Origin of the sequence: Pseudomonas sp. KUIN-1 (assembly GCF_009176725.1) — a bacterium.
GTDB classification, from domain to species: Bacteria; Pseudomonadota; Gammaproteobacteria; order Pseudomonadales; family Pseudomonadaceae; genus Aquipseudomonas; species Aquipseudomonas fragariae.
Window position 1 is genome coordinate 2,918,231 of record NZ_AP020337.1, and the last position, 57,671, is coordinate 2,975,901.

The window sequence follows — 57,671 nt, forward strand, 5'->3', positions numbered from 1 at the left end:
TGCCAGTCTCGCAAGTGCCGGTTATCTGTCTCGACGACGACTTGCAGGACGAATCCGTCTGTAATCCGCAGGTGCCGGTAACGCCCGGCAACCTGGCTTATGTGATCTACACCTCTGGGTCTACCGGCAAGCCCAAAGGCGTGATGATCGAACATCGCAACGTTGCGCGGCTGTTCTCGGCCACCGAAGAATGGTTCGGTTTCAACCAGCAGGATGTCTGGGCGCTGTTCCATTCGTTCGCCTTCGATTTCTCGGTCTGGGAAATCTGGGGTGCATTGCTGCACGGCGGGCATTTGGTGATCGTGCCGCAACTGGTCAGCCGCTCGCCCGAAGACTTCTACGCATTACTGTGCAGCACCGGGGTGACGGTGCTCAACCAGACGCCGAGTGCGTTCCGTCAGCTGATTGCTGCACAGGGCGAGAACGGCCAGGCGCATTCGTTGCGCAAGGTGATCTTCGGCGGTGAAGCACTGGACACCGTGATACTCAAACCGTGGTATGCCCGCCAGGTGAATGCCGGCACACAACTGGTGAACATGTACGGCATCACCGAAACCACGGTGCATGTGACCTATTACCCGTTGCAGCCCGGAGACGCCCAGCGCCTCGGCGCCAGCCCGATTGGCAGGCGCATTCCCGATTTGCAGCTGTATGTTCTCGATGCCCGCGGCGAGCCGGTGCCGATGGGCGTGGTTGGCGAGCTGTATGTCGGCGGTGCCGGTGTGGCGCGGGGCTACCTGCACCGTGAAGCACTGACGGCTGAACGCTTTCTCGACAACCCGTTCAGCCACGCCCCGAATGCGCGGATGTACCGTACCGGTGACCTGGGCCGCTGGCTGGCCGATGGCAGCCTGGAATACATGGGCCGTAATGACGAACAGGTCAAGATTCGCGGTTTCCGTATCGAACTGGGTGAAATCGCAGCGCGCCTCAATGATCATCCAGATGTTCTCGACGCCGTGGTAGTGGCACGCGAGGATGTGCCGGGAGACAAACGACTGGTTGGCTATTACACCTCGGCTGAAGATAAAGCCGGGCTGGATATCGAACAGTTGCGTGCCTGGCTGTCGGGCCTGCTGCCCGAATACATGGTGCCTGCCGCCTATGTACGGCTGGCCAGCCTGCCGGTGACGGCGAACGGCAAACTGGACCGCAAAAGCCTGCCGGCACCGGACCGCGACAGCATCGCCAGCCGGGCCTATGAAGCGCCGCAAGGACCGATCGAAATCGCTCTGGCAAGCTTGTGGGCCGAGCTGTTGCATGTGGAGCAGGTCGGTCGTCAGGATAATTTCTTTGAACTGGGCGGCCACTCGCTGCTGGCCGTGACCCTGATTGCGCGTATGCGTCGTCTGGACATGCGTGCGGACATTCGCGTTCTGTTTGTCCAGCCAACGCTGGCGGCGCTGGCCGAGGCTGTCGGTGGCGACACTGAAATCAATGTGCCGGCCAACCTGATCGATGCGCACTGCCAGCGCATCACCCCTGAACTGCTGCCCCTGGTGGCGCTGGATCAGCCCGCCATTGAGCGTATCGTGGCGCGGGTGCCGGGCGGTGCCGCGAATGTGCAGGATATCTACCCGCTGGGCCCGTTGCAGACCGGTATTCTTTATCACCACCTGACCGCCGGGGACCGCGATCCTTATCTGTTGCAGCCGCAGTTCGCCTTCGCCGACGCCTCGCGTCTCGAGGCTTTTTGCCATGCCTTGCAGCGGGTGATCGAGCGCAACGATATTCTGCGCACCGGGTTGTTCTGGGAAGGTTTGCAAGCACCGGTACAAGTGGTCTGGCGTCAGGCGCCGCTGCGGGTTGAAGAGACAGCCTTGCAAGACCTGTTCAATGCGCCGCGCATGGACCTGACGCAGGCGCCGCTGCTGCAGCTGGTCTATGCCCATGATCCGGCCAATCAAAGGATCGCAGCGGTGCTGCGCTACCACCATGTGATCATGGACCACATCGCCCTTGATGTATTGAGTCATGAGTTGCAGGCCATCCTGCTGAACAACGAAGCTCAGCTTGCAGCGCCCGTGCCTTACCGAAACTACATCGCCCACGTTGTGCAAGGGCCTGGCGAAGACGCCCATGAAGCGTTCTTCCGCGAGCAGTTGGGCGATATCGATGAGCCGACCTTGCCTTACGGCCTGGCCATGGCATCCGCCGAGCAGATTCCTGGCGATGCCCGACTCACGCTGGACCGCGACCTGTGCCGGCAGATCCGCGATCAGGCAAGACAATTGAGTGTCAGTGCCGCCACCTTGATGCACCTGGCCTGGGCGAAGGTACTGGGCCAGTTGTCCGGGCGTGACAGCGTGGTATTCGGCACCGTGCTGCTTGGACGCCTGCGCGGCGGTGAAGGGGGCGAGCGCGCCTTGGGGGTGTTCATCAATACCTTGCCATTGCGCATGGATCTGGGCGGGCATTGCGCGCGCAGTGCGGTGCTCGACCTTCATGGTCGTCTGGTCGGGATGCTCGCCCACGAGCACGCTCAGTTGGCTCTGACCCAGCGCTGCAGTGCCTTGCCGGCTGGCGCGCCACTGTTCAATACGCTGCTCAATTACCGCCACAGCGCTGTGCCTGAGGTCGATGACCAGGCGAACAACACGGCATGGCAAGGGATTGAGGTCGTGCACGCAGAGGAGCGCAGTAACTACCCGCTGACCTTGAGTATCGATGACTTCGGCGATAGTTTCAGCCTGACAGCCCAGGCTGCGCCGGGTATTGATCCGCAACGGATTTGCGCCTACGTGCAACAAGCCCTTGTCCATCTGGTGCAGGCCCTGGAGCAGCAATCGGCAACAGCGCTGATCGAATCATCGGTGCTGCCGGAGGCAGAACGCGAGCGTCTGTTGGTCTCGTTCAACGATACCCGGCGTGACTACCCACGCGGGCAGCCCGTGCACCGTCTGTTCGAGCGTCGCGCCGCGCTGCATCCGCATGCAGTGGCGGCCGTGCATGGCCGTCGCTCACTCACTTATGGTGAGTTGAACGAACGCGCCAACCACTTGGCTCACTACCTGCTGGGACAAGGTGTGCGGCCCAACGAGCATGTGGCGATTCTGCTGCCGCGCTCACTGGAACTGCTGATCAGCCAGTTGGCGATCGGCAAATGCGCAGCGACCTACGTGCCACTGGACGTCAATGCGCCTGCCGAACGCCAGCATTACATGCTCGATGATTGCCAGGCGAAATGTGTGCTGACACAGAGCGCTACCTCGCTGGGCTCGACGGTGCAACGCATCGATCTGGACCAGTTGAACCTTGACGACCAGCCTGCGCATGATCCGGGTCTGCCTCAGGCGTCCGACACCGCGGCTTACGTCATGTACACCTCCGGCTCAACGGGGGCCCCGAAAGGCGTACGCGTGGCCCATCGCGGCATTGCCAGGCTGGTGTTGAACAACGGTTATGCCGACTTCAACGAGCAGGACAGCATCGCTTTTGCCTCCAACCCGGCGTTCGATGCCAGCACCATGGAAGTCTGGGGTGCCTTGCTCAACGGTGGACAGCTGCTGGTGATCGAGCACACCACGCTGATCGACCCGATGCGTTTCAGCGCGGCCCTGCGTCACGGCAATGTCAGCGTGCTGTTCTTGACCAGCGCACTGTTCAATCAGTACGTGCAACTGATCCCCGAGGCACTCAGCGGTCTTCGGCTGTTGCTTTCCGGCGGTGAGCGCGCCGATCCGGCGAGCTTCCGCATGCTGCTTGCCCAGGCTCCGGGCCTGCACCTGTTGAACGCATACGGCCCCACGGAAACGACCACCTTCGCGACAGCCTGCGAAGTCCGAGCGCTGGCCGATCACGCCGAGTCGGTTCCGATCGGCAGACCTATCGGTAACACGACGGTCTACGTACTCGACGCTCATCAGCGCCTGACACCGTTGGGGGCGATTGGCGAGCTTTACATTGGCGGCGATGGTGTGGCGCTCGGTTATCTGAATCGCCCGGACCTGACGGCAGAGAAGTTTATTGCCGACCCGTTCAGCGATCAGCCTGGCGCGATGCTGTACCGCACTGGCGATCTGGGCCGCTGGCTGGAGGACGGCCAGCTGGAATGCCTGGGGCGCAACGACGATCAAGTGAAAATCCGCGGTTTCCGTATCGAACTGGGCGAGATCGTCAATTGCCTGCACCAGTTGCCGGGTATCAGGGAGGCTGTTGTTCTGGCGCGCGAGGATGAGCCGGGGCAGGTGCGTCTGGTTGCCTATTTCACCAGTCGACTGGACGCCGAGGCACCTGCACCCGAGCAAATGCGTGCTCACTTGCAGGCTAACCTGCCGGAATACATGGTGCCTGGGGCCTTTGTCGAGCTGACCGCTTTGCCGTTGACGGCCAACGGCAAGCTGGACAGCCGTGCGCTGCCCAAACCGGATCACTCGTCGCTGTTGGGGCTGGCCTACGAGCCACCGCAGGGCGAGATTGAAATCGCTCTGGCGCAGATCTGGGCTGAAGTGCTGCAGCTCGAGCGGGTCGGTCGTCACGATCACTTTTTCGATCTGGGCGGGCATTCCCTGCTGGCCATGCGCATGGTGTCGCAGGTGCGTCAGCAGATGGGCATGGAGTTGCCATTGGGCGAACTCTTCGCGCTGGGCGAACTGGCAGCCGTGGCCAGTGCGCTGGCTGGTGCCGGACGCAGTGAGCTGTCAATGATCCTGCCTGCGCCACGTGATCAGTCGCTACCGCTGTCGTTTGCCCAGCAGCGTTTGTGGTTTCTGGCACAAATGGAGGGCGGCAATCAGGCTTACAACATCCCGCTGGCCCTCAGTCTGCAAGGATCGCTGGATGTGCCTGCACTGACAGCAGCGCTTGGGCGGATCGTCGAGCGCCACGAAACCCTGCGCAGCCGCTTCATTGCCCGCGAGGAGGGGGCTGAAGTCGTGTTCACAGCTCCGACAGCCATGTCGTTCCTGCACATCGAAGACCTGCGTCAAAACCCGCAAACCCTGGCCGAACGCGTTGCAGCAGAGGCCACCGCAGCGTTTGATCTGACGCGGGGACCGCTGATCCGTGGCTGCCTGCTGCAGGTGGAAGACGCGCGGCACGTGTTGTTGCTGACCGTGCACCACATCGTCTCCGACGGCTGGTCGATGGGCGTGCTGACCCGCGAACTGCATGCGTTGTATCCAGCGCTGCGCCGTGGCGAGGCCGATCCACTGCCAGCGCTGAGCATTCAATACGCCGACTATGCGGTCTGGCAGCAGGGCTGGATGAGCGGTGAGCGCCTGCAACACCAGGCGGCCTACTGGCGGCAGGCGCTGGAAGGCGCACCGACACTGCTGACCCTGCCAGCCGACCGGCCGCGTCCGGCGCAGCAGGATTTCGCCGGTGCCAGCCTCAATGTACGGCTGGATGGGCAACTGACTGCCGGCCTGCGTGCGCTGGCTCAGCGGCAAGGTGTCACGCTGTACATGACCTTGCTGACTGCGTGGGGCGCACTGCTGGCGCGGCTTTCAGGTCAGGCCGAGGTGGTGGTCGGCAGCCCGATCGCGGGCCGTGGTCGCGCCGAGCTGGAAGGGCTGATCGGCCTGTTCGTCAACACGCTGGCCATACGCATCGACACGGCATCGGCACCCACCGGTGAGGCGCTGCTGGCACAGGTCAGGACGCGCGTACTGGAGGCTCAGGACCATCAGGACCTGCCGTTCGAGCAGGTGGTGGAAATCGTCCGCCCGACACGCAGCCTGGCCCATGGCCCACTGTTCCAGACAACGCTCAACTGGCTGGCCGGGGAAACTACCTTACCGGAGATGGACGGGTTGTCGCTGGCGACGGTCGAACAGCAGAGTCAGGTCTCCAAGTTCGATCTGTCGCTTAACCTCGGCGAACAGGGTGATGCCTTGTTCGGTACGCTGGACTACGCCACTGCGCTGTTCGACGAGACAACGGTGCAGCGCTATTGCGGCTATTTCGAACAGTTGCTGCGCACGCTGGTGAATAACCAGCAGGTGGTGCTCGCTGATATACCGCTGGTGGGCCTGCAGGAGCGCGAGTATCTGCTCGAAAGCCTCAACGCCAGCGCGGTGAGTCTGCCGCAAGGTCAGACCATTCATGCCCTGATAGAAGCACGCGCCGAAGGCATGCCCGAAGCCTTTGCCGCCAGGGTCGGCGAGCAGTCACTGAGCTACGCACAGATGAACCGTCAGGCCAACAGCCTTGCCCATCATCTGATCAGCCTGGGCGTGCGCCCGGATGATCGCGTCGCGGTCGTCGCGCGCCGTGGGCTGGACACGCTGGTGAGCCTGCTGGCCGTGCTCAAGTCCGGTGCCTGCTATGTGCCGGTGGATCCGGCGCACCCCGATGAGCGCATAAACTATCTGCTGGCCGACAGCGCGCCAGTAGTGGTGCTCGCTGAACAGGCTTTCATGGCGCGCCTGCCTGCACTGAAGGTGCCGTTGCTCGCGCTTGATCGATCTCAATGGCCTGAAAAACCGGCAAATCCGCTGGTATCGGGCCAGACGCCCGGCGATCTGGCGTATGTGATTTACACCTCCGGCTCGACCGGACAACCGAAAGGCGTGATGGTCGAACACCGCACGCTGGCCAATCTCGTCCACTGGCATTGCCAGGCGTTCGCTTTGCACGCCGGCAGCCACACGGCCACTGTGGCCGGCTTCGGTTTTGACGCGATGGCCTGGGAAATCTGGCCGGCGCTCTGTGCAGGGGCAACGCTGCACATCCCGCCAGCGGAGATCAGCAACGAACAGCTCGACCTGCTGCTCGACTGGTGGCTCGCGCAGCCGCTGCAGGTGGCGTTTTTGCCGACACCGGTGGCCGAATATGCGTTCAGCCGCGAGCTCTACCACCCGACGCTGCACACGCTGCTGATCGGCGGCGATCGCCTGCGGCAGTTCCACCGTGAGCCGGGTTTTGCCGTGATCAACAACTATGGCCCGACCGAAACCACGGTGGTCGCGACCTCCGGTCGTCTGTTGCCTGATGGCAGCCTCGACATCGGCAAGCCGATCGCCAACACCCGCGTGTACCTGCTGGATGATCAGCAGCAACTGGTGCCGACCGGTGTTGCCGGCGAGCTGTACATCGGTGGTGAAGGCGTGGCGCGGGGTTATCTGAATCAGCCGCAACTCACTGCCGAACGCTTCCTCAGTGACCCGTTTTGCGATAACCCGCAGGCGCGCATGTACCGCACCGGCGATCTGGCGCGCTGGAATGCCGACGGCACGCTGGACTACCTGGGACGTAACGACGATCAGGTGAAAGTCCGCGGTATGCGCATCGAACTGGGCGAAATCGAGGCGCAACTGACCTCGTTGCCAGGTATCGAGGAGTCGCTGGTGGTGGCGCGCGAGGACGAACCTGGACAGTCACGTCTGGTGGCGTACTTCATTGAGCAAGGCCCGCGCTCGGCCCTTGATATCGCCAGGCTACGTGCCGACCTGCTGGACCGTCTGCCGGGCTACATGGTGCCGAGTGCGTTCGTGCGCCTCGATGCCTGGCCATTGACCGCCAACGGCAAGGTCGATCGACGTGCCTTGCCGGTGCCGGATCGCGACGCCATGCCAGGGCGTGAATACGAGCCGCCGCAAGGCGAGCTGGAAATGGCCCTGGCCGACATCTGGAGCGATTTGCTGCAAGTCGAGCAGGTAGGGCGCACCGATCACTTCTTCGAACTCGGCGGCCATTCGCTGCTCGCCGTTACTCTGATCGCACGCATGCGTCGCCGTGGCATGGATGCCGATATCCGCGTGTTGTTTGCCCAGCCGACCCTGGCCGCCTTGGCACGCGCCGTTGGCAGCGGCGCTCAGGTGAAGATTCCGGCCAACCTGATCGGTGCGGATTGCACGTCAATCACCCCGGACCTGTTGCCGTTGGTGAAACTGGATCAGGCAGGTATCGATCGCGTTGTCGCCAGCGTGACCGGCGGTGCGAGCAATATTCAGGACATCTACCCGCTGGGGCCTTTGCAGGCGGGTATTTTCTATCACTACCTGTCCGCCGCCGAGGATGATCCCTATCGCTTGCAAGCACGCTTCGCCTTTGCCGACCGCTCGCGACTGGAGGCCTTCAGCCAGGCGCTGCAACAGGTCATCGCCCGCAACGACGTGTTGCGGACTTCACTGTGCTGGGAAGGCCTGGAAACGCCGGTGCAAGTGGTCTGGCGACATGCCGATCTGCCGGTGATCGAGGTACCGCTGGCGGCGCTGGATAATCCCGAGCCGCTGGAACTTGTACGAGCACCGCTGCTGAGGCTGATTCACGCCGATGACCCGGACAACGGGCGTATCGTCGCGCTCCTGCTGTTCCATCACTTGATCATGGACCACGTTGCCCTGGACCTGCTGAGCCAGGAATTGCAGGCGGTGCTGCTCGATCAGGCAGCGCAACTGCCTGCGCCAGTGCCTTACCGCAACTACATCGCGCAGACCTTGCTGGGGGCGGGTGACGATGCGCATGAAACGTTCTTCCGCGAGCAATTGGGCGATCTGGATGAGCCGACCCTGGCGTATGCCCAGACCTGGTTGCCAGGGCCGGAGGTTGCAGGCGAGGCCCGACTGCGTCTGGATGCGGACCTGAGCAGGCGGTTGCGTCATCAGGTGCGGCAGCTGGGTGTCAGTCCTGCCAGCCTGATGCACCTGGCCTGGGCTCAGGTACTGGGCCGATTGTCCGGGCGTGACAGCGTGGTGTTCGGCACCGTACTGCTGGGGCGCTTGAACGGCAGCGAGGGCGCCGACCGCACGCTCGGGGTGTTCATCAACACCTTGCCGTTGCGCATCGACCTGGCCGATCAGAGTGCACGCGATGCTCTGTCCCAGACCCACCGCCGCCTGACCGGATTGCTTGCCCACGAACAGGCTTCTCTGGCAATCGCGCAGCGTTGCAGCGCATTGCCTGCAGGCGCACCGTTGTTCAGTGCACTGTTGAACTACCGCCATAGCGCGGTGCCCGGTGAGGCAAACGAGGCTGCCGGCAAAGCCTGGCAGGGCATTGAGCTGTTGCAGTCGGGCGAGCGCAGCAGCTATCCGTTGACGCTCAGCGTCGATGATCTGGGCGAGGCGTTCGACCTGACTGCGCTGACCTCGAAAGGCATCGATGCCCGACGTGTTTGTGCGTATCTTGCCTGCGCCGTGGAGGGGCTGGTCGACGTCCTTGAACAGGCACCTTCGGAACCGATTCAGGCACTGAATATTCTGCCCGGCACCGAGCGAACCGAACTGCTCGATGGCTTCAATGCCGATCGCCTTACGGCGGAGTGCCCGCTGCCGGTTCATCTACGTATCGAACAGCAGGCGTTTGATCAGCCGAACGCATTGGCCGCTCAGGCGGGCGATCAGCATTTGAGCTATGGCGAGTTGAACGCCCGTGCCAACGCATTGGCCCATCACCTGATCGGGCTGGGCGTACGTCCTGACGACCGGGTGGCGGTGGTCGCGCGGCGCGGTCTGGAGACCCTGACAGGTCTGCTGGCAGTGCTCAAAGCCGGGGCGTGCTACGTACCGGTCGATCCGGGCCATCCGGATGAACGCATCAGCTACCTGCTGGAGAACAGCACACCCGTGGTGGTGTTGGCTCAATTCGACCTGCTGACACGTCTGCCCGAACTGCAGGTGCCGGTGATCGCGCTTGATCGCCCGGATTGGTCACAGCGCACCGACAACCCGTCCGTGCCGGAAATGACCACGCAGCATCTGGCTTACGTGATTTACACCTCGGGGTCCACCGGGCTGCCCAAGGGCGTGATGGTCGAGCACCGCACGCTGAACAATCTGGTGGATTGGCACTGTGAAGCCTTCAACCTGCGTGCCGGCAGTCATACCGCCAGCGTTGCCGGGTTCGGTTTCGACGCCATGGCCTGGGAAGTCTGGCCTGCGCTGTGTGCCGGTGCGGTGCTGCACCTGCCGCCTGCGGAGATTGGCAACGAACAGCTCGATGTGCTGCTCGACTGGTGGCTGGCCCAGCCGCTGCAGGTGGCGTTTCTGCCGACCCCGGTGGCCGAATATGCCTTCAGCCGTGAATTACACCACCCGACGCTGCAGACCCTGTTGATTGGCGGTGATCGCTTGCGTCATTTCAACCGTGATCCCGGTTTTGCCGTGGTCAACAACTACGGCCCGACAGAGACCACGGTGGTGGCCAGCTCTGGCCGGATGCAGCCAGGCAAGGTGTTGCACATCGGCAAGCCGGTTACCCATGCCCGACTGTACGTACTGGATTCGCGTGGCCAGCCCGTGCCACTCGGGGTGCCCGGCGAGTTGTACATCGGCGGCGCTGGCGTGGCTCGTGGCTATCTCAACCGTGCGGACCTGACCGCAGAACGCTTCCTCGACGATCCGTTCAGCGACAGGCCCGGTGCACGGATGTATCGCTCCGGCGATCTGGTGCGCTGGCTGTCCGACGGGACGCTTGAATACCTGGGCCGCAACGATGATCAGGTGAAGATCCGTGGCGTGCGTATCGAGCCGGGCGAGATCGAACAGCACCTGGCGCAATGCCCAGGCGTCGGCGAAGCAGTCGTGACCACCCAGCGTCTGGACGATGGCACGTTGCGTCTGGTGGGTTACTTCACCCGTCGTAACGCGTCGCTCGACAGTGCCGCCTTGCGTGCGCATCTGTTGGGGCAACTCCCGGAGTACATGGTGCCTGCGGTGTTTGTAGGCCTTGATGCGCTGCCATTGACCCAGAACGGCAAAGTCGACCGCAAGGCGTTGCCTGCGCCGGATCTGGCCGCACTGGCGAACCTCGCTTACCAGGCGCCTTCAACTGCTCTGGAAGAGCGCCTGGCGGACTTGTGGGCCGAGGTTCTTGAAGTCGGGAAGATCGGCAGGCACGACAGCTTCTTCGAACTGGGCGGCCATTCGCTGTCGGCCATCCGTCTGGTCAGCCTGCTGCAAAAAGCCGGCGTGTCACTGACGCTGGCCGAGCTGTTCCAGCACCCTAGCGTTGCAGCGCTGGCCGGATTGCTCGATCAGCGTCCAGGGTCGCCGGATGCGGCTCGCGAGGTGATCACAGTGCGCGCCGGTGGCAGCGAATCACCGTTGTTTCTGCTTCACGACTTCACCGGGCTGGATGCTTATTTTCCGGTGCTTGGGCAACATCTGCAGGGCGACTTTCCGATTTACGGCTTGCCGGGCATTGGCCTTGGGCAGCAGCAATTACGCACCATGGAGTGCCTGGCTGCGCGGATGGTGGAACGCATTCGTCAGGTCCAGCCGCGCGGCCCGTATCGACTGGCCGGCTGGTCGTTTGGCGGGGTTCTGGCCTACGAAGTGGCTACTCAACTGCTGGGCATGGACGAGGCCGTGACATTCCTCGGCCTGATCGACAGCTATGTGCCACGCCTGACCGATCAGGGCAAGGCGCGCTGGCAAGGACCTGACTTGCTTGAGCGGCAACTGCTCTCGCATTGCACTGCGCACTGGCAGGCCCAGGCAGGTGAGGGCGCTGCGAAGTTGGCACTTCTGAACTCATTCAGCGAACAAGCGCCGCTGCCGGACTTCGCGACGCTGTTGCAACTGTGCCGTGACGAAGGCCTGTTGTACGAGGAACTGGCGCTGGCGAGCGATCAGCAATTGCACCATTACCTGGACCGGGAAGTGGCGCATGGTCAGGCCCTGGCGCATTACCAGCTGGAACCGCTCAGTCTGCCGATTCACCTGTTCCGCGCCGAACAGCGTCCAATGGCGCCGATCGCAAGCAGTTCGACTCTGGGCTGGGGTGAGATTCTCTCCAGAAATCAACTGCAGTGCGTCGATGTCCCGGGGGACCATATGACGATGATGCAGGCACCGCACGTGGCCGTGCTTGGTCTGAGCATCGTTCAGGCGTTGCACAGCGCGCCTGCCACGCCACCGCCAACGCCGGCTCATCAGTCGCTGCTGGCCATCCAGAGTGGGCGTGACGGGCATGCCCCCGTGTTTTGCGTACCCGGAGCCGGTGACAGCGTCACCAGTTTCATTGGCCTGGCCGAGGCGCTGGGGCCGGACTGGCCGATCCACGGCCTGCAACCGCGCGGCCTGGACGGTCGCAGTGTTCCGCACAGCCGGGTGGAAGCGGCAGCGCAGAGCCATGTGCAGGCCATCGAAGCGCTGTATCCGAAAGGCCCGCTGCATCTGGTCGGGCATTCTTTCGGCGGCTGGGCGGCGCACGCCATGGCGGTCAAACTGCAGGCCCGTGGCCGCGAGGTTGTCTCGTTGACCCTGATCGACAGCGAGGCGCCTGGCGGTGAGGGCCTGGACGGCAAACCTTATACCGCCACCGCCGTGCTGGAACGCCTGATCGAGGCGTTGCAGTTGTCCAGCGGACGAAGCCTGGAGCTCGACCCGCTGGCGTTTGCCGACAGGGATACGGTCACGCAAATGCACCTGCTTCAGCAGGCCATGGTGCGCGTCGGGTTATTGCCGCCACGCCTGGCGGCACAGGCCCTGCAAGGGATTGTCCGCACGTTTGCCAGCGCCTTGCGCACGGTCTATCGACCTGAGCCGGGAGGCTACAGCGGCAGGGCAAGTCTGGTCCTGGTGAATGACCCGCAACTGGATGCGCTGGACAATCAACTTGAGCATGCCGCTTGCGCAAGCCAATGGCAGCACTTGCTGCCGCAGCTTTCACTCTGGCAAGGGTCGGGCAACCACTTCAGCGTCCTGAAAGCGCCGGACGTCTACAGCCTGGCAGCCTGGTGGTACGACGGATTGGCAGTGGGTGTGGGGGAAACGCAATGAGTCGGGGGCTATTGATCAAGCGTTACTGCAAACGCAAGGAGGTCTTGCGTCGCAGGCGGTGAGGGTGGATCCGGGAGGGGCGATCGGTATCGCCCCGTCCTTTGCATCAACTGGCGGTCAGCAGGTTGAAAAAACGCCCGCTGATGAGCCATACATCCAGCGCATCAGTGAATTGCGACCGCTGATGCCCAGCTTGATCGCCGCGCGGCGCTGGTAACTGCCCACGGTATTGACCTTGAGTGCGAGTCGCTCGGCCTGCTCAAGCGCGGTATGGCCGGCGAGCAGCCCCAGGCACACTTGGGTTTCGCGTTCGGACAACGTCAACCCTGTTTCACGCAGTCGTTCCTGAAAGCGCTTTTCAATGCTTTCCGGCTTTTTATGCTCGATGCCGGGCATTGCCGATTGCAGGGCATTGACATGTTTTTCAAGTATCGAAAACAGCAGAGGGGAAATGTCGCCCAGCTGTCGGCGTTCCTTTTCTGAAAATTCATGCGCGGGAAGCGCCCGAAATACAGTTATTTTACAACTAAAGCTTTCCGAGGCCTGATCAGGGTAAAGATGAATCGAGTCACTGAGCAACAGCGTGCCCCGTGATGACGTCACCGTCTCGTTAAAGACCGTCGGTGCAGAGGCGGGTGGCGTTTGCCAGGGCTGTGGCAGTGAGGAGAGGTGCGTGGCATCTACCGCAAGCTGAGTATCGATCAACTTGTGGAACATGCTGGAAAAATTCCCGCTACCGATGCTGGCTATGGCCCTGCCGATCTGCGGAAGTAGTGTGTTAGGCATGTAGTCATCCATGAGTTTAAAACTGCTGACAATGGTGTAGACGCTGTAAGCATGGCGCGGTCACATCAACCTGCTGTTGGCGTTTGCGCCACGAAAACAGCGTTAGATGCCCGCTAGAGCATCTCCAGTGAAGTACAGCAAAGCGTATCGCCCTGAGGTTACCTAAATACTTCACTATCAGAAAGAGTGATGGTCATCGGTCGGACGGCGGGCAAGGAGGTCGCAGAAATGGTGGGGCGAACCCGCGTTAACTCGTGGTGCCTGATGTTGTTACGGGAAGTAGAGAGATAAAAATATCCCCACACATGTGCATCTAAAGTTGCAACATGGCGGGGAAATAGCGTTTGGCAAGCGTCTATTTTCCGATCATGAACCGGGTGACCAGGCGCGTAAGCCGTCCGTAAGGTGCCGAGACCTTGTCGGACATGTTGAAACGTCCGAGCTTGAGAACGCCGCGGGCGTGGGACAGACGAACGAAGCCTTCGTAGCCGTGATAGGCCCCGGTGCCGCTGTCGCCGACACCGCCAAAGGGCAGGTCATCCTGCGTCGCGTGCAGCATGGTGCCATTGATGGTCACGCCGCCGGACTGCGTGCGGTTCAGCACCCGCTCCACAGAGGTTTGATCGTTGGAAAAGCAATAAAGGGCCAGCGGTGCCGGACGCGCGTTGATAAAAGCGATGGCTTCATCCAGCGACTCATACGCGAGGATCGGCAGCAGCGGCCCGAAAATCTCTTCGCCCATGACATCCGCTTTCAGGGACACCTGCGTGAGTGCCATCGGTGCGATCTTGCGTTCGCCCGCCGTCGCAGGCGCATTGTGTTGCCATGCCTTGGCACCCGTTGCCACGGCCTGACTGGCCATCGCCATAAGCCGGTCGTAGTGGCGCTGGGAAATAATCGAGGTGTAGTCCGGATTGCCATCGAGGGTCGGGTAGAGTTTTTCCGCTGCAGCCAGCCACTCGCTGGCAAAGCTGTCCACGTGTTCGCGCGGGACAAGGACATAGTCAGGTGCTACGCAGGTCTGACCGGCGTTGAACAGTTTGCCGATAGCGATCATCCGCGCGGCTTTGCTGATCGAAAAGTCGTCGCACACCACGACCGGCGATTTGCCGCCCAGCTCCAGAGTGACCGGTGTCAGGTTGCGCGCGGCCGCCGCCATGACCTGGCGACCCACGTGGGTCGAGCCGGTAAACAGCAGATGGTCAAAAGGCAGCTCACTGAACCGGCCCGCCAGCGTGGCGTCGCCAGTGACTACTGTTACCTGCTCGGCAGGGAAGGTTTCGCCCAGCAACTGCCTGAGCAGCTCGCAAGTCCTGGGTGTCAGCTCCGAAGGCTTGATCATCACCCGATTGCCGGCAGCCAGCGCCTCTATCAACGGCACCAGCGTCAGCGTCAGCGGATAGTTCCACGGAGCCAGAATGCCGACGACGCCCAGCGGCTGATACACGACCCGGGCCGTGGCCGGTCTGAAAACAATACCCGCCTTGCGCCGGGAGGGGCGCATCCACGCCTTGAGGTGCGAGCGGATGTGCTTGATGCCATTGATCACCGGCATCAATTCGCCGAGCCGTGTTTCGTCGAACGAGCGGTTGCCGAAGTCTGCGCTGACCGCCTCGAGCAACCTGTCCTGATTATCGCTGACCATGCGCAGAACGGCGTTGAGGTCTGCGATTCGTTGATCGTAGGAAGGCGCGCCCTGAGCGCGGAATGCAGCCTGCTGCGCCTCGAGCAGCTCGGTTAGCCTGGCCGCGTGAAACGTCGTATCTGGCGGAACCGTGGCGGGTTGATTCATGACGCTGCTCCTGTGGCTGCGTGTTTTTTATAGGGGCTGCATGATGACGATGGGCCAGAGGGCGTGTGCGTATTGCGGCCCAAGGACTTCAAGCAACTGTCGGGTGAACGTTGGCCCTCGGTAGAAAGCGAGTCGCATGCAAAAATCCTCAACGCCACCAGCCGTGGCAAACCTGAATAAAGCGTCAGGGCTGTCTGCTAATCGGCCACAATCCGACTTTACGTCACAAGGGATACAAACAGGACACGCAGGGCGCCTTTTCAGCGCTCATTTGTCGTCCGGGTGAATCACCCGGATGCTGCGCGGATCAACGTGTTGCGGGCTGACAGCCCCGATTTCACGCAGTGGCGATGGGCTTTTTAAAAAAAAGAGCGTGGACTCGGGATATAACACTAATTAGAATCAGTCTCATTTGGCGCATCCCATCGCTCAAGGCTTTTGACATGACTGACGCAGCGACGCTATCACAGCAGACCTTGCATTCCCTGTACCGCGATCATCATGGCTGGCTGGAAAGCTGGCTGCGCAGACGCATGGGCAATGCCTGGGATGCTGCGGACCTGAGTCAGGATACGTTTCTGCGCGTGCTGTCCAGCTCCCAGCAGATCGCCGATATGCAGGAGCCGCGTGCCTATCTGCTGACAGTGGGCAAGCGCCTGCTCAGTAATTTCTACACTCGTCGCAGCCTTGAACAGGCTTATCTGGAAGCGCTGGCGCAGTTGCCTGAAGAAAGCGTGCCGTCGCCGGAGCAGCGCTGGTTGCTGCTGGAAACCCTGCAGGCGCTGGACGAGCTGCTCGATGGCCTGTCGGCAGTGGTGCGCCGGGCGTTTCTCTGGAGTCAGCTCGAGGGGCTGGGCTATCGGGAAATCGCTGAACGCCTGAGTGTTTCCGAACGCACCGTCAAACGCTATATGGCACAAGCCTACGAGCACTGTCTGTTGGTGGACTGGTGATTCGCCCGGCACCTTCGAACGAAGAACGCGAGGTAGTACGCAAAGCGGCGCAGTGGCTGGCGCTTCTCGAGTCCGGTGGTGCCAGCGAGGAAGATCACGCCATGCTGCAACACTGGCGTGACAGCTCCGCCAGTCATGAGCGCGCCTGGCAAAAGGCCCAGCAGTTGCGTCAACGTTTTTTCGGTCTGCCTGCCAACCTGGCCATGGCGACGCTGGATCGCCCTGACAAGGCCAGGCGCGCGACGCTAAAAAGGGCGCTGGGCGCCGTGGCACTGGTTCCCGCGGTCTGGCTGCTGGGGCGTCAGTTGCCGCTGGAGGTCTGGCGTGCCGACCTGCAAACCGCCGTCGGCGAGCACAAGCGTCTGTCGCTGGCCGATGGCAGCACGTTGCAATTGAATACCGACAGCGCCGTAAACGTCGATATGGGCGCCCGGCGAATCACCCTTGTACGGGGCGAAATAGCCCTGAAGGTGCCTGGCAGCGCGCCGCTGACCATCCACGGTCCTTACGGGCGCATCGTGGTTGGTCGGAGCGAAGTCTGTGTGCGTCTCAATGACAGCGACTGCCGGGTTTCGGTCGTCAGCGGCACGGTGCAGCTTTATCCCCTGCGCGGGCCTGTAGTGGCCTTGAATGCGCAGCAGCAGGTCAGTTTGAAGCAGAGTGGAGTCGGTCCTGTCAGCGCCTTCGACGCCTTGCTGCCTGGCTGGCGCGACGATGTACTGACCGCGCAGAACCAGTCGCTGGGTGATTTCCTGCGCGAGCTGGGTCGCTACCGTCCGGGCCTGCTGCGCTGGGAGCCGGCGCTGGAAAACCTTCGGGTGACCGGCAGTTTCAGGCTCGACAATACCGACCGCGTGCTGTCCTTGCTGGCGGCCAGTCTGCCGGTGGACGTGCAGATGCGCACCCGTTACTGGGTGACCCTGGTGCCTCGAAAAAACATTTCGACAAAAAATAGTGCGTAGCGCTGTCCCTTTTTTTGGTCTCGCTGGTCATTCCAGATAAGTGCACAAAAAATACGAGAGCTTCCCTCTATGTCCGCAGTGTCTTCCTACCGTTTGCGTCCGCTTTTGCAGTTCAGCCTGTTGCTGACGTTGAGTTCCAGTCCGTTGTTCATCTCGACCAGTTGGGCCGACACGGCGGGCAGACGGGCCTATGAAGTGCCGGCCGGCAGCCTGAGCGCCGCGCTTACCCGTTTTGCCGGGCAGGCCGGTGTCAATCTGTCGGTAGACCCTGCGCTGGTGAATGGCCGGAACAGTTCGGGGTTGTCCGGCGAGTTCGCGGTCGAGGAAGGGTTTGCGCGTCTGCTGCAAGGTTCCGGCCTGCAATTGATACCCGTCGGGGAGCAGGCTTACACGCTGATCCCGGCACCTCAAAGCGCCAGTGCAGGTTTGCAACTCGCCCCCACGTCGATCGTTGGCGACAGCGGTGTCACGGACGGTCAGGATTACGCGGGCGGTCAGGTGGCACGCAAAGGCTCGCAAGGCATGTTGGGTTCGCGGGACTTCATGGAAACGCCATTCAGCATGACCACCTACACCAAGGACGCGGTGAAAAACCAGCAGGCCCGAACCCTTGGCGATCTGATCGCCAGTGACCCGTCGGTGCGCGCCACCAATCCCGCAGGCGGGCGCTACGAGCAGTTCACCATTCGCGGCTTCAGCCTGTTCAACAGCGACGTTTCCTACAACGGCCTGTACGGCATCCTGCCCACTTACACGATCGACATGGAAATGGCCGAACGGGTGGACATCCTCAAGGGGCCGAGCCAGTTGATCAACGGCATTTCGCCGCGAGGCAGTGTCGGCGGGGGCATCAACGTGGTCCCCAAACGCGCGACGGATAAACCGATCACCGAGCTCACCACCAGCTATGCCTCCAAGGGGCAGGTGGGTGCTGCAGTCGATGTAGCCCGTCGGTTTGGCGAAGACGACAAGTTCGGGATCCGTTTCAACGGCGTGAAGCAGTCCGGCGACACAGAATGGGATCACCAGAGCGTCGATCGTGACATGGCCGTTTTGGGCCTGGATTTCCGCGGCGATCGCCTGCGTCTGTCGACGGACATCGGGCACACCGAACGCGACACTGATGCTCCGCAGGAGCGCGTGCAGGTCGGTGCCAACGCTAAGGTGCCCAACGCCAACGATGTGCGCGACAACTATGCGCAGTCCTGGAGCAAGGCGCGTACCAAGGATACCTTCGGCGCAGTGAATGCCGAATATGACCTCAGCGACTCGGTCATGCTGTATGGCGGTGTCGGCGTGCGCAAAAGTAACCATGACTTCCTGCGCCATGCGGTATCGGTCACCAACGACGCAGGTGACTTCAGCGTTCAGCCGCGCGATTTCACCCGTGACGAAAATGTTCGCACCGCCACTGCCGGCGCTCGCAGCTGGTTCAACACCGGGCCGGTCAGCCACGAGGTCAACCTGGCTGCCAGCTATTTCTACATGGACTTTGAAAACGGTGGTGCGCGCTACGCGGCCGCGCCGAGCAATCTCTACAACCCGGTCGACACGCCGACACCCTCGAACCCGACGCGCGCCGACTCCAAGGTTTACACCGAGAACCGCTTCAGCGGTGTGGCGCTGACTGACACGCTAGGATTTTTCGAGGACCGTCTGCTGCTGACACTCGGCGCCCGCTGGCAGCGTGTCAAGGTTGATGACTGGACCGATGACGTGAAGGGCGATACCGCGTACGACGAGGAGAAGGTCTCACCGTCAGGCGGCATTCTGTACAAGGTGACCGACGACTTTTCGGTGTACGCCAACTACATGGAAGGTCTGAGCCAGGGCAAGATCGCTCCGTCGACCTCGGTGAACGAAGACCAGATCTTCCCGCCGTTCGTCAGTCGTCAGGTCGAGGTCGGCGCCAAGTATGACCTGGGGTCATTTGCCTTCACCGCCAGCGTATTCCGTATCAAGCAACCGGCCTACGAGACCAATACCGCCTCGCGTGTATTCGGCCCGAACGGCAAGCGCCGTAACGACGGTGTCGAGCTGACCATGTTCGGTGAGCCGATGAAGGGTTTCCGTCTGCTGGGCGGGGTGATGTACATCGACAGCGAACTGACCAATACCGTCAACGGCACATTCGACGGCAACCGCGCACCGGCCACCCCCAAGTACAACGTCAATCTGGGCGCCGAATGGGACGTCCCGGGCGTCAACGGCCTGACCCTGACCGGACGGGGCATCTACACCGGTTCGCAGTATCTGGATCAGGCCAATAGCAAAAGCATCGATTCATCGGAGCGTTTCGACGTAGGCGCGCGGTATGCCTTTAAGGTCGATCAGAAGGACATCACGCTGCGGGCCAATGTCGAGAACGTGATGAACAAGTACTACTGGAGTTCGGCCGGCGCGTCGGACGACAGCGAGCCGGGGCTGACTCTGTCGACACCGCGTACCTATCTGTTGTCGGCCACCATCGGTTTCTGAGTCGATACGTGACGCCCAGGGAAGGGGGTCACGTATATAGCGAACGACCGGCAGTCCTCATCGAGGGATAACCTGTGTGCAGTATTAAATAATCAACCTCAACACGGCGACACAGCAGTTTGTTATTTAGATAGGCTGTTTTGTCATAACGCCAAAATAACAAATGGCCACGCTCAATAGTGGCACATTGAGTTATACCGATTAATCCTGTCGGTATAACTGTGTGTCTTATTCATTATCAGGCGCGCAAAAAAGTTTATTTAAATTTCATCTTGTTTTTCGCAACAATGGGTTGCACTTTTAGGTAAATGATAATAATTTGCATCCGGAAATCCAGCGAGGACTCACAGATGTTGAATAATGGCTTATTGCACTCTACTACGTCGCAGAAAACCAATGCCAACTATCTGGACAGGCAGAGCAAGTTTGAATCGAATGTAAGGAGTTACCCCCGCAAGTTGCCATTGGCGATCGCCAAGGCACATGGCGTGTGGGTCACGGATGTCGAGGGCACCACGTACCTGGATTGTCTGGCCGGAGCCGGAACATTGGCACTGGGTCACAATCACGAAGCCATCATGGCCAGTCTCGACAGTTTTCTGACCTCGGGCATGCCCATGCACACCCTTGATCTGACCACTGCGGTCAAGGACGCTTTCAGCGAAACGCTGCTGAGTCTGCTGCCAGGACAGGGGCGTGATTACTGCCTGCAATTTTGCGGTCCTTCCGGGGCCGATGCGGTCGAAGCCGCGATCAAACTAGCCAAGACCGCCACCGGCCGCCATAACATCATCAGCTTTTCCGGCGCCTACCACGGCATGACCCACGGAGCCCTGGCGCTGACCGGCAACACTGCGCCAAAAAACGCCGTCGCTAATCTGATGCCCGGAGTGCAGTTCCTGCCGTATCCCCATGAATACCGTTGCCCGCTGGGCATTGGCGGCGAGGCCGGGACCGAAGCGCTGAGTTACTACTTCACCCAGTTCATCGAGGACGTGGAAAGCGGTGTGTCGCTGCCGGCGGCGGTGATTCTGGAAGCGGTGCAGGGCGAGGGCGGTGTCAATCCGGCACCTGCAGCATGGCTGCGCCAGATTCGCGAAGTCACGCGCAAGCATGGCATTCTGCTGATTCTGGATGAAGTGCAGGCCGGCTTTGGCCGTACCGGCAAGATGTTTGCCTTCGAACATGCGGGGATCGAACCCGACATCATCGTCATGTCCAAGGCGGTCGGCGGCGGTCTGCCGTTGGCCGTGCTGGGTTTCAAGCGCGAGTTCGACGCCTGGTCTCCGGGTAACCATGCCGGCACCTTTCGCGGCAACCAGATGGCCATGGCCACCGGCCTGGCGACCCTTGAAGTGCTGCAACGACAGAACCTTGCCGGCCAGGCCGCAAAACGTGGCGACTGGCTCAAGGAACAGCTCGGCCTGTTGCAGCAACGCTATCCGGCGATTGGCAATGTGCGGGGCCGCGGCCTGATGCTGGGCATCGAGATTGTCGATGAACGCAAAGCGGCGGACCGCCTCGGCAGCCTGCCGATGGACCCGGATCTGGCGGTTGCCATTCAGCAGCATTGTTTCAAACAGGGATTGTTACTTGAACGCGGCGGTCGCAATGGCAACGTCATTCGCTTATTGCCGCCATTGATCATTACTGAAGAGCAATGCCAATTGGTCATCCAGCGTTTTGAACAGGCCCTGAAGGCTGCGCTGTCCCAGCTACGTAAATGAAAGTTATGTAATAAGCAGGGCATCAACAGCACCGCATCGTGACACTGATATCACGATTGAAACAACACCGCACACAACGTTTGGCTGGGCGAACTTATCGCACCTCGACAGCTCGATTGTTGTGCCGCAAGCGATAAATCAACGTTTGTTGCGACGTCATTTAAACGGTCAGCGTAAAGGCGACTGTGGAGCAGACATGACTAATACCGATCGCACCGTCTTATCAAACATGGTGAGCGAGTTGGCAACCACTCGCGCGTTACTCAATTGCCTGATCAAGGAATTCGCACTGCCGGAAGAGTGCCTGCATTACACCTGGCCGGAAGGCATGCAAGGCATAGCGCCTGGCAGTTTCGTGGATGGCGGGCAATGGAAGGGCATTCCGCTCACCATCAGCCTGCCCAATCAGCAACAATTCTTCGTCCTGGTGGACCGCCGCGACCACCTGGGCAGCCATCGCTACCTTTCCGATGTCTACGCACGTCAGGGGCAGGGCACCTGGCGCTGCCTGGCGTTTGCCGAATTCGCCCGGCAACTGCTGACCGCCTGTGAGCACATGACCCGTGCCAGCAATGACGAACTGCTGGATCAGGTCCTGCAAAGCCAGCACCTGACTGCCGCCATCGTTGCCCACAACATGACCGGCCAGCACCCGGCGCCGCTCAGCGGCTATCTGGCCAGTGAGCAGGGTTTGTGGTTCGGCCACCCCAATCACCCGGCGCCCAAGGCGCGCCTGTGGCCTGAGCATCTGGCGCAGGAGACCTACGCCCCGGAGTTTCAGGCGCAGACCGCGCTGCACCTGTTCGAAGTGCCGCTGGAAGGGCTGCGAATCACCTCCAATGGCTTGAGCGAAGCCGAGGTGATGGCAGGCTTCGCTGATCAATCGCGGGCCCGACCCGGGCATGCGCTGATCTGCATGCATCCGGTACAGGCGCAATTGTTCATGCAGGACCGTCGCGTGCAACGTCTGCTTGAGTTGGGGGACATCTCCGATCTGGGTGCCAGTGGCTTGCTGGCCAGCCCGACGGCGTCGATGCGCACCTGGTACATCGAGGGGCACGACTATTTCATCAAGGGCTCGCTGAACGTGCGCATCACTAACTGCGTGAGGAAAAACGCGTGGTATGAACTGGAGAGCACGCTGATCATCGACGAACTGTTTCAGCGCCTGCAGCAGACCCGCCCGGAAACCCTTGGCGGGCTGTCCACAGTCGCCGAACCCGGCTCGATGAGCTGGGCTCCCAAAGGCGCGAGCGAGGCTGACGGTCACTGGTTTCGCGAGCAGACCGGCGCCATTCTGCGGGAAAACTTCTGCCGCCGCTCCGGCGAAGATTGCAGCGTGATGGCGGGCACACTGTTCGCCCGTGATCTGCGCTCACGCCCATTGGTGCACGACTTCCTCCAGCGTTTCAATGGCGCAGAGCTCGAGGACCAGCACCTGCTGGACTGGTTCGATGAGTATCAGGCCTTGCTGCTGAGCCCGGTCATGGCGTTGTTCTTCAATCATGGCATCGTGATGGAGCCGCATTTGCAGAATGCGGTGCTGATTCACGACAACGGACGCCCGCAACAGCTGCTGTTGCGCGACTTCGAAGGCGTGAAGCTGACCGAGGAGCTGGGCATCAAGGCGATTCAGGTGGGGCTGCACCCGAGAATTCGCCAGTCGTTGCTTTACAGCCGCGAACAGGGCTGGAACCGCATTACCTATTGCCTGCTGATCAACAACCTGTCCGAGGCGGTACTGGCCTTGAGCTGGGAGCGCCCGCACCTGGCACCACTGATGTGGCAGCGCGTCGAGCGGCAATTGCAGCATATTCGTGACGAACTGGTACTGCCTGCGCCCGAGCTGGACGCGCTGATCGCAGGCCAGTCGATTGCCTGCAAGACCAACCTCAAGGTCCGGCTCGCCGCCAAGGCCGATCGCGAAGCCAACTATGTGCGTCTTGCGTCGCCGTGGGCCACGGAGGCACGTTATGCATAAGGTGCCGGAGACCGTACTGGCGGCCATCAAGGAGGCTCGGGCGCTGGAAATCGACCCGCTGGCGGCCTTCTTCTACGATCTGGACGCGTTGCAGCAGCATGTCAGTGAAGTCATGGCGGCGCTGCCCGCAGGTGTCGAGCTGTATTACGCGATCAAGGCCAACAGCGAAGCGCTGATGCTGGAAACCCTGGCCCCTCTGGTCAGTGGCTTTGAAATTTCCTCTGGGGGCGAGATCGAGCGGGTGATGGCCTGTCCGACACGCAAGCCCTACGTGTTCTCGGGCCCAGGCAAACTCGATTCCGATCTGCGCTCGGCGTTGCTCAACAAGGTTGAAGCCATTCACCTGGAGAGCCTCAACGAAATCGCGCGTCTGCAACAGCTGGCAGAACAGGCGGGGCGCGTGCAGCCGGTGTTCCTGCGCATCAATCCGCAACTGCCCGCTGCACAGTCGAGCCGGCTGGCGATGGCCGGGACCGCGACACCGTTCGGCATTGACGAAGCCGACCTGGCCGAGGCGGTCAGACGCGTGGACAACGCCAGCCACCTGACGCTCAAGGGCTTTCACGTACATGCCATGTCGCATCAGATGTCGGTTGAACGTCATGAGCAGTTGCTCGATTTCTACCTGCAGCGCTGGCAGGAATGGAAGGCTTTGGCCCGCGACCCGAGCCAGCTGACCCATTTCAACGTCGGCGGCGGTATTGGCGTCGATTACCTGAACAGCCAGCAGTTCGACTGGCAGCGGCTGTGCCGTTATCTGGAGAAACGCCTGGGAGAGCAGCACGACGCGCCGATCCTGCGCTTTGAGCCGGGACGTTTTATCAGCGCCTATTGCGGCTATTACGCCATCGAGGTGCTGGACAGCAAAACCAGCCACGGCGAGCATTTTCTGGTCTGCCGAGGCGGAACTCACCAGTTTCGCCTGCCGGTTGCGCAAAGCCATGACCATCCGGTTATCCACCTGCCGAGTACGCCGCAGTCAGCTGCCTCGTCAGAACAGGCTTATACCATTGTCGGCCAGCTGTGCACGCCCAAGGACGTATTGAGCCGCCGCCAGCCACTCAAGGGCGTGAGCATTGGTGACCTGCTGGTTCTGCCGCTGGCGGGAGCGTATGGCTACAACATTTCCCATGCCGACTTTCTCTGTCATCCACGACCGTCACAGCACTTCGTGCGCAACGGCGAACGGGTTCGCCAATGAGTTTCAACGTCCCACGTAGCTGGGTAGTGGTCAACGTGCTGCTCGGTACGCTGACGGTCAGTCTGAGCAACAGTTCGCTCAACCCGGCGCTGCCTGCCTTCATGGAGGCGTTCAGGATCGGGCCGCTGCTGGCCACCTGGATCGTCGCCGGATTCATGACCAGCATGGGCATGACCATGCCGCTGACCAGCTTCCTCAGTCAGCGCATCGGACGCAAACGCCTGTACCTGTGGGGTGTGGCGCTGTTCATTGGCGGCTCGCTGCTGGGCGCGCTGGCCGACTCCATCGCGCTGGTGATCACCGCACGGGTGGTGCAGGGCATTGCCAGCGGGCTGATGATCCCCTTGTCGCTGGCGATCATCTTTTCGGTGTATGAAAAGCACGAGCGGGGCAGGGTGACCGGGCTCTGGAGCGCAGCAGTGATGCTCGCACCGGCGCTCGGTCCGCTGTGCGGCAGCCTGATGCTGGAGTGGTTCAGCTGGCGCTCGCTGTTCCTGATGAATGTGCCCATCGGCCTGCTGGCGCTGTTGCTGGGCGTCGGCGTGCTGCCGGACGCCGAGCCCGCCGAGCGCAAGCCGTTCGATTTGATCGGCTACCTGCTGGTGGCCTCGGGCATCGGCTTGCTGATGATCGCCATCAGCCGCATGCACCATGCTCAGGCGCTGCTCGATCCAGTCAATCAGGCCATGGTGCTGGTCGCATTGGCCTGTCTGGTGGCATTCGTCCGGGTCGAGCTGAGTCGCCAGGCTCCGCTGCTGAATCTGCGTCTGTTCAACCTGCGCGGTTATCGTCTGAGCGTGATCATCGCCGTGGTGCAATCGGTCGGCATGTTCGAGTGCCTGGTGTTGCTGCCGCTGCTGGTGCAGAACGTGCTGGGCTACAACCCGATCTGGACCGGCCTGGCGCTGCTGTGTACCGCCAGCTTCGCGAGCCTGTTCGGGCAGTGGGGCGGCAAGGCACTGGATCGCCATGGCCCGCGCACCGTCGTCGCCATCGGCCTGCTGCTGACCGGCGTTTCGACCCTGGCGCTGGGCATGCTCAAGGCCGAGGCCGCGATCGGCGTGGTGTTCGTCCTGATGATGATTCGTGGCGCCGGCCTCGGGCTCTCCTATATGCCGGTGACCACGGCGGGGCTCAATGCCTTGCCCGAGCCGATGGTCACTCAGGGCGCCGCGATGAACAACATTTCGCGCCGTCTGGTCGCGTCGCTGGCCATCGTCATCGCCTCGCTGTGGCTGGAGTTCCGCCTCAACACCGCGGGCCCGGCCGCCACGCCCTCGGCCATCAGCGAAGTATTCATCGCCACCGGCGTGCTGATCCTGCTGGCACTGCCGTGTGCCTGGCGTTTTCCCCTTAACGACGAGCGCGCCAAGGCCCAGCCCGACGCGGTCGAACCCCGATAATTTTTCGTTCGAGGTATGAACATGGCTACCCCTTTACCGCTGCAACGTAACGCTTCTTCGACAACGACAACAGCTGGTACTGGTGCCTGGCTGGCCGACGTCAGCGCCGAGCGCTATCAGCAAGTGCAACGCCGCGTGATTGGCCAGTTGCTGCAGACCTTGCTGTACGAGGCGGCGCTGCCTTACCGCTGTGAGCCGCTGGATGATCATCGGCATCGTTTTGCCGTGGCCGTGAGTGGCGGTGTGGAATACCGCTGCGAGGGCCTGCTGAGCACCAGCTTTGAGCTGATCCGCCTCGATCACGCCACGCTTGAGCGGGTGGACAGTGCCGGCGAACGCAGCGTGCCGGATCTGCATCTGGCGTTGACCGAGCTGCTCAGTCCGTTCAAGGACAGCCCGCACCTGACGCGCTTTATCCAGGAAATCGAACAGACCCAGCTCAAGGACCTGCAGGCCCGCACCCAGGGCTATCAGCCTGCAAGACCAGCGCATCAGCTCGATGTCGATGCGCTGGAGCAGCATTTCATGGATGCCCACAGCTACCACCCGTGTTACAAGTCGCGAATCGGCTTTTCCCTGGCCGATAACCGCCACTACGGGCCGGAATTTGCCACGCCTTTCGCGGTGGTCTGGCTGGCCGTGGCGAAATCGAGCGCCTCGGTCGGCCATTCGCGGAGCATGGATTTTCAGGCGTTCATCCGTCAGGAGCTGGGCACACAACGCTGGCAGGAAATAGCTCGAGACCTGGCCGCGCAGGGCAAGTCCATCGACGACTATCAACTGATGCCGGTGCATCCGTGGCAGTGGGACAACGTCACGGTGTCGACCTTCTACCCGGAACTGGCCAGCGGCGAGCTGATTTACCTGGGCACCTCGACCGATAGCTACAAGGCTCAGCAGTCGATTCGCACACTGGCCAACGCCAGTCAGCCCCAGCGGCCATACGTCAAGCTGGCGATGAGCATGACCAACACCTCCAGCACGCGGATTCTGGCGCGTCACACGGTGTTGAACGGCCCGATCATCACCGACTGGCTGCACCAGCTGATCGCAACCGACAGCACCGCTCAAGCGCTGGATTTCGTGATTCTCGGTGAGGTAGCGGGGGTGAGTTTCGATTACCGCCATCTGCCGGAATCCCGTTCGGCGCAGACCTACGGCACGCTGGGCGCCATCTGGCGGGAAAGCCTGCATCAGTACCTCCGGGACGACGAGCAGGCGGTGCCGTTCAACGGCTTGAGCCATGTGGAAAACCGTTACGGTGATGGCCAGCAGACGCCGTTCATCGACGCGTGGGTCAACCAGTACGGGCTCAAGGAATGGACCCGGCAACTGCTGCAGGTCACGGTGCCGCCGATCATTCACATGCTCTATGCCGAAGGCATCGGCATGGAGTCCCACGGCCAGAACATCGTGCTGATCGTCAAGCAGGGCTGGCCGCAGCGCATCGCCCTCAAGGACTTCCATGACGGCGTGCGTTATTCACCGGCGCATCTCGGGCGTCCCGAACTGTGCCCGGAGCTGGTGCCGCTGCCCGCCAGCCATGCAAAGCTCAACCGCAACTCGTTCATCATCACCGACGACGTCAACGCGGTGCGCGACTTCTCCTGTGACTGTTTCTTCTTCATCTGTCTGGCCGAAATGGCGATTTTCCTGCGTCAGCAATACCAGCTGGATGAGGCACTGTTCTGGCAGATGACCGCCGACGTCATTCTCGACTATCAGCGTGCTCACCCGCAGCATCGCGACCGTTTCGGGCTGTTTGACGTGTTTGCGCCATCTTACGAAGTGGAAGAACTGACCAAGCGCCGCTTGCTGGGTGATGGCGAGCGTCGCTTCCGCTCGGTACCTAACCCACTGCACACCTACAGGCCGCAATGATGCTGAGGACCAATACGCTCAAAAGCAGGATTGCCGACGGACAGCCGGCACACGGGGTGATCAGTTCGATCCCGGCCCCGGCCGCCATCGAGCTGATCGCCGAGGCCGGGTTCGACTTCGTGATCATCGACATGGAACACGTGCTGATCAACCCGGAAACCGTGGAAAACATGATCCGCGTGGCAGAGAGCTACGACCTCACACCACTGGTGCGGGTCGCCGATCTCAACCCGAAAACCCTGCTGCGCCTGCTCGATGGCGGCGCGCAGGGCATCGTCTTGCCGATGATCGAGAGCCCCGAGCAACTGGCGGACGCGATTGCCGCCTGCAAGTACCACCCGCTGGGTCGCCGCAGCCTCAATGCCGGCCGTCCCGGCTCGTTCGGCAAGCACAGCCTGGCGCAGTATGTGGAGGCCGCCAATCAACAGATCATGGTGGTGGCGATGATCGAAAGCGCCGAAGGCGTGCGGCGTGCCGCCGAGATCGCCAGCGTGCCGGGTCTGGACATGATTCTTGAAGGCGCGGCAGACCTGTCGCAGTCACTGGGCATGCCCTGGCAGATCGATCAGCCGGATGTACAAAACGCGTTGCTTGCGACCTGGCAAGCCGCCCACGCGGCGGGCGTCGCCTATTGCGCGATCCCCCGTCAACCCGGAGACGCTGCCCGCTGGCAGGCTCGCGGGGTCAACACCTTTGTCCTCGGGGATGAGCGCGGCATTGCCTTTCGCGCGCTTCAGGCCCGCCTGGCTCAACATTCAGCAGAAGGAAAATAACCCATGAACTTCACTTCACTCGCCGCTGACCTGGTCATGCAGGATCTGGTCGATTGCCTGCTGGCTGAAGATTTCTTTGGCCGCGAGCCACTGCGCCTGCAGGACAGCAGCCAATGGCAACTGCGCCATCCACAGGCTCCGCAACTGTTAGAGCAGGGCAGCGTGCAGCAAATCTGGGAGTGGTGCTGCGATGATTCTGAGCAACGCTTCATCAGCATCGCGTTGCGCGCCGGTATCACCCAGCAATGGGAAAAAGTGCCCGGCACGCCGGTATTGGGCCGCCAGGACGAGCGCTGGACGCAGTTGTCACCGGAAGACTTCATGAAGTGGGTGTTCGCCGGCAAGGCGACGCTGCTTCAGGACAGCGAGCGCCAGGACCACGAAAAGGGTATCGCGCTGTTTCTGGAAGTGTTGCGCATCAGTGTCTGGCAGACCGCGCTGTCGCTGGATCACAAGGTCGACGAGCAGAACCTGATGGCTCAGGACGGCGCTACCTTCTTCCGAACCATGGAGCAGTGGGCGTCGCTGCGTGATCGCCCGTATCACCCGCTGGCCAAGGCCAAACAAGGCTTGAACGAACAGGAATACTTACAGTACCAGGCCGAGTTCGCCCGGCCGGTAGCGCTGAACTGGGTGGCTGTCGACAAGACCTTGCTGCAATGCGGCGACGGCGTGGAGGATTTGAATGCATCCTTTCCGGCCCGCTATCTGCTGCCCGAGAACCTGCAAGCGCAGCTTGACCAGGAGATGCAGGCGCGCGGCATTGCCGGCAGCCACGTTGCGCTGCCGGTTCACCCGTGGCAGTTCGAGCATGTCTTGCAGGTCCAGCTGGGCGACGCGTTCGCCAAGGGCGATTGCCAGCGGCTTGATTTCAATCAGGCGCAGGTCCATGCCACTTCGTCGCTGCGTTCGATGACACCGTGCTTCAACAGCGCAGACTACCTGAAGCTGCCCATGGCGATTTATTCGCTCGGCGCTTCGCGCTATCTGCCAGCGGTCAAAATGATCAACGGCGGGCTAAGCGAGAAACTGCTGCGTCAGGTGGTCGACAAGGATGAAACTCTGAGCCGTTCGCTACACCTGTGCGACGAACGCAAATGGTGGGCATTCATGCCGCCACAAGCCACGCTGTTCGACGAAGGACCTCGGCATCTTTCGGCCATGGTGCGCGGCTATCCGGCCGCGTTGCTCGATGATCCGGAGTGCCGCCTGCTGCCCATGGCGGCGCTGGGTACACCGCTACCGGGGAGCAATCGGCATTTCTTCGACGAGTGGATGGACTACCGCGACCTGCCGCGCAATCAGGCTTCGGTACTGACACTGTTTCGCGAACTGAGCCACAGTTTCTTCGATATCAACCTGCGCATGTTCCGCCTGGGCATGCTCGGCGAGGTGCATGGCCAGAACGCGGTCATGGTCTGGAAAGCCGGACAAGCGCAAGGACTGCTGTTGCGTGACCACGACTCGTTGCGTATTTTCGTGCCCTGGCTGGAGCGCAACGGCATGCACGACCCGGAGTATCGAATCAAGAAAGGGCATGCCAATACGCTTTATCATGACCGCCCCGAGGACTTGCTGTTCTGGCTGCAGACACTGGGGATTCAGGTAAACGTGCGGGCAATCATGGATACTCTGGCGCAAGTGTATGACGTACCGGTCACTGCGCTGTGGACCGTATTGCGCGATGTTCTGGATAATCTGATCACAACCATCGAATTTGACGACGAGGCGCGTGGCATGATCAGGCAACAACTGTTCGAAGCCCCCAATTGGCCGCAGAAACTTCTGCTGACGCCCATGATCGAGCGCGCGGGCGGTCCGGGCAGCATGCCGTTCGGCAAGGGCGAAGTGGTCAACCCGTTCCACAGGTTGCGCCGTGCAACCTGACCGAACCCTGCATCCTTCGCGGCGCACAGTGTTGCGCCTTTCGCTGGGGTTACTGGCGCTGCCTGGCATTGCCCGGGCAGCGCCGCTGCGCGTTGTCACCCTGTTTCAGGGGGCGTCCGACACTGCCGTGGCCCTGGGCGTTACGCCTTGCGGCGTGGTGGATTCGTGGAGCGAAAAACCGATGTATCGCTACCTGCGCCCGGCGCTGGCAGCGGTACCGCATGTGGGTCTGGAAACCCAGCCGAGCCTGGAAGATATCGTGCTGCTTAAGCCGGACCTGATCGTCGCTTCACGCTTTCGTCATCAACGCATCGCGCCGTTGCTGGAGCAGATCGGCATGGTGCTGATGCTCGAAGAGGTGTTCGAGTTCAAGCGCACCCTGGCAATGATGGGCGTGGCCCTGCAACGTCAACAACTGGCCATGGACCTGCTCGGGCAATGGCAACAGCGTGTGGCAGCGGTGCGCGGCCAGTTGCAGGCGAAGTTCGCCGGACGCTGGCCGATCACTGTGTCGGTACTCGACATTCGCGAAGACCATATCCGTAGCTATCTGCCGGCCAGCTTTGCCGGCTCGGTGCTCAGTGAGCTGGGCTTTGCCTGGACGCCCGCGGCCCGCGAAGCCAGCGGCGTTTCCCTTAAACTCAGCAGTAAAGAGAGTTTGCCTGTGGTCGATGCCGACCTGTTCTTCGTCTTTCAGCGTGCGGACAGCAATGCCGCGCAGCACACCTACGACAAACTGGTACAGAACCCGTTCTGGCAACAGCTGCGGGCAGTACGGGACGGCCAGGTATGGCGCGTCGATGCCATCGCCTGGAGCCTGTCCGGCGGCATTCTGGGCGCCAACCGCATGCTCGATGAGGTCGCTCGCGTGGCCCTGGCGGATAGCCCCTCATGACGGCTGCGGCAAAACTGGGCCTGGGGCTGTTGATACTGGTAGCGTGCATGGGCTTGAGTCTGGCCACCGGGGCCACCTGGATATCGCCCGCTGACATCGTGCGGAGTGTCTGGCAGCCCGATGCGCTGAGCGCTATCGAGCACGTACTGCTCGACACACGGCTGACACGTACCCTGATGGCCGTCGCAGTAGGCTCGAGTCTGGCGGTTGCCGGGGCACTGATGCAGGCGCTGACGCGCAATCCGCTGGCGTCGCCTGGCCTGTTTGGCATCAATGCCGGCGCGACGTTTGCCATCATCGCCTGTTCGTCGCTGCTTACACTGTCGTCCATGAGCCAGTGGCTGTGGTGCGCGTTCATCGGCGCTGCGGTGGCGGGCACGATTGTCTGGGTCATCGGCAACCGGGGGCAGGGCAGCCTCAATCCATTGCGCATCGTATTGGCCGGCGCAGCGATCACCGCCTTGTTCACCGCGTTCAGCCAGGCCTTGCTGGTGGTCAATCAGGACGGTCTGGACACTGTGCTGTTCTGGCTGGCCGGTTCCTTGTCGGAGCGCGAACTGAGCACCGCTGCGCCGTTGCTGGTCTGCGTGGTCATGGGGCTTGCCGGCGCGCTGGTGCTGGCGGGGCAGGTCAACGTGCTCAACACCGGGGAAGCCATCGCGACGGCGCTGGGCCAGCGTACGGGGCTGATTCGGCTGATGATGAGCGTGGTAATCATTGCCCTGGCAGGCAGCGCCGTGGCGCTGGCGGGCAGTATCGGCTTCATAGGTCTGCTGGTGCCACATATGGTGCGCAAGACGCTGTCCATCGACCATCGCTGGCTGCTGCCTGGCTGCGCAGTGCTGGGCGCGACGCTGTTGTTGCTGGCCGACACGCTGGCGCGCGTCGTGATTGTCCCTCAGGAAGTCCCGGTAGGTGTGATGACGGCTCTGTTCGGTGCGCCGTTCTTCATTGCACTGGTTCGGCGGGGCGCGCGCTATGGATAAGCATTTCACCGTGCGCTACCGGAGCTTTTCCCGGCAGTTCAGCCTGACCGCATTGACGCGCTTGCTTTCGGGCCTGGCGCTGACGCTGCTGGTCGTACTGAGCTCGTTGGCCGTGGGCAAGATCAATCTGTCGCCCGCGACCCTGCTGAGTGTTTTTACCGGTCAGGCAGATGCCAGCCTGGTCTTCATCGTCGAACAGCTGCGCATGCCCCGGCTGGCCCTGGCCGCCCTGGTCGGCGCGGCCCTGGCAGTGTCCGGGCTGATCCTGCAAAGCATCATTCGCAACCCGCTGGCCTCACCTGATCTATTAGGCATCACCAGCGGTGCCAGCGCCGCCGCCGTGTTGTACCTGTCATTCTTCTCGGCTGCACTGGGCGCGCAGTTTCTACCCCTGGCGGCGATCTCCGGCGCAGGCCTCGCGGCACTGGTCATTTATCTGCTGGCCTGGAATCAGGGCGCTTCACCCTTGCGCATGGTGTTGATCGGGGTAGGGGTGTCGGCTCTGCTGGCTGCGGTGACCACGTTCATTCTGGTGTTCAGCCCGTTGACCACCACCTTGTCGGCTTATGTCTGGCTGACCGGGAGCGTGTATGGTGCCAGTTGGCCAGAGCCCCGCGCGCTGGCCGGCTGGCTGCTTATGACATTGCCGCTGCTGGCACTGCTCGCCCGTCAGGTGCGCATGCAGCAACTGGATGACGCGCTGGCCCAGGGCATCGGCGTGCGCGTGCAATGGCTGCGCGCCGGTTTGCTGTTGGTGAGCGTCGCGCTGGCCGGGCTGGCGGTCGCGTGGGGCGGGGCGATTGCCTTTGTCGGGCTGATCGCGCCTCATATCGCCAAACGCCTGATGCCGCCGGGGTTCGTGGGGCAAGCGCTGATGGCGGCGTTGATCGGTGCCAATCTGGTGATGCTTGCCGATCTGGCCGGACGCACGCTGTTCCTGCCGCTGGATCTGCCCGCAGGGATTTTTGTCGCGGTGCTGGGCACACCGTTTTTTCTGTACCTATTGATCAACCAGCGGCATTAAGGAATTACGGATGGCGTCAATCGCAACCCACGACCTGACCCTGAGTTACCAGCGGCAGGTGATCATCGACAGCCTTGATCTGCAGTTACCCGCAGGCCAGGTGACCGTGCTGATCGGCAGTAACGGTTGCGGCAAAAGCACCTTGCTCAAATCCCTGGCGCGCCTGCTCAAACCCCAGCAGGGCACCGTCGTGCTCAACGGTGCCGACATCCATCAGAAGTCCACTGCGACCGTCGCGCGTGAACTGGCGATTCTGCCGCAGATGCCCAGCGCACCGGAAGGCATCAGCGTGCGGCAACTGGTGGCGCTGGGGCGTTATCCCTATCAGAACTGGATGCAGCAATGGTCCGCCGAGGATGAAGCCATGGTCGCACGGGCTCTGGCGCAGACCGGCATGCAGGAACTGGCTGACAGACCCGTCGATGCCCTGTCAGGTGGTCAGCGTCAGCGGGCATGGATAGCCATGACCCTGGCGCAGGATACCGACATTGTATTGCTGGACGAGCCAACGACCTTTCTCGATCTGGCTCATCAGATCGAAGTGCTGGACCTGTTGCGCGACCTGAATCGGCAAGAGGGCAAGACCATCGTGATGGTCCTGCATGACCTGAATCTGGCCTGCCGTTACGCCGATCATATGGTCGCTGTCCACGAACGCAGCGCCTTCGCCCAGGGGCGTCCGGCGGATATCCTCAGCGAGGCGCTGGTCAAGCAGGTCTTCGGCCTCAACTGCCGGATCATCGCCGATCCATTCTTTGGTACGCCGTTGTGCATTCCCTTTGGCCGGGAACTGCCGCAATGAGTCTGGCGCAGGCGTTCAGCGAATCCGAATGGGCGTTGCTGTCCGGGGCGCTGCGACTCAGGCCGGCAGGTGAACACGATCCGCGCTCACTGCCGGCCCGCGCGCTGCTGGACGACGCAGTCTGCGAGCAACTGCTTGGCGAGCTGGGGCCGGTGATCGGTTCTCCGACCCAGGCAATCACCGCATCGTTGCTGGCCAAGCGCTTTTCCTTCCTGAGCACCGGTGCCTGCCTGTACGCGATGTCGGTCTACGACAAGGGCCTGGCCCTGTCGCTGGACAACAGCGTGGTCGAATACGCGCACGATGACGGCCTTTGGACCTCTTCAATGCCTTTGCTCGATACAACGCCTGTGGGTTATGAACCGGGCGCTCGTGAGGCGTGGCGTGATGCTGTCGTTGCCACGCTGTTTCGTGACCTGCTTCAGCCGCTGTGGGAAACCTTCAACCGTGTCACTGGCATTTCCCGACGCATTCTGTGGGAAAACACCGCAGTACGCGTGTATTCGCTGTACGACAAGCGCATGGACAAGGTTGAAGACCCGGCGATCCGGCAGCGCTGTGAAGCCGATTTCGACTGGCTGCTGCACCAGGCCGATCCCACGCTGTTCGGCCTGACCTACAACCCGCTGAAACACTTCCGCCGTCCGACGGTTGTGCTGGAAGCCGAAGGCAAAAGCATCCGTTTTCGGCGCACCTGCTGCTTCTATTACGACGCCAGCAACCCCGTCGAGTATTGCTCAACCTGTCCGTTACTGAGACCCAAGAAATGTCGATGAACAAGCAGATTGCACACCGCCAGCAACAACTCAGCGACGCCGTCATAGAGCAATACCGTGAGATTGCCGCGTCAACCATTGGCCATCTGACCGACGTGGGTTACCTGCGCGGGATCAGACCGCTGTTCGAGGGTGCCAGACTGGTCGGCAACGTTGTCACGGTCAAACTGCAGCTGCCCGACGGTAGCATTCTGCGCGATGCACTGCTGAACAGCCTGCCCGGCGATGTACTGGTGATTGAATGTGTCGGCGACGAGCATTGCGCCTGCTGGGGCGAACTGCGCACTCTGGCCGGGCTTATCAAGGGGCTTGGCGGCGTCGTCGTCTCGGGCGCGGTCACCGACGTTGCCGCCTTGCGCGAACATCGCCTGCCCGTGTTCAGCCGTGGCATCAGCGCAATGACGACGCGCAGTCTCGGGGAAAGCGGCGAGCTCAATGGATTGATCAATATAGGCGGCGTGGAGGTGAAGCCGGGAGATATCGCCGTCGGGGATGATGACGGGGTATTTATTCTGAGTCCGCAACAGGCGAACGAACTGTTGCCCGAATTGCTTGGCAAGGAGAGTGCGGACCGAAAAAGAAGGGAAGAGTTTCTCGGCAGACTGAATGGGGAGAACACGGTCAGCAGAACTCAACAGTGATAATGAAACCTGAAACAGCGCGTTTGATGTGATTCATGAATATAACCACTGTCGACTGATCAATAGTTATAACTTTTGGATCCTATAGTCACAATCAGACAACAGGCAGGCTATTTTCGTATTAAGTTCGATTGCACCGCTCAAGATTGCGGTTCCATGACCGATGCAGATTGCAAACCCAAACTGTCCCGGATAGCCGCAATGTTCAATTCGCATTTGAAAAACACCAATAAGGCATTGGAGCGCCGCCTTGCCATGCTTGAGCAAGCAGGGCAAATCCTCAATCTGGAGACAGTCGCCGTCGTGCTGGATGGCACGGGCAAAATACAGACCGTCAACGCGTTGTTCGAGACGGAGATGAGCTACGCACAGGCAGAGCTCGTCGGGCGCAGCCTGTCTGAACTGAGCCCGCCGGAACTGAGCGGTGACGTTCACCAGAAGCGCGCATTGACCGCGATTCGCGACGGCAAGCATTTCAGCGGCACGTTGCGCCTGGTCAGCAAGACCGGATCGAGGGTGTGGCTGAGAACCATCGTCGTACCCTATAAAAATGAAACCGGCGGCGTCGAGCAGATCACTCTGTATTCGAGTGTTCTGACGCGAACGATTGAAGCCTCGCGCGAGAACGAAGCCCTGGTCAATGCGCTGCAACGTTCCACCGCTGTTATCGACTTCACCCTCGATGGCACGGTCATCAGCGCCAACGACAACTTTCTGAGGGCGATGGGTTACGAGCTGAATCAGATAAAAGGCAAACATCATAAGATGTTTTGTGTGCCTGAAGAGTCCACTTCTGATGCGTATACCCAATTCTGGGAAAGGCTGCGCCGGGGTGAGTTTATCGTCGATCGTTTCCGTCGAATTGACAAAGGCGGTCGTGATGTATGGCTGGAGGCGTCTTACAACCCGATTACCGACGCCAACGGCAAACTCTATAAAATTGCCAAGTTCGCGACTGTGATCACTGAACAGGTCGAGCGCGAGAAAGCCGTCGCCGAAGCATCGGAAATGGCTTATCAAACCTCTATCGATACTGACAGCAGCGCACAGCAAGGCCGCAAAGTCATCAAGGACACGCTGCAGATGCTCGGCCAGCTGACCATTTCAATGGAAGAGGCCACACGAGGCATCGAAGCACTGGACTCGCAAAGTCAGGTGATTGGAACAATCATCAAGACCATCAGCGGCATTGCCGAACAAACCAACCTGCTCGCGCTGAACGCAGCGATTGAAGCCGCCAGGGCCGGCGAACAGGGCAGGGGCTTCGCCGTAGTGGCCGACGAGGTACGCCAACTGGCCTCTCGCACGACAAAAGCGGCGGAAGAGATCGTAAACGTCGTGAAGACCAACCAAAGCCTGGCGTCCGACGCGGTAGGCGTGATTGTGCGCAGCACCGAACAGGCGTCCGAGGCACTGGTATTGGCCAATGACGCAGACCGTGTGATTCAGGAAATCCAGCACGGCGCGAACACGGTAGTGCGGGCAGTCAGCCGGTTTGTGGACCAGCGCTCCAGTTAAGTGCGAGCAGTCGGAGTGACTCAGGGGACGCTAAAAGTGTTCTGCGCTGAGTCACTCACCGCGCAGTCAAACAGGAAGGGAAGTGTACTGATGGTCGCAGCGCTACCTGCTTATAGACGTTTTAAATGAGTGTGTTTTATTAAATCCATGGGACAGCACTCGCGCAAGGCGAACACTATCGAAATCACCACGCTACAGCCTCAAGACTGATAGCCGGCTACCGATACGCTGCTTATAACCGTTGCACCCGCCGTCATTTCGAGCATTGTAACTATGACTTTCCTGCGCAGCCCACACATGGTTCGTAAGTACCTTTACACCGTATGTGGTTTTATGTGCTCTCTATTTTCCTGTTGGCAATCGCGTGGGAATTCGAACTTGAATCCCTCGCCATGGCCGCAATGGGCTTGCCCTATGACCAGGACTTCGAAAATGCCGAGCGTTGGCGTTTTGTATTGACCTCGACAGGCTTTGCCGTGTTATCGATGGTTATACCGTTCATTCTTCTGAAACGCCTGATGCAACAACTCCATAGCAGCTACAACGACTTGCTCGAGTCACAGGCGCTCAGCGAATCTCTGGCCCGCCACGATCCATTGTCCGGCTTGCTCAATCGGCGTGTGTTTCACGAGCAACTGGTTGCGCGGTTGCAGCAACCAGCGACACAGACGGCGGTTTTTCTGATCGACCTGGATAAATTCAAGCTGATCAACGATACCCACGGGCATGCGGCAGGAGACGCGGCTATTTGCGCCGTTGCCGAAAGCCTGCGCGACGCCACTGTCGGGTGGCAGGCTTCCGTGGCTCGACTGGGCGGCGACGAGTTCGGTCTGGCGGTCAGTGGTGACTTCAGTCATGCCGAACTGGCGCCGCTCGCTGAAAACATTCTGGCCAAAATCGCAGCATCCAGCGTTGGCCTGCCGCGTGTGGCCCTGAGTGCGACCCTCGGCATTGCCATTGCGCCAATGGACGGCTCAGACCCCGACCTCTTGCTGCAACGTGCGGACAGCGCCATGTACCGCGGTAAAGCCGGTGGCCGAGCCAGGTTTCATTTCTATGAAGTCAGCTTCGAGCGCGAGCAGCGTCTGCAGGAGCAGTTCGCGCGCGAACTCACCCTGGCTATCGAAGAGAAAGATATTCAACCGTTCTATCAGCCTATCGTCAGCCTTCCCGAGCAACGCCTGGCGTGGTTCGAACTGCTGGCGCGATGGCTGCATCCCGAGCGCGGGATCATCCTGCCGCTTGACTTCATTCCTGTGGCGGAACAGTTGGGGCTGATCAAACCACTCACCGCGACCCTTTTGCTTCAAGCCTTCGATCAGGCACGCGATTGGCCAAGCGACTTTACGCTGGCGATCAACGTTACCTCACTGATGATCGAAAGCCCCGACTTTCCTGACTGGCTGGAACAGCTGGCCAATGAAGGGAAATTTCCGCTGAGTCGGCTGGAAGTGGAAGTGACGGAAAACGCACTGGTCGCCAATGTCGACAGTGCCCGCCTGAATCTGGAGCGTCTGCGCGCGATGGGCGTGAGCGTCGCTCTGGACGATTTCGGTACCGGCTATTCAGGTCTTTATCATCTGACCAGGCTGGCCATCGACAAAATCAAGATCGACAGATCGTTCTTCGACACGGCGCTTGAGAACCAGAACGAGATGGTCAAGGCCATCCTCGCTCTGGGTAAAAGCCTGCGCATGAAAATCACCGCCGAGGGCGTTGAGCACGAACGGCTCGCAGACTGGCTGGCCACCCATGAGTGCGACTTTGCCCAAGGCTACCTGTTCGGACGACCGTTGCCGTTGGCCCAGGTGAAAGAGCTACTGGCAATGAGTGGTTCCGAAGGGCCGGTGAGGGCATTGGCGGTTCCTGGAAAATAAGGGGCATGAGCTTCAAGTCGGCGCTCTCGAACTTCAATGCGGAAGTTTAGATTCACCGGAGGCGATAAGCGTTTCTCTGATACTTGTCGCTCACTAAAACCTGCGGCTTTCTGCCAGTGCAGCGAGTTGCAGCGCCGTCGAGGAACTGTGATCGGGATTGGCGCTGATAGCGTCAATGTGAGTTCCTGATGCGGGTGAGGTGCCTGATTCAGATATAAGCATTCCTTATTGTCGATGACTCATGGACTATATGCCCATTTGGCTGCCTCTCTAAGGCAAGCGCTCGCATCTGCAGGAGCCCGTGAATGAACATCAAGATTGAGGCGCTGATCGCCCGGAAGATCGGTTTCGCCTCCCACCAGAACGCCGTACCGCTGGTACGTGAATTGAGTATCTGGAACCAGGAAGAAAGCGGTTTTGAAAACCTGACCCTGACGTTAAGCACCGACCCGGATTTCGTAGAGAGCCGCACTTGGCGTATAGACCGCATTCATGCCGGTGATCGCCTCAGCATTTCCGAGCGTGACATCAAGCTTAACGCAGGTTATTTGTCCGGGCTGACTGAAAGCCTCAGCGCTGACGTGGTGATGCGTCTTTCCCAGGGCGACAACGTACTCGTCGAGCAGCGCTTCCCGACAGAACTGCTGGCGCGCACAGAATGGGGCGGCTTGAGCGCCATGCCGGAGCTGCTTGCGGCTTTCTGCATGCCCAATGATCCCGCGGTGGATCGCGTACTCAAAGCGGCCTCACAGGTTTTACGGCGCGCGGGCAAGAAAGATGGCATTGACGGCTATGAGAGCAAGTCGCGCACACGAACCTGGGAGCTTGCCTCTGCCATTTGGTCCGCAGTGTGCAGCTTTCAGTTGAGCTATGCATTGCCCCCGGCCAGCTTTGAGCAACAGGGCCAGAAGGTCCGGCCTCCGAGTGTGGTTCTGGAAAACGGCGTAGCGACCTGTCTGGACACTGCATTGCTGTTTGCGGCGGCGTTGGAGCAGGCAGGCTTGAATGCCCTGCTTATCATGACCAAGGGGCACGCATTCGCAGGCGTCTGGTTGCAGCCTCAAGAGTTTTCCCAATTGTTGACCGATGAGGCGTCGGCAGTACGCAAACGCCTGGATCTGAAGGAGATGGTGGTATTCGAAACCACCCTTTCTACACAAACACCTGCGCCGGGCTTTTCCCAGGCGATTACAGCCGCCGAGCGTCAGCTCGATGATGAGCAGTTCATCATGGCCATCGATTTGCACCGTGCCCGGATGCAGAAGATTCGTCCGATGGCGCTCGTCTCAGTCACCGAGGGATCGGATGAGACAGCCGATGCTCCACCCACTATTGAAGGGCTGGAGGAGGCTCCGGCGCTTCCGGGGTTCGATGTCGAAATTAATACTGACAGCGAAGGTCCGGCCGGCAAACTGACGCTGTGGCAACGTAAACTCCTCGATCTGACGACTCGCAATCGTCTCCTGCATCTTCCGGACAGCGCAAAGGGCGTGCGACTGATATGCCCGGATCCGGCAGTGCTTGAAGATCTGCTTTCCAGTGGCCAGCGCATTCGCATCGTGTCAGTACCTGACTTGAACAGCAGTGGCCGGGATGTGGCCCTGTACGAGCAGCAGAATAATGAAAATCTGGTCGACGAAGTTGCTCGTCAGGCTCTGGCTCGCGGCGAAGTGCTCGCTACTCTGGAAAAGGTAAAACTTGAAGCAACCCTGATCGATCTGTTCCGCAAAGCGCGTAGCGATCTGGAAGAGGGCGGTGCAAACACGCTGTTTCTGGCCATCGGGTTTCTCAAGTGGAAGAAGAGTGCCGACGACCCGAAAACCTACTCCGCACCCCTGATTTTGCTGCCGGTAAAACTTGAACGTAAAAGTGCCTTGTCCGGGGTGACGCTCAGTCTTCTTGATGAAGAACCGCGTTTCAACCTTACGCTGCTTGAATTGCTGCGGCACGATTTCGAGTTGCTGATTCCCGGGCTGGATGGCGAACTACCCAGTGATGAAAGCGGCATTGATGTGACTGGCATCTGGAACATGGTGCGGCGAGCAGTGCGTGACGTGCCAGGATTCGAGGTGAGCACCGAACTCGTTCTTGGCACCTTCTCATTTGCCAAATACCTGATGTGGAAAGACCTGAATGCCAACGCAGCACAGCTGCTGCAAAGCCCTTTGGTCAAGCATTTGCTGGCCCCCTCTGAGGGAGATGAGGGCTTCTCCGGCTCAGACGAGTTTCCAAGACCAGAGCAGCTGGACTCGTCAGTAACGCCCGCCATGCTTTTCGCTCCGTTGCCCGCCGACTCCTCGCAGTTATCTGCCGTGGTGGCATCTGCCGGTACTCACAGCTTTGTCATGGACGGGCCACCGGGAACCGGCAAGTCGCAAACCATTGCCAACATGATTGCCCACAATCTGGCCTTGGGTCGTCGCGTACTGTTCGTGGCAGAGAAGCGCGCAGCCCTGGACGTGGTTTACCGTCGCCTGGCAGAGAAGGGGCTTGGCGAGTTTTGCCTGGAGCTGCATTCAAGCAAGGCGTCCAAAGTTGAAGTGCTGAAGCAGTTGGACCGCGCCTGGGACGTCAGCGACGCATTGAGCGCCGAGGAATGGGAGCGTGAAGCCACTCGTTTGCAGACGCTGCGTTCGCGACTCAACGAACTGGTCGAGGTACTGCACCGACGCTGGAGCAACGGGCTCTCCCTACATCAGGCGATTGGTCGTGTGGTGCGTGATCATGGCCCTCAAACACCCAGGCTGAGCTGGCCATCAGGCACGCAACATGATGCTGACGAGTACAGCCAGTTGCTGGATCTGTCGCGTCGGTTAGGCTTGAACGGTGATGCCGCACGTAATCTGTCAGGCAAATTCGGCGCCTTGGCGCAGACCCAGTGGTCGAACGCCTGGCAGGCACACATTGCGAATGCCGCACGTGAGCTGCCGCAGGCCCTTGACGCGTTGAATGCGGCGAGTGAAAAGCTTCTTGGCCTGACGCACCTGAACTTGCCTGTAGCTGAAGTGGCGCAGGTTCAGCATCTTGATGAACTGGCGACTCTGGTCGTGGAGTCCTATGGACTGAACCTCTCATTTGCTTTTGCACCCGATGCCGTCGCGCGTATCGCAGCAGCCCGGCGCGCGTGCCAGTTAATCGAAAGCTATCGAGAGCTTGAGGAAGGTCTGTCGCTGGATTATGCAGACGAAGCCTGTCGTCGCATTCCCGTTGAGGCGATGCGCAGCGAATGGCGAGATGCCGAAGGAAAGTTCTGGTTCCTGGCGACTTTCGCCAAGAAAAAGGTCGCGAAGAAACTGGCCTCTTCAGGTGGCGCAGCAGGTCTGCCGGACACGCTTGGCGACCTGGCGATTTTCGAACGCCTGCACGCGCAACTGAACGAACTGGATACATTGGCCGGTGGTCTGCAGTCGATCCCGGGCTGGCAGGGCCTGAGCAGTGACGTGTCACAGATATTTCGTGCAGCCTCGTTGGCCGAAAACCTGCGCGGGCTGATGAGCGGCCTGGCCGAATCACCGGACCACCTCGTTTCATTGCGCAGCGCCGTCGCACGCCTGGTCGTTGAGGCCAATGAAATGTTGGCGCCGGGCGGGCAAATCGGCGTCGCGTTATCAGCCTTGCAACAGGCTTTGTCTCGCTACGAAGACGCCGCTCGACTGTTTGCTGAATTGTCTGCAGTCGGTCCAGATACACAATCGAGCGTTGGCGCGTTGCGAGCTACTTCGCTGTCGATCCAGCAACAGGAGGAGCAACTCAAGGCATGGTGCGATTGGTGCCGGGTTCGCGAGCAGGCAGGTGAGGCTGGTTTGGCAAGTCTGGCCCGTGCTGTCGAGGCAGGGAGTCTGTCACCTGCCGCAAGCGAGGAAACCTTCATTACGGCCTATGCCCATTGGTTCGCCACGCAAGGCATAGACGATGAACCGCTGTTGAGGAATTTCGTGGCTGCCGAACACATGAGCGACATCGGCGCTTTCGTTCGCCTGGACGACGAAATGGCGAAGCTGACAGTGCGTTATATCCGGGCGAAACTCTGTGGCCTGATCCCCTCCAAAAATGACATACCCAAGAGCAGCGGCTTTGCCATTCTCAAGCATGAATTGCAGAAGTCCCGCCGGCACAAACCTGTCAGGCAACTGGCTGTTGAAATGGGCGACGCGCTGAATCGTCTGGCGCCCTGCATGCTGATGAGCCCGCTGTCGATTGCGCAGTTCCTGCCCGCTGATCAACCGCCATTCGATCTGGTCATTTTCGACGAGGCTTCGCAGATCGCTCCGTGGGACGCGATCGGTTCGATAGCTCGAGGCAGGCAAGTCGTTATCGCAGGAGACCCGCGTCAAATGCCGCCGACGAACTTTTTCAACCGTGGCCCGAATGCCAGCGACGACGATACCGCTGAAGACATGGAAAGTATTCTGGACGAGTGCCTGGGAGCAGGGGTGCCAAGTCACAGTCTGAGCTGGCACTACCGGAGTCGCCACGAAAGCCTGATTGCCTTCTCCAATCACCGTTACTACGACAGTAATCTCATCACCTTCCCGGCAGCAGAGACCCGCGCAAGTGCTGTGGAGTGGCGCCGGGTTGAAGGTGTTTATGCAAAGGGCAAAGGGCGCTACAACCAGGCTGAAGCCGAAGCCATTGTCAGCGAGACAGTCAAGCGCCTTACCGATCCCGCGTTCGTGGCTGCTGGCCACTCGATCGGTATCATCACGCTCAACGCTGACCAGCAAAAACTGATCAATGACCTGTTGGACAACGCCCGCAAGCAATACCCGCAGATCGAGCCGTTTTTTCAGGACACTCAGACCGAGCCGGTGGTCGTCAAGAATCTGGAAACAGTCCAGGGTGATGAGCGCGATCTGATCATGCTCGGGATAGGCTATGGCCCGACCGAGCCGGGTGCGCAGGTCATGTCCATGAACTTTGGCCCCCTCAACAAGGACGGCGGCTGGCGCAGACTGAACGTCGCCATCACACGGTCTCGCCGGGAAATGCTGGTGTTCTCATCCTTTGACCCGTCAATGATCGACCTGAACCGGACCAATGCCCGTGCAGTCCGTGATCTGAAGCATTTCATAGAATTCGCCCAGCGCGGACCAAAAGCCCTGGCCGAGGCGGTACAGGGCTCGGTCGGTGGTTATGACTCGCCGTTCGAGGAAGCAGTCGCTCAAGGGCTACGGCGCCTCGGTTGGCAAGTGATTCCGCAGATCGGAGTCTCTCGTTTCCGCATTGATCTGGGAGTTGTCCATCCGGATCGTCCGGGTGACTATCTGGCCGGCGTCGAATGCGATGGCGCTACCTATCACAGCGCCGCCACTGCCCGGGATCGGGACAAGGTCCGCGGAGCAATTCTCAGTGGCCTCGGCTGGAGTCTGGTGCGGCTATGGTCCACGGAATGGTGGGTGGACAAGGAAGGGGCATTGCAGAGGCTGAACGCAGCGTTGAACGATCTTTTGGCGCAATCCCGGGCAGAAACAGAGGACCATCGGATAACAGAGCCGCCAACGGCCGAGCCTGTCGTCATAGACTTTTCTAACGGTCCCCGCATCAGTGGCGAGTCATCTGAAGAACTGGCTGCCCCAATCAGTGAGTTGTCGGCGGAGACGGGTGAGATTCGCATAGCGCGGTCTCATGGCCTTCCACCTGAGGCAGGGGGGCAGAAGGGCATCTATCGCATAGCCGACCTTTCTGCCCTTGCGCCATTGATCCAGGCCGACCAGTTTCACCTGCCTGGTTACACGCCGGTACTTCGCCAGCTCATTGAAGAGGTGCTGCGCCAGGAAGCGCCGATTCTCGATGCAGTTTTAGTCCAGCGCATTGCGCGTGTACATGGTTTCCAACGGTCGGGGCGGCTTATCAGAGACCGCGTGCTGGAGTTGGCGGAACAGCACCATTATGTCCAGCAAGCGGGGTTTGACGAGGTATTCGTCTGGCACGCGGAGGGCGACGTGGCCGGATGGACGACGTACCGGATTCCGGCCTCAAGCGAGGACACACGAGCCATAGAAGAGGTTGCTGCTGAAGAATTAAGCATTGCAGCGGCGAATGTCGATGCCGAAGACAAGGCCCTGGAGGTTGCTCGACTGTTCGGTATAAAGCGCCTCACAGGACCTGCGCGTGAACGGATGGAGCGAATCTTCAGTGCATAAAGCTAGCGCCCCGCTGATGGGGCGCTAAAGCGCCCGCCGAAGCGTGATCCGGGTCAATTCCGAAGGTTTGCCAAGACGAATGGCAAACCCCGGCCAGAGTGCGGTGCCGTTGTTGACGTACAGTTGCATCCCGCCCACCTCATAAAGCCCCGACACAAATCCGCCGTTGGCCAGGGCCAGCAGCCAGTGAAGGCCAAAGATCATGCCGCCATGGGTATGCCCGGAGAGTTGCAGCGCTACGCCGTGGGTCGCTGTTTCCTCCGCGTTTCTGGGTTGATGGTCGAGCAGGATGATCGGAGTGTCTTTCGCGATGCCTGCTATGGCTTTCTGCAGATCTGGCGCAGGGAAGCCGGTTTTCGGCGCCGTGACATCAGTGACGCCGGCCAGAGCGATGCGCGCACCGTCGTGCTCGATCAGCGTGTGGCTGTTGGCGAGCGGGATCATGCCCAGAGAGACGAAGTGCTGCATCCACGCCTGGTTATCAAAAAAGTACTCATGATTGCCGGGAATGACGTACACGCCGTCCGGCGCACGCAAATCGCGCAGGGCCTCGATATCCTGCTTCCGGTTGCTCAGCGAGCCGTCAATGAGATCGCCGGTGATGACGATCAGATCGACACCCAGCGCATTTGATTGCTTGACGACCTCACGCGTCCACGGCGCATCGAACAGACGACTGATGTGCATGTCCGTCAGTTGCAACACTTTATAGCCGTCGAATTGCGGAGGCAGGTTTTTAATCGCGATCTGGATGTCTTTCACCGGCGGCACGCGCACGGCCTGCTGGACACCGACTGCCGCCAGCACCAGAGCTGCCACACCGATGAAGTACCGCAGATTGGCCGGAATGCTCAGCGTCTGCCAGCGCACCAGCATCGTCAGCAATGTGCCGATGTCGACAATGATTTGCAGTACCGCCAGCAACAGGATCGCGCCGAACGCCCAGTTGAACAGCATCACGATGTAGCGTGGAAACTCCGGCGAGAACACGCTGCCGGAGGAAAACCGGCAATACAGATGGTATTGCGAGGCAAGGACAAGCAGCACCGCAACGGCGATTTTCGCCGATAACGCCCAGGGCATCGGCCATAGGAATCGGGCGATGACGTACAGGCAGGGCATGCTGAACATGACGTGAAACATTAACGTGCTCCGTTGGCGATATCGATGAAGTGGATAACTGCGTGAGGGGCACGGGCAGTAATGAGGTCGAACTATTCGTACTGCAGCGTATTGCCGGGCCGGGGTGCCAAAGATCATCGTACCGAGGCAGAATTCCGACACAAGCAGACCTGAGCTGCCAAGTTTCTGGTAATGAGCGGCGATTGTCGAGCCATGCTTGAACGTGTCGATATATCGGCAGGCACCCACATCGATAGCGCTGAGCAGGTATCGTGCAGGCGACACGCTGCAGAACACGCGGCCCGAGCCGATCGCCGGGCCGGGGCAGACTATCGTGGCGCCGCGCCTGGTGAGCCTCATCATCCGGGATGTTCAAATCCTGCGTGGCAGATACGGCCCCAGACAATTACCAGAGCGCATTCCCATGTCCGAAAGCGTGGGTGAGGTCATCGCGGTAGGCGAGGGCGTCAGCCAGGTCAAACCGGCTGAACTCGTTTTGTGTCTGGGGACCGGCGGAGTGGCGCTGGCTGAGTTCTTATTCAAGCCATCGAGGCCAATGGAATTGCAACGGTAGTCGCCAGGACATTCAAATTTGCCGATGCCACCGAAGCCTACGCGTATTTCGCCGCTGCGCAGCACATCGGCAAGGTATTGATCGAGTTTGAACAGGGGTAAGGTCACCGCGCCGTAGTTGAACCTATAGCGAAAGGCTTACACGAGCCGGAGTGGATCAGCCCTGTACGACTCGCTCGCGAAGTAGCAATCTATACCCATCAACCGTTGCGCAGGAGGCGCTTCGGAGGTCAAGGATGATCACCATTGCCGGGATGGCTACTGACAGGATGTTGGAATGGTATTGATAGAAAAAAACGACCCGCTTCGGCGGGTTTTTTTATGGGCGCAAGGAATGGCGCGATGCGCACATGCCTGAACAGGGTGGTCGTTTACACTCGACGTTGATCAGTCGAGCGATGCGGTGATGATCTCTGGCATACGCCCGATGGCGCGGCGGTCGCGGTCGCGACGGGTATCAACCGATCTACAGACCGTACCGCTGCATGGCGGGAAAATCCCCGAACGTGGGACAGCAATTGGACGCCTTCTGCTCAGACAGCTGCCTGAAACATCTCTACAGGGATGGAGTGCTGCACGCGATGCTCGGTATGCAACCAGCGAAGTAGCGCACTGCGACCGGCGATGCCCATTTTTACCGCAGCGCGTTTGAAGTAGCTTTCCACCGTGCTGACTTTCAGATCAAGCCTGTCCGCCAGTTGCGGTACTGTGAGACCGGCCAGCAGCCCGACACACACTTCGGTTTCGCGCGAAGACAGGCTCAGCGCAGAGGCCTCGAGGCGGCCAAGGAAACGCTGACGCAGGCCTTCCATGGCATCTTTGTTTTTCAGGCTTTTTGTGACAGGCGAGGGGATTGTCGAAATAAGGGTAGGCGTCACAGTCGCGATATGCTGCTTCACAATGGGCAACACGACCCAAGACAGGTCCTTGAGACGGGCGCGCTCCTGACTGGTGAATGCCTTGGCAGAGGGTGACCGATAAACCGACAGTACATATTCACCCTTGCCCGGGTAGGCGAGATGTACCTGGGGGAGAGATGCATGAGGGTGCAGTTCACCTGGCTTCTCCTGCGCGTTGTAGGCGGGTGACTCGAACCTGATGGATCTGTCGACGCGAGTGTCTGCCAGCTCTGTCGGGCTCAACAGAACAGGCTCCAGACGTCTGTTGTCGATCCCCGGGTTGAGCACCTGGTGCAGATTTCCACCAAAGACACCGATGGCGTGAGTGCCGGTTACTTCATTCGTAGATCGACTGAGTCCCTGAATGACATGGGTCGCATCCACGGGCAGCGAAGCGGTAATCATCTCGTGGAGCAAGCGGGCGAACTGACGGCTTCCAATACCGGAGATCACTTTGCCGAGATGCGGGAAAAGCTGTTGCATGTTCATCGGGGTTCCTTTTTCCGTTTATAAAGAGACACGCCAAGGCGCAGCCTTGATTCAGCAGATGAATAAGTAAGTGTTTTGTATTCTTTGAGTCCTGTGGGCAAACAGGTTGTATGTAGATCGTCATACAAAGTTTATAAGGGTTCAGCAATAGGTTGAAAGTTAAATAGGAGCGGTGTCCAGGAGCGTACAACAATAAAAAGTCAAGCGCGCTACGAAAAGCGAGAACGCTAACCCTACACACTGCACTGTTTAACAGTGGCGACTTTTATCGATTTTTATTGAGTTTGGCATTTCCTGCACGCCTCCGGGAAATGCGAATCACTCTGGATAACTAGCGGACTGGCTGATGACAGTCGCCCTGGAGGGCGCCGCCCTACAGCCTGAAGTGGCGGTGTAAAAGCAGGCAGTAACGTTGGCATGACGATCAACTCCTATCCCTATCCATGTTGTCGGCGTATGCGCACGGGGCGTGGCGATACGGGTCGTGCAGCACCGTTTTTTATATTAAGGTGATCATATAGGTCACAAAAAGCTTGAATTAAGCTACGCTGACCGTTATGACCGAATACTAACCATATAGTTCATGTTTCACGCCTGAATTGCAATGAAAAAAGATTAATCGAAAAGAGAGGTATCTCACACTACTGCTTCTATAGGGCTGCGTGTCATTCCGCGTCGCATTACTGGATGTGCTGCGCATCGGGAAGAAGCGCGTGAGTGCCCCGGCGCGTCGCGACCTACTATTTATTGGGCTGGATAGCAAGTGAATAAGCCCTTGCGTTAGTGCATAGGAAATGCGAGCAATAACACCCTTCATCAGGACGCGCTTGTTTTCTATTTTATTTTATGTTGGTTTCTCTACAAGCCATTGTTTAATTCTGTTTGCCGCAGAACAGTAGATTCAGTCTGTTTAGCCGATGGATGGCCCGTTGGCTGACAGTGCGGCCGGGTAGCGTCGTCTCGGAGCTGCCTGGGCCGACCGCCTGGTGCAGATTGACTTCAGCCGCCAGTCGATCGAACGGCTAACAACGCTCTGCGGTGGAGGCTGGCTCACGCTATTTGAGATACGCCTGTCATCCACTTGACCAAACCGTGTCGCCCCTTCACGCCAAGTTTCGCTCCGGCGCGCTTGAGGTAGGTCTCGATAGAGCTGTTCTTGACGTGCAGCTTGTCAGCCAGCTCTGGAACCGTCGCACCCGCCAAAATGCCAAGGCAGATTTCTTTTTCACGCAATGACAACCGGACCTCCGACTGGCTCAGCTTTTCGTTGAATTCACGGTGAAGCTGCTGGCCGCCCTGTGTAATGGCTTCGTTGTCAGCGTGCGCATTGCACAAGGTACGGGTCGTCTGGGCATGTCGCTCCAGCAGGGGCAGCAATGCCTCTGAAAAATTTTTCAAGAACGATAATTCGTGAAGTGAAAAGTCACGTTGGTGCTGATCGCGGTGCAAGGAAATGACATAGCGCCTGTTCGACTTGCGCGACACGAGATTGCAGTGATACGTACCCGACGAACCAGAGCTGGCCTGTCCAACGCTGCAGAGTGGTTTCAGATGAACGAGCAGAAAGTCGTCCACATTGAGCATTCGAGCGAGCAGCATCTCCTGGTTCTGCGACACAGTCAGGCTCATCGGTTTGTGATCGGCGTTCTCTTGCCCCAGAGGCTGGATGCTGATAACGCTTCCTTCATTCTCGTCGATCGTCCATTCGCTCAGGTCAAGGAAATCGATGGGGACGGTGGCCGCGATGATTTGATACATGTTCGCAGCGAATCCTGCATCACCCACACTTGCGATTAACTTCCCCAGTTCCAAAAAATACGCTGACTGATTTCCCGTCATTTGTAGATTGGCTTCCATTACACATTTGCCCCCATGGCGTTAGTCTCCAGCCGAACCAAAAGCAACCTCGCATACAGGGCAGCCCTCTTATTGCCTAGTAATGAGTATACTGTCTGATTGTAGGACAATATTACTAGCGCCTTAAAGAATTTACACATAGGGACCCTGCTCAGTCTGTAGGGGAAAAGGGGGACAAACGTCTCGCTACAGGCCGGTTCGCCAGCGCCCACTGTGTTCACCTAGTACTTGGCAAAAACCATAAGAGGACATTCAGTGCAACGTTTCAGAATAAAAGATCTTTTACGGCTGGCCGTTTCGAAACATCACCGGTGCAACTACTCAGGCACGACGTTTACAGCGACATACATGACGGGCCGGGTGTCTCGAAAATAAAGTTTTTCACGCCTGCGCTATTGCCTCTCGCGGCCGCTGTAGCGTGCTCAAAATATATTTCGCTTTTGCGTTTCAGACACAGCCGTCCGGCGGCACCGTCCACAGTGCCCGCACAGGAATCGGTTCTCGTCCAGGCCGCCATCCGGAAAAGCCGGATAGAGCAATCGGCGACGCCCCGCGACAATGTCCCGGAATGCGGGGACAGACGCACACAGGCCCTGATGTTTCCATTAGTACATGGCTGCAGGATGAACGCCTGCCTCGCAGGACAGCTGTAGTATCGAAGTAGAGACTCTCATGTACGCCCTTTATTTAAGTGTTGATCCGTTGATTCATCCGAGATCCGGGACGCCCATTGAGCGGGGAATACCGTGAGCATGGTCGGCTTTTTCCGGAAATTGAATGTCCGCAAAATCCTTTTGAGAATCGTCCTGATCGATCTGACGGTTTCGCTGGCAGGCTATGCCTTCTATAAGGGCGCCAGCGGAGAAGAAGAGACTGCCTTTCTATCAGCCGCAGCAGAAGTTACGGACATTGAGTACGCCGTATCCGCACAGGGTGTGCTTCAGGGGCGTAATCAAGTGGACGTTGGCGCCCAGGTTTCCGGGCAATTGCAGTCCCTGAAAGTCAAACCAGGTGACCAGGTCAAAAAAAACCAGCTGTTGGCAGAGATCGATCCACTGCCCGCCAGAAATGCTCTGCGCCAGGCGGTTGTCAAGATCGAACAACTCACGGCTGAGCGGGACGCGACACTGCACAGGTTGAAACTTGCCGAGTCGAATGATCGTAGATATCAGGAATTGGGCGCTACGACGGCGGTTTCCAAAGCGGATCAGGACAAGGCCCGATTCGAGCTGGAGACCCAACGCGCCAACCTGGTGTCGCTCACCGCACAATTACACACGGCCCGCGTGCAGGAAGAAGCCGCACGCATCAAACTCGACTACACACGAATCTTCGCACCAATGGATGGTCAGGTCCTCGCCATCGTCACTCAGGAGGGCCAGACAGTCATTGCAGACCAGACGGCACCGGTCATTCTGAAGATGGCGCAACTCGACACCATGACCGTGAAGGCGCAGGTTTCCGAAGCCGACGTGCTCAAGATCAAACCCGGTCTTGCGATTTACTTCACTATCCCGGGCGATCCTGACACACGCTATAACGCCACCCTCAAGGCGATCGAGCCGGGTCCTGTGGACGCTGCAAGCCAGACCGGAGCAACAGCCGAAAGCGGCAAAGCCGTCTTCTACAACGCTCTTTTCGATGTCCTCAACCTTGAAAACCGCTTCTACATCAACATGACCGCTAACGTGCGAATTGTGCTGGAGGCGAAGGAGGGCGTATTAACGATCCCTGTCGCCGCACTGGGTGATCGGCGGGACGACGGCACCTACAGTGTAAGGGTGCTGGGTGAAGGTAACGAGGTCAGAACAGCCTACGTAGGGCCGGGTATCAATAACCAGGTCAGGGTCGAAATACGTTCGGGGCTTAAAGCCGGCGACAGAGTGGTCATCGGAGAGCGGGGCGGTGTGGAAGGTGTTTAAGGGTAGGACGAGGATGTATTGGCAATAAGCGATCAAGGACAGTTTTCAGCCGACGTCAAATCGATAACGCACACCTTGCAAGCGTCTGATCAATAAAATGGGCGTACGTTTAGAAATAAGGTCATAGCGGATTAACAATCGGTGCCCGCTTCAGGGAATTCCTGAAGGTGTAAGCGCTGGCCCATGCGCCTGTCGTTTTAATGTTTGAACCTGGTGAATTGGAAAACTATTTTGGAGTACAGGGCATGACCATGTATTACGTTGCAATTGCAATGCTCACCGTGCTGCTGGTGCCGGGGCCGACCAATTCGCTGCTGCTGCAGTCCGGGATCAGTCGTGGCCTGAGTACGTATTCGCTGAAGCTGGTCGCTGCCGAATGGGCGGCTTATGTGATTCAGATTAGCGCGTGGGGCTTATCCATTGATGCTCTGATCGAACACTATGGTTGGGTGGTGGTGACGACCAAGGTTCTGGCCGTGATGTTCCTGTTCTACATTTCCCTGAAACTGTGGTTTTCGATTCACCAGGACCCCGACGGAAAGCCCTCTCCGATTTCGGTCTCCGCGTTGTTTTTGGCAACACTCAACAATCCGAAAGGGCTGTTTTTCGCCACACTCATAGCCCCCGCAGGGACGTTTTTGCACGTGGAAAGCTACCTTTCATTCATGACAGTTTTTTCCCTCGTGGTTCTTCCTGTCGGTATGACATGGGTTGCGCTGGGTGCCATTTTTGGTCGAAAACTACCGTCGATAATAGCGGGCAATCGAGTCAATCGATTGGTTTCACTGATCATCGGACTGTTCGCGATTATTGCTTTGTATAATGTCGCTGCAACAACGATTTTCACCTGAGCAGCCCCCCGTTAGTGCTCCGTCACTGCGCCGCCTTTTAAATATGTATCTAACGTTGATTGTGCTTATGTGGTTAGTCACTGTTGGAGTCGTCACGTGAGCTATCGAGACATAGTGCTCAGTGACGAGGAACAAGTCGAGTTGAGTCAACGATTGAAGTCAGCGACGATCAGCCCTCGCGAAGGCCGCCGGGCGCAGGTGATTTTGCTCGCTGCACAAGGCTGTTCTCGTACCGAGATTGCCAGGTTGACCGGGCTATCGGTTGTTTCAGTCACCCGCTGGTGCAAGCGTTTTCGAGAGCTACGCCTGTCAGGCCTGGTGGATCTTCCTGGACGAGGCCGCAAGGCATCCCTGCCAGCCGAAGCCTTGAAACAAACCCTTGATGAAGTCACCCAGCCGCGTATCGGCCACGCCCGATGGAGCTGTAGAAGCATGGCGAAACTGGTCGGCATATCGCCAGCCAGCGTCCAGCGCATATGGGCCGCCAACGACATAAAGCCGCACCTGACGCACACGCCAAAACTATCCAGCGATTCGGGTATTGAAGAGGAATCCGGGGAGGTTGGTGGAGGTATATCCGGAACGCCCGAATAAGGCGTTGGCGTTTTGTTGTAATGAGCAACGCCAGTCCCGGGCTTTGGAGTACCCCGGCCCGGGCTCTTGAGGTTTTACCTGTCCGATCAAGTACCGCATGGCAAACTGAATTACCTGCAGGGCCCTTGATCAGATCCATTGAGGGCCGGTATCAGCCATGGCTGAAATGCCTGAACTGAATACCGGCGCGCAAGTGCTTGCTGATGCGACGCAACCCGCCAGGCCGGGTTGCTCTCAACCATGATTGGGCATTGGCTCGCGGCGCGCAGGAATCAGATCCCGCTCCGAATAAAAGCCCTGCACCAGGCGATTCTTTGACCGGTACTCACACAGCACGAGCAGAGTGTCCGGGAGCGGGGTAACCGCGGGTTCATGCTTGACCACCATGATTCTGCCGCCCGAGCGAAGGCGTACATGTGCTCCAGGTTCGAATATGCCCATCTTCAGTTCCTCACAAAGGTGTTGATGTACGCTCTGTCCAACCGCCGCCCAGCGCCTTGTAGAGATTGACTTCGGCGGTCAGTTGCGACAGTCGGTCGGTGATCAGGGTTTGTTGAGCGCTGAATAAAGAGCGTTGGGCGTCGAGGAGTGTCAGGCTGCTGTCGACGCCAATGCGGTAACGTCGTTCGGCAAGGCGGTAATACTCCTGGTTGGCCTGTACAAGATCGCTCTGCGCCTTCAGCTGATGCTTGTAGGTCTGACGCGCTGCCAGACCATCGGCGACCTCCTGAAAGGCGGTCTGTATCGATTTTTCGTACTTAGAAACGCTTATATCCTTCTGGATTTTCGAATAATCCAGGCTCGCTCGCAGACTGCCGGCGTTGAAAATCGGGATATCGATCTGCGGTGAAAACACCCAGCCTCCCGAACCGCCTTTGAACAAGCCGGACAGTTCGGTGCTGGATGTACCGGCGTTGGCCGTCAGGGTAATGCTCGGGAAGAATGCCGCTCGCGCAGCACCGATGCTGGCGTTGGCCGACTGCAACTGGTATTCGGCTTCAAGAATGTCCGGGCGTCGTTGCAGCAGATCAGAAGGCAGCCCCGCCGGCACTTCAGCGAGCCATTCGGAGGACAACGGACGGCTGGGCGCGCTGTCCGCAACCTCCGTGCCCACCAGTAAAGTCAGGTTATTGAGGTCCTGAGCGGCCTGGCGCTGGAACGTCGCCAGACTTGCCCGTGCGCTCTCCACCGATGTGCGCGACTGGGCCAGGTCCAGTGACGAAGAAGCGCCGACTTGCTGGCTGCGAGTGGTCAGCTTCAGGCTCTTTTCGTAGGACATCAGCGTGTCCTGAGTCAAGGCCAATAGCTCCTGGTCGGCACGCCAGGTCAGGTAGGCAGTGGCGACACTCGCCACCAGGCTTAGTAGGGTGCTGCGCCGGGCCTCTTCGCTGGACAAATAGGTGAGCGAGGCCTGATCGCTGAGACTGCGTATGCGTCCGAACAAATCCAGCTCGTAAGAGCTGATACCCAGCGTTGCCGAATAAGTACCGCTGGTCACCGGGCCGCCGGTCTGCGTGATACTGGCGGGCTGGCGTTGCCGGGTACCGCTGCCTGTGGCGCTGATCGCGGGAAACAGATCGGCGCGCTGAATGCGGTATTGCGCTTGATAGGCCTCGACGTTGAGCGCTGCAACGCGCAAGTCACGATTGTTGAGCAGGGCGCTTTCGATAAGCTGTTGCAGCGTCGGGTCGCGGAACAGGTCACGCCAGCCCATGTCCGCCGCCAGCGGACCAGAGAGTGCTGGCGCATAGGCTGAGGATTGTGGGTAGTGCGCGGCAACCGGTGCCGCCGGGCGCTGATAGTCCGGAATCAACGAGCAGCCGCTCAAGGACAGTGCCGTAAACAGCCAGGGGCCAATTGATCTGTTCATTCTGCGCCTATCATCCATTTGGCCAGTCCATGTCGACCGCTGATGCCCAGCTTGGCGGCGGAACGTTTCAGGTAGGTTTCGATGGAACTGCTCTTGACGCAGAGTTTTTCGGCGATCTCAGGGACTGTGCCGCCCGCGAGGAATTCCAGACAGGCCTCCTTCTCGCGTGCCGATAGCGAGACGTCGCAGGCAAGCAAGCGTTCGTTGAACTCGCGTTGCAGGTACTTGTACTCAATGGGAACCGAGCCGTGAGACAGCATGCCACCAGCGTTTTTCATACCGGATTGGCGATGTACGCGGGCATGCCGTTCCGACAAAGGCAACAGGGCCTCCGAGAGGTATTTCAAAAAAGACAGCTCTTGCAACGAGTAATCTTTGTCAGCTTGCGGACGGTGCAGTGAGATCACACAACAGCGATTGGCCTTGCGCGAAATCATGCTGCACTGGTGGGAGGTTCCGAGACAGTCATTGCCTTGCTGGTTTTTCATCCGGGCGTTCAGGTGAATCAGCAGGTCGTCCTCTACCTCCAGCACGCGCTTGACCAGTGGATGGTCGCTGCGGTGTCTGGCACGGGTCGGACACACCGTTTGCATCTGCGGATTCAACTCAGCGCCCGCGTAGCCCAGCAGCTGTACATCGGTCACCGTCGCCTGACTGTCATCAACGGTCCACTCGCTCAGTTCCACACGGCTTACAGCCAGCGATGTATTGATTAACTGGTACATGTTGCTCAGAAACATGTCATCTCCGACGCTAGACACCAGCTTCCCGAGTTCCAGATAAATGTGCGTTTTCACTTCATCTTTGGCATTCACTTGTCGGTTCATATGTCCATTCCTGAAGATCAGAAGTTGCGTGCAATTCTGTCGACCAGACTGTGAATTCCGCCCTCAGGACGCTCAAATCCTTCGCGCCTTAACATCACTAGAATCCGGCATCACGCATGAAAGTCTTCACAAAAAACGATTCAGCTCTAGGTTCCAATTAAGCTGAGTTGCGCAGGAAAAGTCTGTCACTGGATACCGGGACATCCTGCGCAACCTGGCGGTTACTACTCAGCTGGCGCGGTTATCGAACGTAAAACCTCTTCTCTGCGGGGCTCCTGGTTGGGCTCCTTGTTCAGCGCCCGGGAGATCGCCTGGCCCAGTGCGCTGACCTGAGGCGCCCTGACCAGCGTTTCGTGGGTGCCGGGAAGCTCAGTAACGTTCACCGGGGAATCGAGCAAGGCCGTCCAGCCCAGCAGCGGATCGTCGCGCTCCTCTGCACTGGCGGTAAACAGTGTCACCGTAAGTGGGGCAGGCGGGCTGACATAGTTACCGATGGCGATATGGGTTGCATGGGCCACAGCAAGATGGCTGCGTAACAAGGTGGCATCGACGTCCTGTGGCAGTTCCTCCGGGAGCAGGCGGTGTGCCATGCACAGTGCCAGCATTTCATCGATGGCATCCGTGCCGGCCAGCTCGGTGAGCTGCCGGAATACTTCGGGGTCGAGCTGCTCTGGTAGCCAGTCCATCAGGAATTGACCTTCGCTCAATGCCTCCGGCGCTTGCTGCTCAAGACGCGCGGAGGTGTCGATGATGCCCAGGAACTCCAGTTTTTCACCGCTGGATTGCAGCTGGCGGGCCATTTCATAAGCGATAAGACCACCTGCAGACCAGCCGCCGATCCGGTAAGGCCCTTTCGGTTGTACCTGGCGAATCGCCGCCAGGTAACGCGCAGCCATGGCCGGCACCTCAAACAGCGGCGTCTCTCCAGCCGCCAGACCACTGGCGGCCAAGCCATACAGCGGCACCTGCGGGTCGATTGCCGCGGCCAGATCGCGCACGTACTGCACTTCGCCGCCCAGTGGGTGCACCAGAAACAGCGGTCTTTGCGAGCCAGTGCGGCGGACCGGCACCAGGTTGCTGTGCTGGCCGGGGCGTGCCTGGCCGTCCAGGGTTCTGGCAAAACCGGCAATGGTCGGCTCGATGAACAGATCGCGGACCGCGATCGGTTTGCCGAGCACCTTGCGCAGGCGCGAGGCCATTTGCACCGCCATCAGCGAAATACCGCCCAGCTTGAAGAAGTCGTCATGGCGACTGACCTTTTCCAGCTTGAGCAACTCTTTCCAGAGGTTGGCGAGGGCGATCTCGGTCTCGCCTTCGGGCGCTTCGTAAGGCAGGGCTTCAGGCTGTTCGTCTTCGACCGTCGCAGCGATAGTCGCGGTATGCGCCGAACGCGGCAGCGCTGGCGTGTTGTCCAGCACTTGGCCAATCGACTGCCGAGCGTCGCTCACCATGTTCTCCAGAACCCTTGCAAACAGCTGCATGATGGCCTGCGCAGTGGTTTTGTCGAACAGGT

General features: G+C 59.7%; 30 protein-coding genes and 4 pseudogenes (2 of these 34 running past the window's edge). 26 read left to right on the top strand and 8 right to left on the bottom strand.

Annotation, left to right across the window (positions count from 1 at the left end; genetic code table 11):
• A protein-coding gene (locus tag KUIN1_RS13405) for a non-ribosomal peptide synthetase (RefSeq protein ID WP_152092030.1) crosses the window boundary here: on the top strand, positions 1–12,668 show its 3' portion. The gene continues 5,113 nt to the left of window position 1, outside the view; only the last 12,668 of its 17,781 coding nucleotides appear in the window; its start codon lies beyond the left edge, outside the window; the stop codon is at positions 12,666–12,668.
• A gap of 117 nt (positions 12,669–12,785) precedes the next feature.
• Here KUIN1_RS13405 and KUIN1_RS13410 read toward each other — a convergent pair whose 3' ends face one another.
• Both KUIN1_RS13410 and KUIN1_RS13415 read right to left on the bottom strand, forming a co-directional pair.
• Positions 12,786–13,454, bottom strand: a complete 669-nt coding sequence (locus KUIN1_RS13410) for a helix-turn-helix transcriptional regulator (RefSeq protein ID WP_024638725.1) — start codon at positions 13,452–13,454, stop codon at positions 12,786–12,788.
• 355 nt (positions 13,455–13,809) lie between these two features.
• On the bottom strand, positions 13,810–15,246 hold the full coding sequence (locus tag KUIN1_RS13415; RefSeq protein WP_057457524.1) for a coniferyl aldehyde dehydrogenase: 1,437 nt from the start codon (positions 15,244–15,246) through the stop codon (positions 13,810–13,812).
• A 443-nt stretch (positions 15,247–15,689) separates the two neighbouring features.
• Here KUIN1_RS13415 and KUIN1_RS13425 point away from each other — a divergent pair, with 443 nt between their 5' ends.
• The 20 genes and pseudogenes from KUIN1_RS13425 to KUIN1_RS13515 all read left to right on the top strand — a co-directional run bounded on the left by KUIN1_RS13425 (position 15,690) and on the right by KUIN1_RS13515 (position 45,154).
• Positions 15,690–16,199 (top strand): sigma-70 family RNA polymerase sigma factor, encoded by a 510-nt coding sequence (locus KUIN1_RS13425; RefSeq protein ID WP_003406891.1) that lies wholly within the window; start codon positions 15,690–15,692, stop codon positions 16,197–16,199.
• On the top strand, positions 16,196–17,161 hold the full coding sequence (locus tag KUIN1_RS13430) for a FecR domain-containing protein (protein WP_011267791.1): 966 nt from the start codon (positions 16,196–16,198) through the stop codon (positions 17,159–17,161). Before KUIN1_RS13425 ends, KUIN1_RS13430 begins: the two co-directional genes overlap by 4 nt.
• Before the next feature lie 69 nt (positions 17,162–17,230).
• Positions 17,231–19,639 carry a TonB-dependent receptor gene (locus tag KUIN1_RS13435; protein ID WP_032655991.1) on the top strand — a complete coding sequence of 803 codons (2,409 nt, stop codon included), beginning with the start codon at positions 17,231–17,233 and terminating at the stop codon, positions 19,637–19,639.
• A gap of 350 nt (positions 19,640–19,989) precedes the next feature.
• Complete coding sequence (locus KUIN1_RS13440; RefSeq protein ID WP_011267793.1) at positions 19,990–21,366, top strand: diaminobutyrate--2-oxoglutarate transaminase; 1,377 nt, start codon at positions 19,990–19,992, stop codon at positions 21,364–21,366.
• Between the two features lie 196 nt (positions 21,367–21,562).
• Positions 21,563–23,347 (top strand): IucA/IucC family protein, encoded by a 1,785-nt coding sequence (locus tag KUIN1_RS13445; RefSeq protein WP_024638721.1) that lies wholly within the window; start codon positions 21,563–21,565, stop codon positions 23,345–23,347.
• Positions 23,340–24,548, top strand: coding sequence for a type III PLP-dependent enzyme (locus KUIN1_RS13450; protein WP_152092031.1), 1,209 nt, complete (start codon positions 23,340–23,342; stop codon positions 24,546–24,548). Before KUIN1_RS13445 ends, KUIN1_RS13450 begins: the two co-directional genes overlap by 8 nt.
• Entirely contained in the window at positions 24,545–25,951 is a 1,407-nt protein-coding gene (locus tag KUIN1_RS13455; protein WP_152092032.1) for a DHA2 family efflux MFS transporter permease subunit, read from the top strand. The genes KUIN1_RS13450 and KUIN1_RS13455 overlap by 4 nt, the downstream gene beginning before the upstream one ends.
• 21 nt (positions 25,952–25,972) lie before the next feature.
• Positions 25,973–27,832, top strand: a complete 1,860-nt coding sequence (locus KUIN1_RS13460; protein ID WP_103713307.1) for an IucA/IucC family protein — start codon at positions 25,973–25,975, stop codon at positions 27,830–27,832.
• The gene (locus tag KUIN1_RS13465) at positions 27,832–28,605 is read left to right on the top strand and encodes an HpcH/HpaI aldolase family protein (RefSeq protein WP_024651021.1); all 774 of its coding nucleotides are present in this window, start codon (positions 27,832–27,834) and stop codon (positions 28,603–28,605) included. Before KUIN1_RS13460 ends, KUIN1_RS13465 begins: the two co-directional genes overlap by 1 nt.
• 3 nt (positions 28,606–28,608) lie before the next feature.
• Positions 28,609–30,492, top strand: coding sequence for an IucA/IucC family protein (locus KUIN1_RS13470; RefSeq protein WP_111522172.1), 1,884 nt, complete (start codon positions 28,609–28,611; stop codon positions 30,490–30,492).
• Complete coding sequence (locus KUIN1_RS13475; protein ID WP_024660580.1) at positions 30,482–31,387, top strand: ABC transporter substrate-binding protein; 906 nt, start codon at positions 30,482–30,484, stop codon at positions 31,385–31,387. Before KUIN1_RS13470 ends, KUIN1_RS13475 begins: the two co-directional genes overlap by 11 nt.
• Positions 31,384–32,373, top strand: coding sequence for a FecCD family ABC transporter permease (locus KUIN1_RS13480; protein WP_116886465.1), 990 nt, complete (start codon positions 31,384–31,386; stop codon positions 32,371–32,373). The genes KUIN1_RS13475 and KUIN1_RS13480 overlap by 4 nt, the downstream gene beginning before the upstream one ends.
• A complete protein-coding gene (locus KUIN1_RS13485) occupies positions 32,366–33,397 on the top strand; it encodes a FecCD family ABC transporter permease (protein ID WP_011267802.1) in 1,032 nt (343 codons plus the stop codon). Before KUIN1_RS13480 ends, KUIN1_RS13485 begins: the two co-directional genes overlap by 8 nt.
• A 10-nt stretch (positions 33,398–33,407) precedes the next feature.
• Positions 33,408–34,199, top strand: coding sequence for an ABC transporter ATP-binding protein (locus KUIN1_RS13490; protein ID WP_003372869.1), 792 nt, complete (start codon positions 33,408–33,410; stop codon positions 34,197–34,199).
• Positions 34,196–34,975, top strand: coding sequence for an IucA/IucC family C-terminal-domain containing protein (locus KUIN1_RS13495; protein WP_054092174.1), 780 nt, complete (start codon positions 34,196–34,198; stop codon positions 34,973–34,975). The genes KUIN1_RS13490 and KUIN1_RS13495 overlap by 4 nt, the downstream gene beginning before the upstream one ends.
• Positions 34,966–35,616 carry an RraA family protein gene (locus tag KUIN1_RS13500; protein ID WP_162496667.1) on the top strand — a complete coding sequence of 217 codons (651 nt, stop codon included), beginning with the start codon at positions 34,966–34,968 and terminating at the stop codon, positions 35,614–35,616. The genes KUIN1_RS13495 and KUIN1_RS13500 overlap by 10 nt, the downstream gene beginning before the upstream one ends.
• Positions 35,617–35,871: 255 nt before the next feature.
• Positions 35,872–36,594 (top strand): annotated as a pseudogene (locus tag KUIN1_RS28680) (PAS domain-containing protein); the annotation flags it as partial.
• Positions 36,595–36,705: 111 nt separating this feature from the next.
• Positions 36,706–37,134 (top strand): annotated as a pseudogene (locus tag KUIN1_RS28685) (methyl-accepting chemotaxis protein); the annotation flags it as partial.
• A 273-nt stretch (positions 37,135–37,407) separates the two neighbouring features.
• Positions 37,408–39,011, top strand: a pseudogene (locus tag KUIN1_RS13510) (putative bifunctional diguanylate cyclase/phosphodiesterase).
• Between the two features lie 305 nt (positions 39,012–39,316).
• Positions 39,317–45,154 (top strand): DUF3320 domain-containing protein, encoded by a 5,838-nt coding sequence (locus tag KUIN1_RS13515; RefSeq protein ID WP_152092034.1) that lies wholly within the window; start codon positions 39,317–39,319, stop codon positions 45,152–45,154.
• A 24-nt stretch (positions 45,155–45,178) separates the two neighbouring features.
• Here the strand turns inward: KUIN1_RS13515 and KUIN1_RS13520 are convergent, their stop codons facing one another.
• The gene (locus tag KUIN1_RS13520) at positions 45,179–46,297 is read right to left on the bottom strand and encodes a metallophosphoesterase (protein WP_011267808.1); all 1,119 of its coding nucleotides are present in this window, start codon (positions 46,295–46,297) and stop codon (positions 45,179–45,181) included.
• Positions 46,298–46,499: 202 nt separating this feature from the next.
• Between KUIN1_RS13520 and KUIN1_RS13525 the strand changes: the two genes are divergently transcribed.
• Both KUIN1_RS13525 and KUIN1_RS28005 read left to right on the top strand, forming a co-directional pair.
• Positions 46,500–46,850, top strand: a complete 351-nt coding sequence (locus KUIN1_RS13525) for an alcohol dehydrogenase catalytic domain-containing protein (RefSeq protein ID WP_032607397.1) — start codon at positions 46,500–46,502, stop codon at positions 46,848–46,850.
• On the top strand, positions 46,838–46,951 hold the full coding sequence (locus KUIN1_RS28005; protein ID WP_232060029.1) for a hypothetical protein: 114 nt from the start codon (positions 46,838–46,840) through the stop codon (positions 46,949–46,951). Before KUIN1_RS13525 ends, KUIN1_RS28005 begins: the two co-directional genes overlap by 13 nt.
• Before the next feature lie 431 nt (positions 46,952–47,382).
• Here KUIN1_RS28005 and KUIN1_RS13530 read toward each other — a convergent pair whose 3' ends face one another.
• Both KUIN1_RS13530 and KUIN1_RS13535 read right to left on the bottom strand, forming a co-directional pair.
• Positions 47,383–48,237 carry a helix-turn-helix transcriptional regulator gene (locus KUIN1_RS13530; protein ID WP_011267810.1) on the bottom strand — a complete coding sequence of 285 codons (855 nt, stop codon included), beginning with the start codon at positions 48,235–48,237 and terminating at the stop codon, positions 47,383–47,385.
• Positions 48,238–49,287: 1,050 nt separating this feature from the next.
• A complete protein-coding gene (locus KUIN1_RS13535) occupies positions 49,288–50,076 on the bottom strand; it encodes a helix-turn-helix transcriptional regulator (protein ID WP_024638706.1) in 789 nt (262 codons plus the stop codon).
• A 764-nt stretch (positions 50,077–50,840) separates the two neighbouring features.
• On the opposite strand from KUIN1_RS13535, the gene KUIN1_RS13540 reads away from it, so the two are divergent.
• The 3 genes and pseudogenes from KUIN1_RS13540 to KUIN1_RS13550 all read left to right on the top strand — a co-directional run.
• Complete coding sequence (locus tag KUIN1_RS13540) at positions 50,841–52,016, top strand: efflux RND transporter periplasmic adaptor subunit (RefSeq protein ID WP_024651029.1); 1,176 nt, start codon at positions 50,841–50,843, stop codon at positions 52,014–52,016.
• Between the two features lie 245 nt (positions 52,017–52,261).
• Positions 52,262–52,867, top strand: coding sequence for a LysE family translocator (locus KUIN1_RS13545; RefSeq protein WP_024641217.1), 606 nt, complete (start codon positions 52,262–52,264; stop codon positions 52,865–52,867).
• Positions 52,868–52,963: 96 nt separating this feature from the next.
• A pseudogene (locus KUIN1_RS13550) lies at positions 52,964–53,634 on the top strand (helix-turn-helix domain-containing protein); the annotation flags it as partial.
• Between the two features lie 278 nt (positions 53,635–53,912).
• On the opposite strand, the gene adeC reads toward KUIN1_RS13550, so the two are convergent.
• From adeC to syrE, 3 genes are all read right to left on the bottom strand, one after another.
• Positions 53,913–55,331 carry an AdeC/AdeK/OprM family multidrug efflux complex outer membrane factor gene (gene adeC, locus KUIN1_RS13560; RefSeq protein WP_024651031.1) on the bottom strand — a complete coding sequence of 473 codons (1,419 nt, stop codon included), beginning with the start codon at positions 55,329–55,331 and terminating at the stop codon, positions 53,913–53,915.
• Positions 55,328–56,158, bottom strand: coding sequence for a helix-turn-helix transcriptional regulator (locus KUIN1_RS13565; RefSeq protein WP_011267816.1), 831 nt, complete (start codon positions 56,156–56,158; stop codon positions 55,328–55,330). Before KUIN1_RS13565 ends, adeC begins: the two co-directional genes overlap by 4 nt.
• A gap of 224 nt (positions 56,159–56,382) precedes the next feature.
• Positions 56,383–57,671 carry the 3' portion of a non-ribosomal peptide synthetase gene (syrE, locus tag KUIN1_RS13570; protein ID WP_172980055.1) on the bottom strand. The gene runs 27,085 nt beyond the window's last position, so the window shows 1,289 of its 28,374 coding nt (coding positions 27,086–28,374); its start codon lies off the right edge, out of view; its stop codon occupies positions 56,383–56,385.

Bases quoted from the DNA above. Each gene is read 5' to 3' on its own strand.
- KUIN1_RS13535 (WP_024638706.1), bottom strand. From the start codon at position 50,076: ATGACGGGAAATCAGTCAGCGTATTTTTTGGAACTGGGGAAGTTAATC.
- KUIN1_RS13530 (WP_011267810.1), bottom strand. From the start codon at position 48,237: ATGAACATGCAACAGCTTTTCCCGCATCTCGGCAAAGTGATCTCCGGT.
- KUIN1_RS13520 (WP_011267808.1), bottom strand. From the start codon at position 46,297: ATGTTTCACGTCATGTTCAGCATGCCCTGCCTGTACGTCATCGCCCGA.
- KUIN1_RS13490 (WP_003372869.1), top strand. From the start codon at position 33,408: ATGGCGTCAATCGCAACCCACGACCTGACCCTGAGTTACCAGCGGCAG.
- KUIN1_RS13465 (WP_024651021.1), top strand. From the start codon at position 27,832: ATGCTGAGGACCAATACGCTCAAAAGCAGGATTGCCGACGGACAGCCG.
- KUIN1_RS13445 (WP_024638721.1), top strand. From the start codon at position 21,563: ATGACTAATACCGATCGCACCGTCTTATCAAACATGGTGAGCGAGTTG.
- KUIN1_RS13470 (WP_111522172.1), top strand. From the start codon at position 28,609: ATGAACTTCACTTCACTCGCCGCTGACCTGGTCATGCAGGATCTGGTC.
- KUIN1_RS13415 (WP_057457524.1), bottom strand. From the start codon at position 15,246: ATGAATCAACCCGCCACGGTTCCGCCAGATACGACGTTTCACGCGGCC.
- KUIN1_RS13410 (WP_024638725.1), bottom strand. From the start codon at position 13,454: ATGCCTAACACACTACTTCCGCAGATCGGCAGGGCCATAGCCAGCATC.
- KUIN1_RS13460 (WP_103713307.1), top strand. From the start codon at position 25,973: ATGGCTACCCCTTTACCGCTGCAACGTAACGCTTCTTCGACAACGACA.
- KUIN1_RS13435 (WP_032655991.1), top strand. From the start codon at position 17,231: ATGTCCGCAGTGTCTTCCTACCGTTTGCGTCCGCTTTTGCAGTTCAGC.
- KUIN1_RS13480 (WP_116886465.1), top strand. From the start codon at position 31,384: ATGACGGCTGCGGCAAAACTGGGCCTGGGGCTGTTGATACTGGTAGCG.
- KUIN1_RS13500 (WP_162496667.1), top strand. From the start codon at position 34,966: ATGTCGATGAACAAGCAGATTGCACACCGCCAGCAACAACTCAGCGAC.
- KUIN1_RS13440 (WP_011267793.1), top strand. From the start codon at position 19,990: ATGTTGAATAATGGCTTATTGCACTCTACTACGTCGCAGAAAACCAAT.
- KUIN1_RS13565 (WP_011267816.1), bottom strand. From the start codon at position 56,158: ATGAACCGACAAGTGAATGCCAAAGATGAAGTGAAAACGCACATTTAT.
- KUIN1_RS13455 (WP_152092032.1), top strand. From the start codon at position 24,545: ATGAGTTTCAACGTCCCACGTAGCTGGGTAGTGGTCAACGTGCTGCTC.
- KUIN1_RS13485 (WP_011267802.1), top strand. From the start codon at position 32,366: ATGGATAAGCATTTCACCGTGCGCTACCGGAGCTTTTCCCGGCAGTTC.
- adeC (WP_024651031.1), bottom strand. From the start codon at position 55,331: ATGAACAGATCAATTGGCCCCTGGCTGTTTACGGCACTGTCCTTGAGC.
- KUIN1_RS13515 (WP_152092034.1), top strand. From the start codon at position 39,317: ATGAACATCAAGATTGAGGCGCTGATCGCCCGGAAGATCGGTTTCGCC.
- KUIN1_RS13545 (WP_024641217.1), top strand. From the start codon at position 52,262: ATGACCATGTATTACGTTGCAATTGCAATGCTCACCGTGCTGCTGGTG.
- KUIN1_RS13425 (WP_003406891.1), top strand. From the start codon at position 15,690: ATGACTGACGCAGCGACGCTATCACAGCAGACCTTGCATTCCCTGTAC.
- KUIN1_RS13495 (WP_054092174.1), top strand. From the start codon at position 34,196: ATGAGTCTGGCGCAGGCGTTCAGCGAATCCGAATGGGCGTTGCTGTCC.
- KUIN1_RS13450 (WP_152092031.1), top strand. From the start codon at position 23,340: ATGCATAAGGTGCCGGAGACCGTACTGGCGGCCATCAAGGAGGCTCGG.